This window comes from Novosphingobium sp. BL-S-32, assembly GCF_056857055.1.
This window is the reverse complement of sequence record NZ_CM166477.1, coordinates 402,501-460,171: the sequence shown is the minus strand read 5'-3', so window position 1 is coordinate 460,171 and position 57,671 is coordinate 402,501. Positions and strand designations below refer to the sequence as shown.

General features: G+C 64.8%; 41 protein-coding genes and 1 other annotated feature (2 of these 42 cut by a window edge). Of the genes, 21 read left to right on the top strand and 20 right to left on the bottom strand.

What is annotated here, in order from left to right; all coding sequences use genetic code 11:
• The 7 genes from AC1VVK_RS18850 to AC1VVK_RS18820 form a co-directional block, all read left to right on the top strand.
• Positions 1 to 82: the 3' portion of a CDP-alcohol phosphatidyltransferase family protein gene (locus tag AC1VVK_RS18850; protein ID WP_482906310.1), read on the top strand. It extends 617 nt beyond the left edge of the window; the window shows 82 of its 699 coding nt (coding positions 618–699); the start codon falls outside the window, past its left edge; the stop codon is at positions 80 to 82.
• A gap of 90 nt (positions 83 to 172) precedes the next feature.
• Positions 173 to 625 (top strand): carboxymuconolactone decarboxylase family protein, encoded by a 453-nt coding sequence (locus AC1VVK_RS18845; RefSeq protein ID WP_132391410.1) that lies wholly within the window; start codon positions 173 to 175, stop codon positions 623 to 625.
• On the top strand, positions 616 to 1,497 hold the full coding sequence (locus AC1VVK_RS18840; RefSeq protein WP_482906739.1) for a sigma-70 family RNA polymerase sigma factor: 882 nt from the start codon (positions 616 to 618) through the stop codon (positions 1,495 to 1,497). Before AC1VVK_RS18845 ends, AC1VVK_RS18840 begins: the two co-directional genes overlap by 10 nt.
• Positions 1,498 to 2,113: 616 nt before the next feature.
• On the top strand, positions 2,114 to 4,555 hold the full coding sequence (locus tag AC1VVK_RS18835) for a TonB-dependent receptor (RefSeq protein WP_482906309.1): 2,442 nt from the start codon (positions 2,114 to 2,116) through the stop codon (positions 4,553 to 4,555).
• 38 nt (positions 4,556 to 4,593) lie between these two features.
• Positions 4,594 to 6,000 carry an MFS transporter gene (locus AC1VVK_RS18830; protein ID WP_482906308.1) on the top strand — a complete coding sequence of 469 codons (1,407 nt, stop codon included), beginning with the start codon at positions 4,594 to 4,596 and terminating at the stop codon, positions 5,998 to 6,000.
• A gap of 49 nt (positions 6,001 to 6,049) precedes the next feature.
• The gene (locus AC1VVK_RS18825; protein ID WP_482906307.1) at positions 6,050 to 7,003 is read left to right on the top strand and encodes a TauD/TfdA dioxygenase family protein; all 954 of its coding nucleotides are present in this window, start codon (positions 6,050 to 6,052) and stop codon (positions 7,001 to 7,003) included.
• Between the two features lie 173 nt (positions 7,004 to 7,176).
• Complete coding sequence (locus AC1VVK_RS18820) at positions 7,177 to 8,874, top strand: arylsulfatase (protein ID WP_482906306.1); 1,698 nt, start codon at positions 7,177 to 7,179, stop codon at positions 8,872 to 8,874.
• A gap of 47 nt (positions 8,875 to 8,921) precedes the next feature.
• Here AC1VVK_RS18820 and AC1VVK_RS18815 read toward each other — a convergent pair whose 3' ends face one another.
• Complete coding sequence (locus AC1VVK_RS18815; RefSeq protein WP_243652760.1) at positions 8,922 to 11,927, bottom strand: TonB-dependent receptor; 3,006 nt, start codon at positions 11,925 to 11,927, stop codon at positions 8,922 to 8,924.
• Between the two features lie 335 nt (positions 11,928 to 12,262).
• Between AC1VVK_RS18815 and AC1VVK_RS18810 the strand changes: the two genes are divergently transcribed.
• The 3 genes from AC1VVK_RS18810 to AC1VVK_RS18800 all read left to right on the top strand — a co-directional run bounded on the left by AC1VVK_RS18810 (position 12,263) and on the right by AC1VVK_RS18800 (position 17,937).
• On the top strand, positions 12,263 to 14,188 hold the full coding sequence (locus AC1VVK_RS18810; protein WP_482906305.1) for a rhamnogalacturonan lyase: 1,926 nt from the start codon (positions 12,263 to 12,265) through the stop codon (positions 14,186 to 14,188).
• 294 nt (positions 14,189 to 14,482) lie between these two features.
• Positions 14,483 to 17,260, top strand: a complete 2,778-nt coding sequence (locus tag AC1VVK_RS18805; protein ID WP_482906304.1) for an exo-rhamnogalacturonan lyase family protein — start codon at positions 14,483 to 14,485, stop codon at positions 17,258 to 17,260.
• A complete protein-coding gene (locus tag AC1VVK_RS18800; protein WP_482906303.1) occupies positions 17,257 to 17,937 on the top strand; it encodes a DUF6250 domain-containing protein in 681 nt (226 codons plus the stop codon). Before AC1VVK_RS18805 ends, AC1VVK_RS18800 begins: the two co-directional genes overlap by 4 nt.
• Before the next feature lie 169 nt (positions 17,938 to 18,106).
• Here AC1VVK_RS18800 and AC1VVK_RS18795 read toward each other — a convergent pair whose 3' ends face one another.
• Positions 18,107 to 19,099 carry an alpha/beta hydrolase gene (locus AC1VVK_RS18795; RefSeq protein ID WP_482906302.1) on the bottom strand — a complete coding sequence of 331 codons (993 nt, stop codon included), beginning with the start codon at positions 19,097 to 19,099 and terminating at the stop codon, positions 18,107 to 18,109.
• A gap of 388 nt (positions 19,100 to 19,487) precedes the next feature.
• Positions 19,488 to 20,369: a LysR family transcriptional regulator gene (locus AC1VVK_RS18790; protein WP_482906301.1), complete on the bottom strand. Its 882-nt coding sequence runs from the start codon at positions 20,367 to 20,369 to the stop codon at positions 19,488 to 19,490.
• An 87-nt stretch (positions 20,370 to 20,456) separates the two neighbouring features.
• Here AC1VVK_RS18790 and AC1VVK_RS18785 point away from each other — a divergent pair, with 87 nt between their 5' ends.
• The 4 genes from AC1VVK_RS18785 (at position 20,457) to AC1VVK_RS18770 (ending at position 25,791) form a co-directional block, all read left to right on the top strand.
• Complete coding sequence (locus AC1VVK_RS18785) at positions 20,457 to 21,917, top strand: amidohydrolase family protein (RefSeq protein WP_482906300.1); 1,461 nt, start codon at positions 20,457 to 20,459, stop codon at positions 21,915 to 21,917.
• Positions 21,914 to 23,074 carry an amidohydrolase family protein gene (locus AC1VVK_RS18780; protein WP_482906299.1) on the top strand — a complete coding sequence of 387 codons (1,161 nt, stop codon included), beginning with the start codon at positions 21,914 to 21,916 and terminating at the stop codon, positions 23,072 to 23,074. The genes AC1VVK_RS18785 and AC1VVK_RS18780 overlap by 4 nt, the downstream gene beginning before the upstream one ends.
• A gap of 138 nt (positions 23,075 to 23,212) precedes the next feature.
• On the top strand, positions 23,213 to 24,091 hold the full coding sequence (locus tag AC1VVK_RS18775; protein WP_482906298.1) for a pirin family protein: 879 nt from the start codon (positions 23,213 to 23,215) through the stop codon (positions 24,089 to 24,091).
• A 94-nt stretch (positions 24,092 to 24,185) separates the two neighbouring features.
• Positions 24,186 to 24,241 (top strand) — a sequence feature (sul1 is cis-regulatory element that is thought to sense ions involved in sulfur or methionine metabolism; They are found in Alphaproteobacteria).
• Between the two features lie 68 nt (positions 24,242 to 24,309).
• Positions 24,310 to 25,791, top strand: a complete 1,482-nt coding sequence (locus tag AC1VVK_RS18770) for a SulP family inorganic anion transporter (RefSeq protein WP_482906297.1) — start codon at positions 24,310 to 24,312, stop codon at positions 25,789 to 25,791.
• Between the two features lie 317 nt (positions 25,792 to 26,108).
• Here the strand turns inward: AC1VVK_RS18770 and AC1VVK_RS18765 are convergent, their stop codons facing one another.
• Genes AC1VVK_RS18765 through AC1VVK_RS18755 form a run of 3 tightly spaced genes read right to left on the bottom strand, consistent with a single transcriptional unit; the run spans position 26,109 to position 28,651 of the window.
• The gene (locus AC1VVK_RS18765; protein ID WP_482906296.1) at positions 26,109 to 26,900 is read right to left on the bottom strand and encodes an alpha/beta fold hydrolase; all 792 of its coding nucleotides are present in this window, start codon (positions 26,898 to 26,900) and stop codon (positions 26,109 to 26,111) included.
• 15 nt (positions 26,901 to 26,915) lie between these two features.
• The gene (locus tag AC1VVK_RS18760) at positions 26,916 to 27,329 is read right to left on the bottom strand and encodes an organic hydroperoxide resistance protein (RefSeq protein ID WP_482906295.1); all 414 of its coding nucleotides are present in this window, start codon (positions 27,327 to 27,329) and stop codon (positions 26,916 to 26,918) included.
• A gap of 38 nt (positions 27,330 to 27,367) precedes the next feature.
• A complete protein-coding gene (locus AC1VVK_RS18755; RefSeq protein WP_482906294.1) occupies positions 27,368 to 28,651 on the bottom strand; it encodes an epoxide hydrolase family protein in 1,284 nt (427 codons plus the stop codon).
• A 229-nt stretch (positions 28,652 to 28,880) separates the two neighbouring features.
• Between AC1VVK_RS18755 and AC1VVK_RS18750 the strand changes: the two genes are divergently transcribed.
• Together AC1VVK_RS18750 and AC1VVK_RS18745 are read left to right on the top strand one after the other, a co-directional pair.
• Entirely contained in the window at positions 28,881 to 29,972 is a 1,092-nt protein-coding gene (locus tag AC1VVK_RS18750; protein ID WP_482906293.1) for a redoxin domain-containing protein, read from the top strand.
• Positions 29,973 to 30,101: 129 nt separating this feature from the next.
• Positions 30,102 to 32,909, top strand: coding sequence for an ATP-binding protein (locus tag AC1VVK_RS18745; RefSeq protein WP_482906292.1), 2,808 nt, complete (start codon positions 30,102 to 30,104; stop codon positions 32,907 to 32,909).
• Here AC1VVK_RS18745 and AC1VVK_RS18740 read toward each other — a convergent pair.
• Complete coding sequence (locus tag AC1VVK_RS18740; protein WP_482906291.1) at positions 32,884 to 33,759, bottom strand: SDR family NAD(P)-dependent oxidoreductase; 876 nt, start codon at positions 33,757 to 33,759, stop codon at positions 32,884 to 32,886. The genes AC1VVK_RS18745 and AC1VVK_RS18740 overlap by 26 nt on opposite strands.
• Positions 33,760 to 33,787: 28 nt before the next feature.
• Positions 33,788 to 35,212 carry an aldehyde dehydrogenase family protein gene (locus AC1VVK_RS18735; RefSeq protein ID WP_482906290.1) on the bottom strand — a complete coding sequence of 475 codons (1,425 nt, stop codon included), beginning with the start codon at positions 35,210 to 35,212 and terminating at the stop codon, positions 33,788 to 33,790.
• A gap of 93 nt (positions 35,213 to 35,305) precedes the next feature.
• Between AC1VVK_RS18735 and AC1VVK_RS18730 the strand changes: the two genes are divergently transcribed.
• The 3 genes from AC1VVK_RS18730 to AC1VVK_RS18720 all read left to right on the top strand — a co-directional run bounded on the left by AC1VVK_RS18730 (position 35,306) and on the right by AC1VVK_RS18720 (position 38,722).
• A complete protein-coding gene (locus tag AC1VVK_RS18730) occupies positions 35,306 to 36,196 on the top strand; it encodes a LysR family transcriptional regulator (protein ID WP_482906289.1) in 891 nt (296 codons plus the stop codon).
• Positions 36,197 to 36,304: 108 nt separating this feature from the next.
• The gene (gene yaaA, locus AC1VVK_RS18725; RefSeq protein ID WP_482906288.1) at positions 36,305 to 37,057 is read left to right on the top strand and encodes a peroxide stress protein YaaA; all 753 of its coding nucleotides are present in this window, start codon (positions 36,305 to 36,307) and stop codon (positions 37,055 to 37,057) included.
• Between the two features lie 285 nt (positions 37,058 to 37,342).
• On the top strand, positions 37,343 to 38,722 hold the full coding sequence (locus AC1VVK_RS18720; RefSeq protein WP_132391452.1) for an arylsulfotransferase family protein: 1,380 nt from the start codon (positions 37,343 to 37,345) through the stop codon (positions 38,720 to 38,722).
• Between the two features lie 233 nt (positions 38,723 to 38,955).
• Here AC1VVK_RS18720 and cobA read toward each other — a convergent pair whose 3' ends face one another.
• The 10 genes from cobA to AC1VVK_RS18670 all read right to left on the bottom strand — a co-directional run bounded on the left by cobA (position 38,956) and on the right by AC1VVK_RS18670 (position 54,367).
• The gene (gene cobA, locus AC1VVK_RS18715) at positions 38,956 to 39,723 is read right to left on the bottom strand and encodes a uroporphyrinogen-III C-methyltransferase (protein WP_482906287.1); all 768 of its coding nucleotides are present in this window, start codon (positions 39,721 to 39,723) and stop codon (positions 38,956 to 38,958) included.
• Positions 39,720 to 40,055, bottom strand: coding sequence for a nitrite reductase small subunit NirD (gene nirD / locus AC1VVK_RS18710; RefSeq protein ID WP_482906286.1), 336 nt, complete (start codon positions 40,053 to 40,055; stop codon positions 39,720 to 39,722). The genes cobA and nirD overlap by 4 nt, the downstream gene beginning before the upstream one ends.
• A gap of 5 nt (positions 40,056 to 40,060) precedes the next feature.
• Entirely contained in the window at positions 40,061 to 42,577 is a 2,517-nt protein-coding gene (gene nirB, locus AC1VVK_RS18705) for a nitrite reductase large subunit NirB (RefSeq protein WP_482906285.1), read from the bottom strand.
• 220 nt (positions 42,578 to 42,797) lie between these two features.
• Positions 42,798 to 44,027: a hypothetical protein gene (locus tag AC1VVK_RS18700; RefSeq protein ID WP_482906284.1), complete on the bottom strand. Its 1,230-nt coding sequence runs from the start codon at positions 44,025 to 44,027 to the stop codon at positions 42,798 to 42,800.
• Between the two features lie 76 nt (positions 44,028 to 44,103).
• Entirely contained in the window at positions 44,104 to 45,381 is a 1,278-nt protein-coding gene (locus AC1VVK_RS18695; protein ID WP_482906283.1) for a nitrate/nitrite transporter, read from the bottom strand.
• Between the two features lie 210 nt (positions 45,382 to 45,591).
• The gene (locus AC1VVK_RS18690) at positions 45,592 to 46,806 is read right to left on the bottom strand and encodes a CmpA/NrtA family ABC transporter substrate-binding protein (protein ID WP_482906282.1); all 1,215 of its coding nucleotides are present in this window, start codon (positions 46,804 to 46,806) and stop codon (positions 45,592 to 45,594) included.
• Positions 46,803 to 47,384, bottom strand: a complete 582-nt coding sequence (locus AC1VVK_RS18685) for an ANTAR domain-containing response regulator (protein ID WP_132391466.1) — start codon at positions 47,382 to 47,384, stop codon at positions 46,803 to 46,805. The genes AC1VVK_RS18690 and AC1VVK_RS18685 overlap by 4 nt, the downstream gene beginning before the upstream one ends.
• A gap of 94 nt (positions 47,385 to 47,478) precedes the next feature.
• Entirely contained in the window at positions 47,479 to 51,657 is a 4,179-nt protein-coding gene (locus AC1VVK_RS18680) for a bifunctional nitrate reductase/sulfite reductase flavoprotein subunit alpha (protein WP_482906281.1), read from the bottom strand.
• Between the two features lie 318 nt (positions 51,658 to 51,975).
• Positions 51,976 to 53,292, bottom strand: a complete 1,317-nt coding sequence (locus tag AC1VVK_RS18675) for a class I SAM-dependent methyltransferase (protein ID WP_482906280.1) — start codon at positions 53,290 to 53,292, stop codon at positions 51,976 to 51,978.
• Between the two features lie 709 nt (positions 53,293 to 54,001).
• Positions 54,002 to 54,367: a cupin domain-containing protein gene (locus AC1VVK_RS18670; protein ID WP_482906279.1), complete on the bottom strand. Its 366-nt coding sequence runs from the start codon at positions 54,365 to 54,367 to the stop codon at positions 54,002 to 54,004.
• Here AC1VVK_RS18670 and AC1VVK_RS18665 point away from each other — a divergent pair.
• Positions 54,366 to 54,572, top strand: a complete 207-nt coding sequence (locus AC1VVK_RS18665) for a hypothetical protein (RefSeq protein ID WP_482906278.1) — start codon at positions 54,366 to 54,368, stop codon at positions 54,570 to 54,572. The genes AC1VVK_RS18670 and AC1VVK_RS18665 overlap by 2 nt on opposite strands.
• A 159-nt stretch (positions 54,573 to 54,731) precedes the next feature.
• Here the strand turns inward: AC1VVK_RS18665 and AC1VVK_RS18660 are convergent, their stop codons facing one another.
• Positions 54,732 to 55,070: a hypothetical protein gene (locus tag AC1VVK_RS18660; protein WP_482906277.1), complete on the bottom strand. Its 339-nt coding sequence runs from the start codon at positions 55,068 to 55,070 to the stop codon at positions 54,732 to 54,734.
• A 946-nt stretch (positions 55,071 to 56,016) separates the two neighbouring features.
• Complete coding sequence (locus AC1VVK_RS18655) at positions 56,017 to 56,346, bottom strand: hypothetical protein (RefSeq protein ID WP_482906276.1); 330 nt, start codon at positions 56,344 to 56,346, stop codon at positions 56,017 to 56,019.
• 805 nt (positions 56,347 to 57,151) lie between these two features.
• Between AC1VVK_RS18655 and AC1VVK_RS18650 the strand changes: the two genes are divergently transcribed.
• Positions 57,152 to 57,671, top strand: the start of a protein-coding gene (locus AC1VVK_RS18650; protein ID WP_482906738.1) for an IS5 family transposase. The gene runs 563 nt beyond the window's last position; the window shows 520 of its 1,083 coding nt (coding positions 1–520); its start codon is at positions 57,152 to 57,154; its stop codon lies beyond the right edge, outside the window.

Genomic DNA, 57,671 nt, shown 5'->3' with positions numbered 1-57,671 from the left:
GATCGTCTTCTTCATCATCCAGACCCTGCGCACCGCGCGCAGGCTGGCGCAGGACGAGCCGCCCATTCGCAAGTGGCGCTGAAAGACTATTTTCGAAAAAATTTCGCGGGCCATGTCACACCGGCCCGCGCTGTCTCGTCATGGCGGCATCCACACTGAAAAGGATCACGCCATGACTCCCCGTGCCGATGTCTACTCCGTTTCGCCCGCGATCTTCAAAGCCTGGTATGCCTTCTCCATGCAGGTCGGCGAATGCGGGCTGGAAAAGCCGCTGCTCGAACTGGTCAAGATCCGCGCCTCGCAGATCAACGGCTGCGCCAATTGCCTCAACATGCACACCGCCGAAGCGCGGGCCGCGGGCGAAACCGAGCAGCGCATCCACTTGCTGGCCGCATGGCATGAAGCCCCGTGCTATACCGATCGCGAGCGCGCGGCGCTTGCCTGGACCGATCATCTGACCGAAGTGGCCACCAAGCGCGCGCCCGATGCCGTCTATGCGGCACTGGACGCCGCGTTCGACAAGGAGGAGCAGTTGAAGCTGACCATGATGATCAATGTCATCAACGGCTGGAACCGGCTGGCGGTGGGCTTCAATCTCTACGCGCCGGAATTGGGCTGGAAGTGACCGAAACCGCCTCGGCCTCGCCCTTTGATGCCACCGGCACTTTCGACGCGCACAGGCCCGGCCTGCTGCGCGTCGCGTACCGGATGCTCGGCTCCATGGCGGACGCGGAGGACGTGTTGCAGGAAGCCTATATCCGCTGGGCGGAAACCGACCGGGCGGCGGTGAACATTCCCGCCGCCTTCCTGCGCCGCGTCGTCACCCGGCTGTGCCTCGATCACCTGAAATCCGCCCGCGTGCGGCGCGAGACTTATACCGGGCCATGGCTTCCCGAACCCGTGGTGGAGGAAGAGCCGGTAGAGGACGTGACGCTGCCGCTGCTGCTGGCGCTCGAACGGCTTTCCCCGCTCGAACGCGCGGCGTTCCTGCTGCACGACGTATTCGGCGAGAGTTTCGAGGATATCGCCGCCGCCATCGGCCGCGATACCGCTGCCTGCCGCCAGCTTGCCAGCCGCGCGCGGGCCAATGTGCGCAGCGAGCGCCCGCGCTTTGCCGTCGACCGAGCGCACGGCATGGCCATCGCCGACGCCTTCTTCCAGGCCTCTCGCGGCGAGGGCCTCGCCAATCTGGGCGCCTTGCTGGCCGAGGACGTGCGCTTCCATTCCGACGGCGGCGGCAAGCGGCCCGCCGTTGCCCGCGTGCTGGAAGGCGCGGACGAAGTGGTCCGCGCGCATCTCGCACTCGAACGCCTGCGCCGCGCGCCGTCCGCGCTGGTCCGCTACGGCTTCGTCAATGGCCTGCCGGGCTTCGTGACTCGCGAACCGGACGGCATCCTCCAGACCACGGCACTCTTGGTGGAAGATGGACTGATCCGTGCCATCTACGTCACCCGCAATCCGGACAAGCTGCGCCATCTGGAAGATTCGCTGCACTGAGAGGGTGTTTTCCGCGCTTTTCACGCTTGGCCGCGCAAGCTGCGCGATTGGCCGACAAAGGAAAGCTTGTGCTTGACCTCTCTTTCTCAACTTAATAGGTTGAGTTTACCCCGCAGATGACCGGTGACCGGGCCGGACTGCATTTAAAGGGGCCTCGGTCCGCGGCATTTGATGGGAAGCAGCTTGCTCCGCGATACCAACCGCTAAAGCGCGCGATGCTCGGGCGACAACGCCAAGCGTCGTGTTCCCCTCACGAAACGATGAGGTGATACGATGCCGAAATTCCAGACCAGCGCCTGATACCGCAGACCGATACGCGAAGGGCCAGTCGCGCCGCACCGGACAACCGTTGCGCGTGTGCCTGAAGCTGTCGGCCTGAAACCGGATCTCCAGACCCCCTCCGCACCGCGCTGAGCGCGCGGCTGCGAAGGACCCGTCGTGCCCATCGGGCATCGACCGGCAGGCCTTGCGGCGTGCCCGGCGATGCTGGTGCACGCCCTGGCGAGACGGCTTCCCGGGCCCTGCTTCTCCCCCAGCGATCACACCGAATGAATTCGCCGCCCGCAGGTCGTCGTCACGCCTGACGAACGCGGCAGTAACAGGGAAATACCGTTCAATGCTCCGCACGTCTTTCAGGAATACCGTTTCCGCCACCAGTCCCCTGGCGCTCGCCGCCGCTCTGCTTTTCGCCGTGCCCGCCAATGCTGCCGAGGCCCCTTCGGCCGATGCCGCCGCGGCCACCCCGGCCGGGAGCGCACCGGATGCCGCTGCCGCCGATGGAAACGGCGATACGGGCAGCACGATCATCGTCACCGCATCGCGCCGCCGCGATGAAAACGTGCAGGAAGTGCCGGTGGCGATCAGCGTCATCAGCGCCGCCGCGCTCGAACGCCGGGGCGACTATACGCTGGGTTCGATCCAGCAGCAGGTGCCCAGCCTTCAGGTCATCACCTTCAATCCGCGCAACACCAACATCAACATTCGCGGCCTTGGCTCCAACGTCTCGCTGACCAACGACGGGCTTGAGAACGGCGTCGGCTTCTACATCGACAACGTCTATTACGGCCGCGTCGGCCTTGCGCAGTTCGACCTCGTGGACATCCAGAGCATGGAGATCCTGCGCGGGCCGCAGGGCACGCTGTTCGGCAAGAACACGACCGCAGGCGTCATCAACGTCACCTCGCGCAAGCCCACGTTCGATCCGGAACTCTCGGCCGAAGCCAGCCTTGGCAACTATGGCTACTATCAGGTCCGCGCCTCGGCATCGGGTGGTCTGATCAAGGACCTGCTGGCCGTGCGCCTGTCCGGCGCGATCAGCCAGAATGACGGGTTCCTGTGGAACAAGACCACCAACACCCGCGCCCAGAACTATCTGAACAAGAGCATTCGCGGGCAGCTGCTGTTCACGCCCGATCCCAACCTCGAAGTCCGCATCATCGGCGACTACGCAAGGCAGAAGCAGGACTATGTCCTCAACGTCTTCGCCGGCCTGCACACGACTTATGCGGACGGCACCCCGATCGCCGGCAACTTCGCCCAGCGCGCCGCGCGCTTCCCGGGTTACACCCTGCCCGACTTCGCGCCCTTCGACCGCGTGGGCGAGGCGGACAGCCATTACCAGTCGAACATGGCCGGTTACGGCGTTTCGGGCGAAGTGAACTGGAAGCTGGGCGGACCGACGCTCACGTCCATCACCGCCTATCGCTGGTGGGACTGGGACCCGGCGAACGACGGTGACGGTACTTCGCTGCCGATCGTGGTCAAGGCCCAGCAGGCCAACCGCCAGCGCCAGTTCAGCCAGGAACTGCGCCTTGCCTCGAAGGACAATGACACCTTCGACTGGGTGGTCGGCGCCTATTACTTCTGGCAGACCGTGCGCGGCTACGGCGCAACGGGCTATGGTTCGGCAGCCCCGCTCTGGTTCCTCGGCGCGTCTAACCCGGTGAACAATGCCGCGCTCAGCGGGTACGAGGTCAATTCCTACTCCGACCCGCAGACCAAGACGCTGGCCGCGTTCGGCCAGACCGACTGGCACATCACGCCCTCCCTCACGCTGACCACCGGCCTGCGCTTCACGCATGAAGAAAAGGACGGTGTGTTCGAGCAGTGGGTGGCGCAGGCCGCCGACATTTCCGGCTTCTCCCCCGCCGTCCAGACCCAGATCCAGGCCATTCGCGCCAGCTTCAACAAGGCTGTCCCGCTCACCCACACCAGCTTTACCGACAACAGCCTCTCGGGCCTCGTCTCGCTGAGCTGGAAGGTCGCGCCGGACGTGATGGTCTACGGCAGCTACGCGCGCGGCAACAAGTCGGGCGGGCTCAACCTGACCCAGCTTCCCTCCAGCGTCACCGATCCGACGGTGAAGCCTGAAAAGGTCGACGCGTTCGAGATCGGCGTGAAATCGCAGTTCCTTGACCACCGCGCCACGCTGAACGCCGCCGGGTTCTGGACCGAGATCAGCGATTACCAGACCGCGATCACCGATCTCGATCCCTCCAACCCGCTGGTCAGCCGCCAGTACATCGCCAACATCCCCAAGGTCCGCTCGCGCGGTATCGAGGGCGAACTGACCGTGGCGGCGACGGACTTCCTCTCCTTCAATGCCTCGGGCACGTATACCGACGCCAGCTACATCAGTTACGACAACGCCCCGCAGGCGATCGAAAACCTCAACCACGGCGCGATCCAGGATCTTTCGGGCGCTCGCCTGCCCGGCGTGCCCAAGTGGGCCTGGACGCTGGGCGGAGACTTCAACCATGCGCTGGCGACGCTCGGCGGCAAGGACGTCTCAGTCTACGCCCATGCCGACTACGCCTACCGGTCGAACTACAACACCTCGGCCTCGAACTCGGCCTGGGCGCAAGTGCCCGGCTACGGGCTGGTCAATGGGCGCATCGGTTTGCGCACCGATGACGGCCTGTGGGACCTTTCGATCTGGGCCAAGAACCTGTTCGACAAGGACTACTTCATTGCTTTGGCGCCCGCGAACACCGGTGTCGTCACCGCGCAGATCGGCGAACCCCGCACGATCGGCGTCACCCTCCGCACCAAGCTCTGACCGCCGGCTCATAACGTAGCACAGGGAACCCGCGAGCCATGCATTACCAGTCCTTCGCCCGGCAACGCCTCAGCCAGCACCAGACCCACAGAAAGCTGGATGCATGGCGCATGTTCCGCCTCAACGCATTGGCCATTCCGATCTTTGCGGCGGCGCAGCCGGCAGTGGCCTTCGTACCGGCCATTCTGGCGCGGGACTATGGCATTCCGCTCGCGGGCCTCGGCCTTGTCTACCTGATCGGGCAGATCGCCAATTCGCTGCTCGATCCGGTGATCGGCGCGCTCAGCGATCGCACGCGCAGCCGCTTCGGACGGCGGCGGCCGTGGATCGCGGCCGGTGGCCTGCTGTTCACCCTTGGCATCGTCATGCTGTTCTTCCCGCCGCATGGCGCCGGACTGCTCTGGGTGAGCGCGGGCGTGTTCTGCTACTATGCCGGCCACTCGATCACGCTGACGACGGTGCTGGCCTGGTCCGGCGAGATCAGCGGCAATTACGATGATCGCACGCGCATCTCCTCGCAGTTCACGCTGCTGTCGGCAGTGGCGCTGGTGCTCACCTTGCTGCTCCCTGCCGTTGCCGACCAGTTGCGGCCCGACGACGGCCCGCTGCGGCTGACGCTGTTCGGCACGCTGATACTCGTGACGGCAGTGCCCGCGCTGCTGCTCACGCTTACCGGCGTGCCGGATCGCAGCGCGCCCGCCGACAGCGAACCTTTCGCTTTCGGCAAGTCGATCAAGGCGATCTTCGGCAACCCGCTGCTGCTGCGCGTGCTGGCGGCGGACGCGGCCGTCACTGCCGGGCAGGGCGTGCGCACCGCGCTGCTGCTGTTCGTCATCACCCTCTATTTCCACCGGCCGGAATGGGCGGCGGGCTTCTTCCTGCTCCAGTACGCGTTCGGCGTGCTCGCCGGGCCGATCTGGCAGCGCATCGGCCTCGTTCTGGGCAAGGGACGGGCCGCCGTTCTGGCCGAAGTCGCGCAGGCCGTCATCAATCTGGGGCTGGTGTTCCTCACCCCCGACCGTTTCGGTTTGATGGTCTTCCTCGCCATCGCGCAGGGTCTGACGCAAAGCTCGGGCAACCTGATGCTGCGGTCGATGGTGGCGGACATTGCCGACCTCCACCGCGCCGAAACCGGCGAGGACCGGGTGGGCCTTTACTACTCGGTCTTCAGTGTCTCGATGAAGCTGGGCCCGGCACTCGCCTTCGGCATCGCCCTGCCGCTCGTCACGGCTTTCGGGTTCAACCCCGCCGCCGCCACCAACACGCCCACTGCGCTGAACGGGTTGCTGCTGGTCTTCGCACTCGGCCCGGCACTGGGCCATGCGCTGGCCGCCGTGCTGGTCTCCCGCTTCCCGCTCGACGCCTCGCGCCATGCGGAAATCCGCCGCCAGATCGAAGCGCGCGACGATGTCTACGCCGCCGCCGCTCTGGTTCCTGCCGAATAGTTCCGCTCCCTACCCCCCATCAAGAATCCACGACGAAGGAGTAAATGCCATGACCTCGATTGCCACTTACGCCAATGCCAAGGACCCCAATTCCCCGCTCGACATCGCACCGATCACCGGCACCATCGGCGCCGAAATCCGGGGCGTGACACTCTCGGGCGATCTCGACGGCGAGACCGTGCAGCACATCAAGGACGCGCTCGTCCGTCACAAGGTCGTGTTCTTCCGCGGCCAGCACGAATTGAACGACGAGCGCCATGAAGCCTTCGCCTCGCTGTTCGGCGCGCCGGTCGCCCACCCGACGGTTCCGGTGGCCGAAGGTTCGAGCTACCTGCTCGAACTGGACAGCAAGGAAGGCTACGCCGCCTCCACCTGGCATACCGACGTGACCTTTACCGACGCCTATCCCTCGGGCTCGATCCTGCGCGCGATCACCATCCCCGAAGCGGGCGGCGACACCGTCTGGGCCAATACCGAAACCGCTTACGAAGGCCTGCCGGAAAGCCTGCGCCAGCTGGTGAACAATCTCTGGGCGGTCCACTCGAACGACTACGACTACGCGCAAGTCCTCGCCAATACGCCCAAGGCCAGCGAAGTGGCCGAAGAGCGCCAGAAGTACCACAAGAACATCTTCGCCGCGACCGTCTACGAGACCGAGCATCCGCTGGTCCGCGTGCACCCGGTCTCGGGCCAGCGCAGCCTGCTGCTGGGCCACTTCGTGAAGCGCATCGTCGGCCTCAACCAGGCGGATTCGGCGCGGCTCTTCGCGATTCTGCAAGACCACATCACCCGCCCGGAGAACGTCGTGCGCTGGCGCTGGCAGCCCGGTGACGTGGCGTTCTGGGACAACCAGGCGACCCAGCACCGCGCCGTCTCCGACTTCGGCCTCCAGCGCCGCACCCTGCGCCGCGCGACGATCGCGGGCGTGGTGCCGGTGGGCCTCGACGGCCGCAGCAGCCGCACGATCCGCAAGGAAAAGGCCACCACTTACGAACCGGCCTGATCCTTCCACCCTGTAGGGCCGACTACTGGAGCGCAATCCGTTCATTCCGAATGGAATTGCGCTCCATTTTTATCGTTTGTTTGCCGCAGTCCCGCGCCGCGCACCCAACCGCGGCGCGGGACTTTTTTGCGCCAAATTCTCCATCCCCGTTCTCGATTTTCAGGAAATCCTCGATGTCTGCCAAGCGTCTTTTCAGTTTTGCCACCGCTCTCAGTGCGGCGCTGCTTGCCACCACCGCCGCCAGCCCGGCCGCCGCCCAGAGCGCAGCCAGCGCCGCCCCCGCCACGGTTCCCTCGCCCGCGCGGCCGAACTTCCTGGTGATCGTGGCCGACGATCTCGGCTGGTCCGACCTCGGCGCCTTCGGCGGTGAGATCGCGACGCCCAATTTCGACCGTCTCGCGCTAAGCGGGCTGCGCCTCACCGGCTTCCATACTGCGCCGACCTGCTCGCCCACGCGCTCGATGCTGCTGTCGGGCACCGACAATCACCTTGCCGGGCTAGGCAACATGGCCGAACTGACCGCGCCCAACCAGAAGGAACAGCCGGGCTACGAAGGCTATCTGCGCCCCGAAGTCGCCTCGCTGGCAGAGCGCCTCGCCGCCGGCGGCTATCGCACGCTGATTTCCGGCAAGTGGCACCTCGGCCTCAAGCCCGAGCAGGACCCGCATGCACGCGGCTTCCAGTACAGCTTCGCGCTGCTGCAAGGCGGCGCCAATCACTTCGGCCTCGATCAGTCGGCCGATCCCACCAAGGGCGCGACTTATACGCGCGACGGCAAGGTGCTCGCCTCGCTGCCCGCCGGGTTCTATTCGTCCGACGCCTTTGCCGGCAACCTGATCGAAGAATTGCAGCGCAGCCGCAAGGACACGCCGGACAAGCCGTTCTTCGCCTATCTGACCTTCACCGCGCCGCACTGGCCGATGCAGGCACCGGACGAGGACATTGCCCGCCAGCGCGGCCGCTACGATGCCGGATTCGAAGCGATCCGCGCCGCGCGTCTGGCCCGGCAGGAACAGCTCGGGCTCATCGCCAAGGGCACGGTCGCCCACACCCCGCGCGCGCCGCGCGGCGGGTGGGACGGCCTGTCCGTCGCCGACAAGCGCGAGGCCGCGCGCAACATGGAGATCTACGCCGCGATGGTCGCGCGCATGGACGCAAACGTGGGCCATGTGATCGACGCGCTGCGCGCCAGCGGCGAACTCGACAATACCGTGATCGTGTTCCTGGCCGACAACGGCGCCGAGGCGCTCGATGCCAAGACCACCGGCGCCAGGATGCTCGCCCGCTACACCACGACCGCGAACAACGCGCTCGACAATCTCGGCAAGGGCACCAGCTACACGACCTATGGCCCCGAATGGGCGCAGGCCGGCACCGCGCCTTCGTGGCTGACCAAGGCCTATGCTTCGGAAGGCGGCACGCGCACCACGGCCTTCGTCAACTTCAGGGGTCTCGCTCACCCCAAGAGCATCGGCGGCGCCTATGTGAGCGTGGCCGACATTGCGCCGACCCTGCTCGATTACGCCGGTATCCCGAGCGGCGGCACCACGTTCGAGGGTCGCACCGTGCTACCGATCACCGGCAAGAGCGCGCGCGCCTGGCTGGAAGGCAAGGCCGCATTCGTCCATGCCGCCAATGAGCCGATCGGCACCGAACTGTTCGGCAGCCGCGCGCTGCGCAAGGGCGACTGGAAGGCTACCGATGTGGGCGACGGCCAGTGGCGCCTGTTCAATATCGCCGCCGACCCCGGCGAAACCCAGGACCTTTCGGACAAATATCCCGACAAGCTGCGCGAACTGGCGGCGGACTGGGATGTCTATGCCAAGGCGAACCATGTGATCCTGCCGGATCAGGTGCTCTACCGCCCGTAAATGCGGATGCCCCTCACGTGGATGTCGCCACGTGAGGGGGCACTTTTTCAGAGCTTCGCCTGAATGCCCACAAAGACGCGCTGGCCGGGGTAGTAGAGCTCCAGCGGCATGTCCTTGTTGATGTAGGTCTTCGAGTATTCCTTGTTGATGTTCTGCATCTCGAAGAACACGTCGAGGTGATACTGCGGGAAGCGAAGGGTAATCTTGCCGTCCAGGTAGCCTTCGGCCTTGCGGTAGATCGGGTTGTTGCCGTTGGTGGCGTCAATCACCGTGTCCAGCCACTTGGAACGATAGTTGTAGCTCAGGCGGGCGTTGAGCATGCCTTTGTCATAGAACACGCTGGCATTGTAGGTGTAGGTCGAAAGGCCCGGATATTCCTTCAGCGGACCGCCCGTCGCGACATTGGTGAGGTTGGTGCGGATGGCGCGGGCATAGGTGAAGTTGCCCGAGGCGCCGAAACCGTCGAGCGGCTTGGGCAGGAACGTGAACACCGTCTGCGCGCTCGCCTCGATACCGTCGAGCAGCGCACCGCTGCCGTTCACGGGCTGGCGGACGGTGTAGGTAATGCCGTCGTGGAACAGGTCCACGCCGTCGCGCAGGACGTTGCCGATCACGAAGCTGGATTCGGACTTCTTGTAATAGCCAAGGCTCAGCATAGTGTCCGGGTTCGGATACCAGGCAAGGTTCACTTCCCACTGGTCCGCGCGGTAGGGCTTCAGGTCCGGATTGCCTGCGGTGCAGACATCGTCCGCGCCGGAGATCGTCTGGTCGTCCACGCAGTTGATGTTCGGCACCAGATCGGTCGGCTTGGGCCGCGCAAGGTTCTGGGCATAGTTGGCGCGCAGATAGAGGTTGGGCTGGATTTCGAGGTTGGCGTTGAACGCGGGCAGGACATCCGTGTAGCTGTTCGAGATCTCGGCCTCTTGCGCGGCCACGACCACCGTCTCGGTGCCGCCGGTCGCATTGATGCGGGTGACGCGGCTGATGTTGGTGCCAAGGCCCTTGTCCTCGGTATGCGTCCAGCGAACACCCGCGTTGCCGGTGAGGTTCATGCCGAAGATCTGGGTGTCGATATCGAGCATGGCATAGCCCGCCAGCACCGATTCCGTGATCTTGGCGCTGGGGATCTGCGGATAGCCGTCGGCAAAGCGCACGAGGTCATGATCGAAGCCCGACAGATCGTAGATCTGCGACAGCACACTGGAATCGAAGTTGGGATAGGCCAGCCGGCTCGGAATGCCCGAAGGCGCGTTCTTGAGGCCGGTGTAGAGCGGCGCGCCGCCCGTCACCCCGCCCAGCGACGAGATCAGCGAGGCGTACTGCGCGGGCGTGATGTAATAGGTATTGCCGTTGCGCGCCTGCGTGGGGTTGTTCTGGATCGTGGTGGTGTACGAGACGTTCGCGGTCGACTGATAGGTCAGCGTCGCGGGATCGATCAGCATCGAGCCGCCGCCGAGATAGTTCAGGAACTTCTGGCGGCGAGCCTGCGCGCCGAACTCGAACTTGCTGACGATGGGGTGGTCGATCTCCCAGTCCGCATCGAACTTCAGCTGATCTTCGGTGTTGTTGTATTCGGCCGGGCGGTACTGGAGCCCGGGCCCGTAGATCGGCAGGACCTGCCCATTGGCATCGGTGCGCGTGGCGTCGGAATAGACCGACGGATTGGCCGGATCGAAGTTCGAGGGGAACTGGAAGACCGGAATGCCCTGCGCATTGTTGCGGTCGATCACGATGCCGGACACGCTCGTGCCCAGCGAAATCAGGTTGGTTTCCGAATCCGTGTGCGCGGTGGCATGCGATCCCAGGAAATCGATGTGCAGCTTGCTGAGATCCCAGCGGAACCCGCCGGAGAAGTACTTGGAATTCTGGTCATAGCTGAAATCGCGGCGCTGGACGCCGACGATGTTGGCAGCGCCGCCCCAGTTGGGCGCGGCCGCCGTGCCGAGGTTCACGGCATTGAGCGCGGTGGTCAGGCCGGTGACGACGTGGTTCTCATTCACCGTCGACGTGCCGAGCGCCACCTGCTGGCGCGATGTGCCGCCACCGGCACCGGCGGCAAGCTGCGGATCGAGGTTGAAGCGCTGTATCGTGCCGAGATCGACCGAGTAATTGACGTCCTGAAGCGTCTGGTTGCGCACGTTGATCTGCACGTTGGAATAGGCGCGGAAGTTCGGCGCGATCTGATATTGCAGCGTGAGATCGCCGGAGATGCGCTTGTCTTCGCGCACGAGGTTGCGATAGCGCGGCGTCTTCGGGGCCCAGTCGAAGAACTGGGTTTCGCAGGCGAGGCGGTTGGCGGTGGCCTTCGCCGCGCTTGCTCCGCCGACACCGGCGCAGCTCTCGTACGTATTGTAGCCCGCATAGAGCGGATCGGCGACGGTCTTCTCGGTCGAATGATCGAAGTCGGCAATGCGCGCCCAGCCCGTATTGCTGATGTAGTCCTGCCGGGTAACCACATCGCTGTACGTGGCGTTCAGCAGCACGCCGAGACCGTCGATCAGGAACCGGGGCGTGCCCGCGAAGAACGAGACGCGCGGGCGCCAGTTCTCGGTGGTGTCGAGATGCTGGCCCGACACGCTGAGCGACAGGATCGGCTTCATCAGCTCAAGCGGCTTGCGGGTTTCCACGCGCACGGTGCCGCCGATGCCACCTTCGGTAAGATCGACCGCGTAGCCCTTGTAGACGTCGATCGACTTGACCAGTTCGGCCGCCAGTTCGCGGAAGTCGCCCGAACGATCGCCGGTGGCGCTGACCTGGCTGACGCCATTGATTTCCACACGGTTGAGATCGGGCTCAACGCCGCGGATCGAGACTTTCACGCCTTCGCCGAAATCGCGGCTGAGCTGAACGCCGGTTATGCGGGCAAGGGAATCGCCGATGTTCTTGTCCGGGAAGCTGGCGATGTCGTCGGCAACAATGGAATCGACGATGGTGCGGGCCTGGCGCTTGCGGTTGATCGCCGACTGGAGCGAGGCGCGCGTGCCGACGACGACGATGTCGTTGGCGGTGGTGATCGCCTTTTCGGCGGTCTTTTCGTCGACCTTGGCGGTCACTTGATCGTCGGCCGATGGAGAGTCGCTCGGCGGCGGGTTTGACGGCGCATTTGTCTGAGCAATAGCCGGAGCGGAAACCGTCAGTGCAACGGCAAGGGCGAACCCGGAGGCTCCCTGCAACACCCGATGACCAAGGCGGTTTGCGTGAATAATGGACGTAACTTCAGCGTTCTGAGCCGGCATAGCCTCTCCCCTCTTTCCCCTGACGATCTCGCTTGTCCGGTTTTCCGGCGTCGGATCGAATCACTTTCTAGACGGACACTTATGGAACCGATATGTGGGATGCAATGCTATAATTTGGACCTTATCGGTTCCATATCAGGAGGATGATGCAAATGGCGGCCCAAATCCGTGCGCTGGCCCTGATGGCCGGGCTTGTTTCCCTGTTCCCGCTGACGGGCCCTGCCCTTGCCGCGACTCCGGCGGCGCGCATGGCTCCGGAACGGCTCGATCGCGGGGCCGTGGCGCTACCCGCCAAGGATGGCGGCGTGCTCGTGAATTGGCGGTTTTTGAACACCGATCCCAAGAATGCGCGCTTCCGCGTGTTGCGCGACGGCGCGCCGATCCACGTCACCAAGCCCGGCGAGGCGACGACTTTCGTGGATGCACAGGGCACGACAAAAAGCGCTTACACGGTGGAGCGCATCGGCGACCGCGCGGGGCCGCAGCGCGCCATGATGTGGGACAAGGGCTATCTCTCGATCCCGCTCGTCCCGCCGGCGGACGGCGTGACGCCCTCCGGCGAGGCCTATTCCTACACTGCCAACGATGCCAGCGTGGGCGATCTCGACGGCGATGGCCGCTACGAAATCGTGCTCAAATGGGATCCCTCCAACAGCCACGACAACAGCCAGACCGGCTATACCGGCGACGTCTTCCTCGATGCCTATCGCCTTGACGGCACGCGGCTCTGGCGCATCGATCTTGGCCGCAACATCCGCGCCGGGGCGCACTACACCCAGTTCCTCGTCTTCGATTTCGATGGCGACGGACGCGCCGAAGTGGCGATGAAAACCGCCGACGGCACCGTGGACGGCACCGGCAAAGCGATCGGCGATGCCAATGCCGACTGGCGCAGCACGGGCGGCGAAGTGCCGCAGCAGGACCGCACCGGCGCGAAAGTGCTGGCGGATGGCACCAAGGTCGCGCCGATGCAGGGCCGCATCGTCAAGGGCCCCGAATATCTCACCGTGTTCGAGGGCCTGACCGGCAAGGCGCTTGCCACCGCGCCTTACGATCCGCCGCGCTATCCGGGCGGCAACCCGACGCCGGAACAACTCGCCGCGACCTGGGGCGACGGCTATGCCAATCGCTCGGACCGCTTCCTTGCGGGCGTCGCCTATCTCGACGGCCACCAGCCGAGCATGGTCTTCGGGCGCGGTTACTATTCCCGCACCGCCATCGCCGCGTGGGACTGGCGCGGCGGCAAGCTGACCGAGCGCTGGCTGTTCGACAGCGCCGCGCCGGGCAACGCGGACTACGCCGGGCGCGGCAACCACCAGCTTTCCATCGCCGATGTCGATGGCGACGGGCGCGACGAGGTGATCTACGGATCGATGGCGGTGGATGACACCGGCAAGGGCCTCTGGACGCGCCCGCTGTTCCATGGCGACACCATGCATGTCGGCGATCTCGATCCCGGCCGTCCGGGCCTAGAAAAGTTCGGCGTCTTTGAGGAAATCCGGCATAATGGCGGGCTCGGCTCGGCCCTGCTCGATGCGCGGACCGGCGAAGTGCTGTGGAGCAAGCCCGCCGAGGAAGACGCCGGACGCGGCCTCGCCGCCGATATCGATCCGCGCCATTACGGCGACGAGTTCTGGGGCGCCAATTCGGATCGACTTTTCGACACCAAGGGCCAGCCGATCGGCCCGCACCCGCGCCAGACCAACTTTGCGATCTGGTGGGACGGCGATCTGCTGCGCGAACTGCTGGACGGCACCACGATTTCGAAGTGGGACTGGGAGCACGGAACCACCACGCCGCTGCTCGCGCCCGAGGGACTTGCCTCGAACAACGGCACCAAGGCGACGCCCGCGCTTCAGGCCGATCTCATCGGCGACTGGCGTGAGGAAGTGATCTGGCGCCGGGCCGACAACCGCGAACTGCGCATCTACACCACGCCCTTCGCCACCCCGCATCGCTTCGTCACGCTAATGCAGGATCCGGTCTACCGGGCGGGCGTGGCGTGGCAGAACACCGCCTACAACCAGCCGCCGCACACCAGCTTCTATCTTGGCGCGGGGCCGAACGGAGAGCGCTGAGAACGCGCCCACGCCAGCGAGCGAACGAAAGGGCACCAACTCCCAACCTTCGTCATTGCGAGCGTAGCGAAGCAATCCAGTGCAGCCCGGCGCCGCTCTGGATTGCCACGTCGGCTTCGCCTCCTCGCAATGACGAAGGAAAGGGAGAGGGACTACGGCGGTGTCAGCGATGGGTCCGAATACGAATTGAAAACGCGCAATTTACGTCGCAGCGCCAGTTGACGATTCAACCCACATAATGAAATATGATCCCACATAAGGCACTTGCGAGGTGCCACACCCAAGGGAGAGAGCATGACCAAGCCGGGCTGGAGCCGCCGCGAGATATTGGCCCAAACGCTGGCGACATCCGCCGTCGCGGGTTCCATGGCGCTGATGCCCGGCCGCGCGAATGCTGCGCCGATCGGCGCGCAGGAGCCGCTCGGCTCGGGAATCGCACCGGGAGACGACGTGGTCTGGCTCGACGGCGCGCTGCCTTCCGGCGCCGATAGCCAGAACTGGGGCCAAAGCTGGGGCCAGCCCTGGCCGCGCGGCACGCGTCTCGACAAGCGCGGCTATGTTCTCGAAAGCGCGGGCGGCGCGCGCGAGGCGCTTCAGACATGGCCGATGGCATGGTGGCCGGACGGTTCGATCAAGTGGACCGGCCACGCTCTGCCCGCCGGCGGCGGTCAGGCGAGCGGCCTGCGCGTGGTACCCGGCTCCGCAAAACCGGCACAGATCCTGTTCCTGCGCGAGGCGGGCGATACGATCACCATCACGGTCGGTCAGACGGTCTGGACCGTCGGCCGTTCCGGCGAGGCGCTGATCCGCTCGGCGCGCGTGGGTTCCGCCGAAGTGCTGCAATCGGTGCGCCTCATCGCCAGCGCGCAGGACCGGCCGGACGATGAGGACGGCGCCCCCGCTCTCGCCCGCTGGACCGGCACGATCGAGAGCGCCACGGTCGAACAGAGCGGCCCGATCCGCGCGGTCGTGAAACTCGATGGTCGCCATCGCGGCAGCGAGGGCGACTGGATTCCCTTCTCCGTGCGCCTCTATTTCCACGCCGGGGCGGACAGCGTGCGCGTCGTCCATTCGATGGTGTTTGACGGCGATCCGGCCAAGCGCTTCATCCGCGGGCTAGGCCTCGAAGGCGCGGTGCCGATGCGCGACAAGCTCCATGACCGCCACGTACGCTTCGCAGGCGAGAACGGCGGCCTCTGGGCCGAGGCCGTGCGCCCGCTCACCGGCCTGCGCCGCGATCCCGGCAAGGCCTTCCGCAGCGCGCAAGTGGCCGGGCAGGCAACGCCCCCGCTCGACCAGATGAGCCCGGCGCTGCGACAGAACCTCGATTACGTGCCCGCCTTCGGCGATTTCCGCCTGCGCCAGCCCAATGCGGACGGCTTTTCGATCATCAAGCGCACGCGGCCCGGCTTCGGGTGGATCGATGTCGATACGGCAGGCCGCTGCCCCGGCCTCGGCTATATCGGCGGGCCTTCGGGCGGCGTGGCTTTCGGCATGCACGATTTCTGGCAGCGCTGCCCGGTCGGCCTCGACGTGGCGGACGCGGCCAGCGACACCGCGCGTTTCACCGTGTGGTACCATGCCCCCGATGCCCCGGCGATGGACTTGCGTTTCTATCACGACGTCATGGGCATGGACGACTACGAGAAGCAGAACGCGGGCCTCGATGCGACTTACGAGGACTATGAGCCGGGCTGGGGCGATCCTTCCGGCGTGGCCCGCACCACCGAGTTCCGCCTCTGGGCCCTGCCCGCCACGCCCTCGCGCGAAAGGCTTGCGGCCATGGGGCAGAACCTTGCCGCGCCGCCGCGCCTGGTCGCCAATGTCGCGCGCGTTCATTCGGCCGGGATGTTCGGCCCGTGGAGCCCCATCGCCAAGGGCGGACCGCTGCGCGAAAAAGTGGAAACGCGGGCCAAGCGCGAACTCGATTTCTACATCGGGCAAGTGGACCAGCGCCGCTGGTACGGCTTCTGGAACTACGGCGACGTCATGCACAGCTATGACAACGACCGGCACGTCTGGCGCTACGACATCGGCGGCTTCGCGTGGGATAACAGCGAACTCTCGACAGATCTCTGGCTCTGGTACGGCTTCCTGCGCACCGGCCGCGCCGATGTGTTCCGTCTGGCCGAAGCGATGACGCGCCATACCGGCGAAGTCGATGTCTATCACTCCGGCCGCTTCAAGGGCCTCGGCACTCGCCACGGCGTGCAGCACTGGGGGGACAGTTCGAAGCAGCCGCGCATTTCCAACGCCGCCTTCCGCCGCTTCTACTACTACCTCACCACCGACGAACGCTGCGGAGACCTGATGCACGCGCTGGTCGATAGCGACCATGCGCTGAAGACGGTCGATATCGGCCGCAAGGTCCTCCACCGCGCCGAGCCCCTCGCCGGAACCGGCGCGGTAGTGCCGGAGCAGCCGCTGGCAGAAGGTCAGGTCTTCATGCAGTTCGGCACCGTCTGGGGCTCTCTGCTGGGCGCATGGCTGACCGAGTGGGAGCGCACGCGCGACACCCGCTGGCGCGACCGCATCGTCGCGGGCATGCGCTCGATCGCGGCCATGCCCAAGGGCTGGCTGGCGGGCGGCGGCGCCTTCGACCTTGCCAGCGGCCGCTTCGTTAGCGGCGGCAACGAGGTGAACATGAGCCACCTCAACGGCGTGTTCGGCGTGTTCGAAATCACTGCCGAACTGCTCGAACTGGTGGACGAGCCCGCCTATCGCAAGACGTGGCTGGAATACTGCGAACTCTACAACGCGCCCGAAGCCGAGTTCCGCGCCCGCACCGGCTCCCCCGGCAAGGGCCGCGCGCTGACGCAGGCGCATTCGCGCTTTACCGCTTATGCCGGGGTGCAACTCGGCAAGCCGGAACTGGTCAAGCGGGCGTGGGGCGAGTTCTTCGGCGCGGGCGACCGCGAAGGCCGAGACCAGTCGCGCGGCGCGCACCGGGTGGACGGCGCCGCCGTGCTCAAGCCGGTGGACGAGATCGCCGAAGTCTCCACCAACGACGCCGCGCAATGGGGCATCGCCGCCACCGTGAACCTCACGCTGATCGGGGACGTGCTGGAATGAGAGTGCTCGCTGCCGCCGTGATGCTGGCGCTGCTCCCGGCGGCAGCGGATGCGCAAACAGACGACGACTTCCGCCATGGCCTCTCCCGCTGGCGCGTCGAGGCCGAGGCAGCCTCGCGCGTCAGCGTAGAAGGCGGCGTGATGGACATCGATGCGCCGCAAGGAATCTCGGTCTGGTGGACCGACGAACTCACCGGGCCTGTCGCCATCGAGTACGAAGTCATGGCGGTCTCCGAAGGCGGGAAGAACGACGCGGTGAGCGACGTCAACGCCTTCTGGATGGGCACCGACCCGGCCGCGCCGGACGGATCACCGCTGACGAACCCGCGCAGCGGGGCGTTTGGGCGTTATGACACGCTGAGGACCTACTACGTGGGCATCGGCGGCAACCGCAACACCACCACGCGGATGCGCCGCTACGTGGGCGAGGCGGGCAATAGGCCGCTGCTGCCCGAGCATGACCGGTCGGACCCAGCCGCGCTGCTCGTGGCAAACCAATGGGTGCCGATGCGCCTTGCCGTCGATGGCGCGACGGTGACCGTGGATTATGACGGCAAGCGGCTCTTCACGATGACGGATGCCGCCCCCTACCGCCGAGGCTGGTTCGCCTTGCGCACGACGAAGAGCCATCTGCGCATTCGCAATTTCCGGATCGTGCCGCTTGGGGCCAAGCGCTGAGGTGAACCGGATGGAACAGCTCCTCCCTTGCAAGGGGAGGGGGACCGCCGCGAAGCGGTGGTGGAGGGGTATAATGCTCTCGGCGTGGCACACCACCGAAAGGCTGACACCCCTCCGTCAGCCCTACAGGCTGCCACCTCCCCTTGCAGGGGAGCAGCAGCGCTTAGCCTCACGCCCCGTCGGAGGGAATTTTCCACCCATGCCGCGCCCCGAACCGCGCGAAGCGCGTGAGCCACACCCCGGCGCGGCCATCCGGTTCGAACAGCGGCGCGCCGTGGCCGCCCTTTTCGATCACGTAGAGTTCGGAAGGTATCTTCGCCGCCCGGCATCCCTCGAACATGGCGAGGCTGTTGCCGCAATCGACCACGGTATCGTCCGCCGCATGGCCGAGCAGGATCGGCGGCGTCGTCGCGGGAACGTCGAGATTGACCGAATAGCGCCGCGAGAGTTCCTCGCTCGGGTTCGCGCCGAGAAGCTCGCTGCGCGACTGTGCATGGGCGAGCGGCGGCATCATGCTGACGACCGGGAAGAACATGCCCGCGACGATCGGCCGCGCGTCCAGCGCATCGGCCGCATCGACCGGCTCGTAGACTTTCACCCCCGACCGCGTGGCAAGGCTGCCGCACAAGTGCCCGCCCGCCGAGAAGCCGATGGCCGCCACGTTGGCCGGGTCCACGCCCCACTTCGCGGCATTGGCGCGGATCACGCGCATGGCGCGCTGGGCGTCCTGCAAAGGCGTGTCCGGTCCGCCGGTCCAGCCGTCATGCGGCAAGCGGTAGAGCAGTTCGAATGCCGTCACCCCCTGACTGGCGAACCAGCGCGAAGTCGCGGAAGGCTTCGTACCCATGGCGACGCGCGCATAGCCGCCGCCCGGCATCGTCAGCACCGCCGCGCCGGTGGGCCTTGCGGCCGGGCAGACGGTCAGCATCGGCACCGCGACATGGGGCCAGGCGAAATCGTCGGGGTTGCTCTTGTTGGAGCGCAGCACGCGCTCCTCGGTCACGCCGCCCTTGGGCAGCCCCGGCGGCGAGCCCGGCCAGATCGGGAAACGCTCGCCCGTCACGACGCTTTCGCCGCTTGCAGCCAGCGCCCGGCCGGACAGCAGCGGGGCCGCGGCCAAGGCAGTAAGCGAACCCAGAAACTGACGGCGGTCACTCGACATATTGCACAAAGCCTTGGAACGACAAAGAAGATGGCTGACTATATGACTAAATAGACTTCATCAACTTGAATTTTCGTGAAACATTCAATCGAATTATCTCGGATAATTCGATCGATTATCTGTTTTCAATTCGTTCAATTCGCACCATTGCCCATATAAATCGCAGCATTATCCGAAGAAATTGACCTTTTCAATTTCCGATAACGCCTAAACGACCGGATTTATTCGGATAACACAGCGCAGAGACGCCGCTATACTCTCTACGACACGACGCATGCGAAGCTTTCATGCCGCAGGAAGCAACATCCCGGACCAATCGTCGGATCGTTGCAGGTCGCCCGTAGCGTGGGCGCGTCCGTAATCGCGGCCGGGAGGATCCAGGCTAAACTCAGGCGCTGCCGGATGTCCTCGGCGGCGCCAGAGTCATCCGCTGTTCCAGGACGGCCTTTGTCATGTCCACCAGTTCGGCAATCGGCTCCGCATTCTCGCGCGCGTAGAGCGAGACGACCATTGGGGCCGCTTCGCCCAACCCTGTCAATCGGCGCAAGGCCCTGCCCTCCACCACCGAGCGGGGCAGCAGCGACAGGCCCATGCCCGCCTCCGTCGCGGCCAGAACGCTCTGCAAGCTGCTGCCAGTAAAGGCGACATACCACCGCCGCCCGGCCGCTTCGAGCGCGCGGAACATCGGCTCGCGGTAAAGGCCGCCGGGGGGAAAGGTGACCAGCGGCACCGGATCACGCGCCTCCAGCGCGTGATCGCGGGCGGCGAACCAGCCAAGCGGCTCGGGATAACTGGCGCGGCAATCGGGCGCGGGCCGGTCTTCCTTGACGACGACAAGATCGAATTCGCCCTGCCGGTACCGCGCCGCGAGATCGCGGCTGAGGCCGGTGACGACATCCAGACGAATGCGACTGTTGGCCGCCGCGAAACCGGCAAGCCGCTGCGCCATGGCGGGCGTTGCCAGATCTTCGGGCAGGCCGATGGAAACCCCCGCCGTGCCCGCCGGATCGCGCAGGAGGTTGCGCGCTTCCTCGTCAAGTTGAAGGATGCGCCGCGCATGGCCAAGCAGCCGCTCCCCCATGGCGGTGGGGCGTACCGGGCGCGCCGCCCTGTCGATCAGCGGATGACCTGCCGCTTCCTCCAGCCGGCCCAATTGCTGGCTGATCGTGGACTGCGTCATCCCCAATTGCTCCGCTGCGCGGGTGAAATGGCCGCTATCGACGATGGCCACGAAACTGCGCAGAAGCCGGGGATCGAGCATGATGATCATGTATATATAGAATGATGGGCATTCTGACATCTAATTTGTGAATGCATCTGCGATCTCCTACCAAGGCGACAAAGGAGACAGGTGCCCATGAAGTTTCTTGCCCCGTTGATCGCCGGCCTCATGGCCTCCGCATCGCCCGCTCTGGCGGCAAGCGAGGGCGACCTGATGATCCGCCACGTCACCGTGATCGACGTGGAACATGCGCGCGAGGTGCAGGATCAGGCCGTGGTGCTGCGCGGGGCGGACATCGTCGCGGTGGGCGGCGATGGCGAAGTTTCCCGCCAGTGGCACGCGCAGGATGTAGTGGAGGGCAAGGGCCGCTTTTTGATCCCCGGGCTATGGGACATGCATGTCCACTTCGGCGGCGGGCCGGACCTGATCGAAGAAAACAAGGCGCTGCTGCCGCTCTATGTCGCGCATGGCATCACCACGATCCGCGACTGTTCGGGCGACCTTCCCGATCAGGTGCTCGCCTGGCGCGGAGAGATCGCCAATGGCACCCTGTTCGGCCCGCGTCTGCTGACCTCCGGCGCCAAGATCGAAGGCATCAAACCGGTGTGGAAGGGCACCATCGAAGTGGGCAGCAAGGCCGATGTCGATGCCGCGCTCGCCCGACTGCAGGACCGTGACAAAGTGGACTTCGTGAAGATCACCGACAGCACGCTGGATCCGCAGCTGTTTCTCTATGCCGTATCGCAGGCCAAGGCGCGCGGGCTGCGTACCTCCGGCCACATCCCGATGGCGCTGAAGGTCGGGCAGGCGGTGGATGCGGGGATCAGCTCGATCGAGCATATCGACTATGCCTACAAGGCCGGCGTCAAGGACGAGGCGGCAATCGCGGCGGACTTCGCGGCCGGCCGCATCGACCGCGCGGAAGCGAACCGGCGGCTCGATGCCGGGTTCGACCCGGCCACTGCCATGGCCTCCTACCGCAACTTTGCGCAGAAGGGCGTCTTCGTCACGCCGACGCTCAACGGCGGCCGCGTCCTCGCCTGGCTGGACGCGGACGACCATGCCCACGATCCCTACCTCGCCTATATCGGCCCGAAACTGCGCAAGACCTATGACTGGCGCATCGAGCGCGCGGCCAAGGCGGACGCGGCAGCCATCGAGGCCCGCCACGCCCATTTCGAGCATGAGGCCGCCGTGCTGCCGATGCTGGAAAAGGCCGGTGTGATGGTGATCGCGGGCACCGACGCGGGCTTCCTCAATTCCTTCAACTATCCCGGCATCGGCCTGCATGACGAGCTTTCACTGTTCGTGAAGGAAGGGCTCACGCCCGCGCAGGCGCTTTCCGCCGCGACCCGCGCGGGTCCCGCATGGTTCGGCCTGCTCGACCGCTATGGCGCGGTGAAGAGCGGCATGGCGGCCGATCTGGTGCTGCTGGACCGCGATCCACTGAAGGAGATTTCGGCGACTCGCGCGATCCGGGCAGTAGTGATGCGCGGCAAGCTGCACGACCGCGCGGCGCTCGACGCCATGCTGGCCGAAACCCGCAGCAAGGTGGCGGCGTGGAACGCTGCCGAAAGCAACGGAGCGGCACAATGATCGACCGCCTCTTCACAAATGCCCTGCTGGCGGACGGCCGCTCGGTCGACCTTGCGGTGCGGGACGGGGGCTTCGCTGCCATCGGCCCCAACCTTTCCGCCGACGCGGCAATGGAAACGGTCGATCTGACCGGCAAGCTGGTGCTGCCCGGCTTCGTCGACGGCCATATCCATCTCGACAAGAGCTTCGTCGGTGAGCTTTGGCAACCCCATCGCCCGGCCACGAACCTGCGGGAGCGGCTGGCCGCCGAGAAAGCGCTGCTGGCGAAAGTACGCCCCACCGCCCAGCGCGCCGATGCGCTGATCGCGCAAGTCGCCGCCTTCGGCACGGTGGCCATGCGCAGCCACGTCGATGTCGATGCCACCACCGGCCTCTCCCACCTCCACGCGGTGATGGAAGCGCGGGAAAAATGGCGCGACCGGGTGGACATCGAACTGGTCGCCTTCCCGCAGGCCGGCATCCTGACCTGCCCGGGCACGGCCGACATTCTGGAGGCAGCCATCGCCGACGGCGCCGAAGTGGTGGGCGGCATCGATCCCGAGGGCATGGACGGCGATTCCGACGGGCATCTTAACGTGATCTTCGGCCTTGCCGACCGGCGCGGCGCGAAGATCGACATCCACCTCCACGAAGGCGGCGCGGGCGGCATCGCGCAGCTCCATCGCATCGCCGCACGCACGCAGGCGCTGGGCCTTGGCGGGCGCGTGGCGGTCAGCCATGCCTATGCGCTGGGCGATGTGGACGGGGCCGTGCTGGACGGCATTGCCCGCGCGCTGGCCGATGCGGGCGTGGCGATCATGACCAATGCGCCCGGCGACCGTACTTTCCCGCCCATTCTTCGCCTGCGCGAACATGGGGTCAGGGTCTTTGCCGGCAACGACAATATTCGCGATGCCTGGTGGCCCTACGGCAATGGCGACATGCTTCAGCGGGCCATGCTGATCGGCTACCGTTCGGGCTTCTACCGCGATGAGGAACTCGCCGTCGCGCTGGCCATGGCGACGGAAGAAGCGGCACGCGCTCTCGGGCTGGAGCCGCCCCGGCTGGAGGTTGGTATGGCCGCCAGCTTCGTCGCCCTGGAGGCCGATACGCCGGCGGCTGCCGTCGCGGCCCCGCCCGCCGATCGCGTGGTCGTCCATCGCGGCCGGGTGTTCTGATCGGACACCCCCTTCCAGAAGGCATTGGCCCTTCCGGAAGGCATTGGCACTCTTGCTATCCGGGCTGTCAGGGCCGAGATGGAGCCTCGTGATGCAACGAGGGCGCTTCGCAGTGCCCGCATTCGATAGAGAACTCGCATGACCAGCCGCTCCGTTGCCGGGATACATCCCGCCCATCGCGACGATATCGCTGACCTCATCACGCGGCGCCCCGTGCCTGGGCCCGGCATCGATCAGGTCGACCCCTTTCTGTTTCTCAATCACCACGGCCCGCAGGTCTATCAGCCCGGAAACAACGGCCTGCCTTTCGGCCCTCACCCGCATCGCGGGTTCGAGACGGTGACGTTCATCCTGGAAGGCAATCTCGCCCACTACGATACGGGCGGGCACGAGAGCATCATCGAAGCGGGCGGCGTGCAGTGGATGACGGCTGGATCCGGCCTGATCCATGCGGAAGTGTCGCCACCCAGCTTCAAGGAAGCGGGCGGCGCCATGGAAATTCTCCAGCTCTGGGTCAATCTGCCGTCAAACCTGAAGATGACGGCCCCGCGTTACACGGGCGTCCAGGCCGATGGCATTCCCGCGATCCCGATCGCAGACGGTCAAGGCACGCTGAACCTGATTGCGGGCGCGTTTGGCGATGTCACCGGTCCGATCCCGTCGTTGACGGGAGTGTTCATGTCCACCGTACGCCTGTCTGCCGGAGCAAGTCTTGACCTGCCGGCGCCCAAAGGGCGGAGTGTCTTTCTCTACGTCGTGTCTGGAAGCGTTTCGGTCAGCGGCAAGGCGGTGAACGCCTGGCACCTCGTAACCATGGACGAAGACGGCGATCTGGTGTCGTTCGAAGCGCACAGCGACGCGGTTCTGCTGTTCGGCCACGCGGACCCGATCGGTGAACCGGTGGTAGCGCACGGCCCCTTCGTGATGAACACGCGCGAGGAAATCGGTGAGGCCATTCGCGACTATCAGGCCGGCAAGTTCAACGGCACGGGTCCCTTGCTCGGCGTCGGCCAGTAAGCGAGCAGCGCCCCGCATCTTCGACCCGCGCGTGGCGCTTTAGGGCGATGACTGTTGCGCCCCCTACGCGATATCGCTAACGGCCTTGCATTCGCTCGGACCCGGTGAAATTCCGGGTGGCTATTCCGGCCGCCGATCCGCCGGACAACGCACTTCGCCAGCATTGACCCTTCCTGGCCGTGCCAGTTGCTTGCGATTACTGCGGAATATCCCGGTTCATGAATTTCCGATCTTTCGCTCGTTATCGTGCCGAGTGGTTCGGCGGCGGCGTCGCCGCTGCACGCCGCGATGTCCTGGCGGGCCTGGTGGCCACATTTGCGCTCATCCCTGAGGTCATCGCGTTTTCGTTCGTGGCCGGAGTGGACCCGCAGGTCGGCCTTTTCGCCTCCTTCGTCATCGGCATCGTGATCGCCTTTGCCGGGGGGCGGCCAGCGATGATCTCCGGCGCGGCAGGTTCGGTCGCGCTCGTGGTCGGCGCGCTCGTGAAGGCGCACGGCCTGCAATACCTGCTGGCAGCGACGATCCTTGGCGGACTTCTCCAGATCGCGTTCGGACTGGCGAAACTGGACGTTCTCCTTCGCTTCGTCTCGCGTTCGGTGCGCACCGGTTTCGTCAATGCCCTGGCGATCCTGATCTTCTCCGCGCAAGTGCCGCAGATGCTGGGCGTGACCTGGCATACTTATGGGATGATCGCGGGCGGCCTGGTCATCATCTATCTGGTGCCCAGGATCTTCAAGGCGATCCCCTCGCCGCTGATCTGCATTGTCGTCCTGACGGCGATCGCGATGGCCTTCCCGATGCCGATCCACACCGTTTCGGATCTGGGCACGCTGCCCGCTTCGCTGCCCGTCTTTGCCCTGCCGGACGTGCCTTTGAATCTTGAGACCTTGCGGGTCATCGCGCCCTATTCGCTGGCGATCGCAGCGGTTGGACTGCTGGAATCGATGATGACGGCCAGTGTCGTCGATGACCTGACCGAGACCGCCAGCTCGAAGGCGCGCGAATGCACAGGACTTGGGCTGGCGAACATGGCGGCGGGTGTGTTTGGCGGCATCGCCGGTTGCGGCATGATCGGACAGACGGTCGGCAATGTCCGTTATGGCGGGCGAGGCCGCCTGTCGACGCTGGCAGCGGGCGTTTTCCTGCTTGTGGTCCTTGTGCCCTTGCGGCCTTGGGTTGCCCAGGTCCCGGTCGCGGCGCTCGTGGCGATCATGATCATGGTGTCCGTCAGCACGTTTTCGTGGACATCGTTGGGCGATCTGGCCCGCCATCCCAAAGTCTCCGGCGCCGTCATGCTTGCCACCGTCGCGGTTACGGTGGCGACCCACGACCTGTCATCAGGCGTGATCGTCGGCGTGCTGATGAGCGGCGTCTTCTTCGCGTTCAAGGTGACCCGGATGATGGATGTGGCGATCACCTACGATCCGGATACGGACACGAGGACTTACGCGGTTTCCGGCCAGATTTTCTTCGCAAGCGCCGATATCTTCGCCGATCGCTTCGACTTGCGCGATACGGCCCGAAGCGTGCGCATCGACCTGACCGCCGCCCATTTGTGGGACGTGACGGCGGTGGGGGCGCTGGAAGTCGTGGTGGACAAACTGCGCCGACACGGGATTGCCGTCGATCTGATCGGGTTGAACGAGGCAAGCGCCATATTGGTGGACCGTCACGCGCCGCTCGTCCGTCGTGCAGGATGAATGATCGGCCGCAAAATGCCGGTCTGAGGATGTAAAGGGCGGTGCATAAGGCAGCCAATGCGGGAAAGCGGACACGCCCCCTACCCCGCTCATCCTGAGCTTGTCGAAGGATCTTGGACCAGCGCCACGCCTCGGAGGCTTCGACAAGCTCAGCCTGAGCGGATTTAAAGGGCTGGAATTGCGGGTTAGCTGCCGTCCGATTTCATGCTTTTCTGCGTGAGCGCCTGCGAGAACCCCCGGCCGGCCTTGTGAGGCCGACCGGGGGCAGCCCGCGCACCGCGGGGGGAACGGTGGGGCTGTCGATACGCAGTCTTGGCTTATGGGGCCTTGGCCGCGCGCTCGATCAACTGCGCCACTTGGGCCGGGTGTGAGACCATGACGACATGCGAGGCGCCCTTGACCACCACCGTTTCGCGCGCGCCGGCCCGCTGCGCCATGAACTGCATCGCCGCCGGGGGAATGTTGCGGTCGGCATCGCCATAGACGAACCACGAAGGCACGTGCTTCCACGCCGGAGCGGTCGAGGCTTCCGAAAGCGCGGCATCGGCAATCGGGCGCTGCCCTGCGGCCATGAGCAGCGCCTGCGCTTCCGGCACATCGGCGGCGAACTGCGCGGGGAAGCGGGCCTGCTGGATGTAGAGGTCGTTTCCGCCACCGGCCAGCGGCACCGGTGGCGCCAGCGTCGGCCCCAGCGTGCTGCCGGGGAACTTGCCGGTCAGCCCCAGCGCGGTCTCGCCCGCTTCGGGTGCGAAGGCGGCGACATAGACCAGCGCCTTGACGTTGGCCGCGCCCTCGGCCGCTTCGCTGATGACCGATCCGCCATAGGAATGGCCGACCAGCACAACCGGGCCGGCGATGCCCTTCACCACGTCCGCCACGATATCGGCGTCCGCGCGGACCCCGCGCAAGTTGTCCGGCGCGGCAACGACGGCGTAGCCGTCATGCTGGAGCGCGGCGATCACGCCGTTCCAGCTCGACGAATCCGCGAAAGCGCCGTGGACGAGAACCACGGTAGGCTTTGCCGCCGAAGCTGCGGGCTCTGCCTGAGCAGCCGGTGCAAGGAGGCCAGCGGCGAGCATCAGCCCGCCAGCGATAAGCGATTTCTTCATGGGCTGTTCTCCAGTTCAGACGAGCGCGACGACGGTGTCGATGTTGCCCTTCACCGCCTTCGAATAGGGGCAGGTGCGATGGGCGGCCTCGATGATCTGCCGGGCGAGGTCCGGATCGAGGCCGGGCACGCTGACGTCGAGCCTTGCGGCCAGCGCATAGCCGTCGCCCCCGTGGCGCAGTTCCACTTGCGCATCGATCGCGAGCGTTTCGGGCAGCTCCACGCCTCTCGACTTCGCGGCGATCGCCATGGCGCCTTCGAAGCAGGCGGACCATCCGGCGGCGAACAGTTGCTCCGGGTTGGTGCCCGCGCCGGATGTGCCGGGGGTGGTCAGCTTCACGTCAAGGTGGCCGTCGGAACTGCGGGCGGCGCCTTCGCGGCCCCCGGTTACGTGGACATGAGCGGTATAGAGGGTCTTGCTGTCGGACATGGGTTTTCTCCTGTGGGGGGGCGGATTTGGTGTGAAGGTCAGCGGAGCGGGCGGAACGCGGCGCGCACTTCCTGTGCGAAGAGCGCGGGCTGTTCCCAGGCGGCGAAATGGCCGCCGTCGCTCACTTCATTGAAGTAATAGAGGTTCGTGTAGCAGCGCTCGGCCCAAGTCTTGGGCGCGCGGAAGATCTCGCCGGGGAAGACGCTGACGGCCACCGGCAGGTCGATCACCCCGCGCGCGTTGAAGTTGTTGCTGTGGTCCTCCCAGTAGATCCGCGCGGCAGAGGCGCCGGTGGCGGTGAGCCAGTAGAGCGAGATGTCGTCGAGGATCGCGTCGCGGCCCAGCACGCGCTCGGGCTGGCCGTCGCTATAGGTCCACTGCGCGATCTTCTCGTACATCCACGCGGCCATGCCGACCGGCGAGTCCACCAGCGAATAGCCGATGGTCTGGGGCCGCGTGTTCATCATCGCGGCATAGGCGGAATTGTCGCGGTAGAAGGCTTCCAACTGGTCGAAGGCGGCGCGTTCCTTGACGGAAAGGCTGGCAGGCGCGGGATCTCCGGCGGCGAGGATATGGGCCACATCGGCGGGCACGACGGCGGGCATGTTGAGGTGGATGCCCAGCAATCCCGGTACTTTCTGCAAGGCCATGCGCTGCGAGATCACCGAGCCGCAGTCGCCGCCCTGGCTGACATAGCGATCATAGCCAAGGCGCAGCATCAGCGTGGACCATGCCCGCCCGATCCGGTCCGATCCCCAGCCCGGCACCGTCGGCTTCGCGGAGAAACCGAAGCCCGGGATCGAGGGGATGACAAGGTGAAAGGCATCTTCCGCCCGCCCGCCATGCGCGGTGGGATCGGTGAGCGGGGCGATCACGTTCAGGAACTCCAGCACCGAGCCTGGCCAGCCATGGGTCAGGATCAGCGGCATGGCGTTTTCGTGGCGGGAGCGGACGTGGATGAAGTGGATGTCCAGCCCGTCGATCTCGGTCATGAACATCGGCAGGGCATTGAGACGAGCTTCGACCTTGCGCCAGTCGTAGGCGCCCGCCCAGTACTGCATCAGCGGCTGCAAGGTCTGTCGGCGCACGCCCTGGCTGTCATCGCTGACGGGCTGCGGATCGGCCCAGCGGGTCTCGGCGATCCGGCGCTTCATGCTGGCGATCTCGGTTGCGGGAATGGCGATGCGGTACGGGCGGACGCTGTCTTGCGTAACCGCCGCGCGGGCCAGGCCGGGCATCGCCGTCATCATTCCGGCCAGCGCCGCGCCCTCTCCGATCCGGGCGACGAAATCGCGCCGCGATGTGGAATATCCTGCAAGCATTTGTCTATCCTTCCGCCGATCATCCGATCTGTTGGCTGGATGATAGAGCGGACGCGCTTCGGGCGCCCGTTAGGTGCCGCAATGTCGTGTTAGCGTCTGCCTGGGAGCGCTTCAGGCACCGCGCGCTGTCACCGGCTAACGCGGCCCATCAGCATCTGGCGTGAAGCGCGCCGGACGGCGCCCTAGATCTCTTTCCCGATCAACAGGCGCTCAACCGGAGATATCCGTCATGACCACGAACCGCTCGATAGGCTTCATCGCCGCTGCCCTGATGGCGGCGGGCACCACCACCGCGACGTGCTGGCGCGAGGCGCTGGCGCGCACGCCAGCGGACGGCGATGCCATTGCTTCCGCGCCCAGCGATGCAACGCCGCGCCCGCTGCAAGTGCTGGCCGATGCGCGTCCATGGCTGGGCGGGGCCGCACCGTCGCTGCGCGGCAAAGTGGTGGTGGTCAATTTCTGGACCTATTCGTGCATCAACTCGCTGCGCGCCCTGCCCTACCTGCGCGGCTGGAACGAACGCTATGGGGACAAGGGCCTGACCGTCATCGGCGTTCACGCGCCCGAGTTCGATTTCGAGCACGATCCCGGCAAAGTGGGCGCGGCCACGCAGGCGCTCGGCGTCGGCTACCCCAACGTTCAGGACAACGACTATGCCGTCTGGCGCGCCTTTGGAAACGAGGGCTGGCCGGGGTTCTACATCATCGACGCCCATGGCCGCGTGCGCGGCTATACCGTGGGCGAGGGCAATTATGCCGAGGCGGAGCGACTGATCCGCAAACTCCTTGCCGAAGCCGGGCATGATGTGTCCAGCCTGCCCGAAGCCCCGATCGGCGCGGCAGGCGTGGAAGCGCAGGCGGACTGGTCGAACTTGCAATCGCCCGAGGCCTATCTCGGCTATGCTAAGGCGCAGGCCTTCGCCTCCCCCGGCGGACTGCTTCGCGGCGGTTCGGGCACTTACACTCCCGCCGCATCGCTGCCGCTGAACCGCTGGGACCTGGCCGGAAGCTGGACCGTCTCGCGCGAATTCGCCCGGCTCGACAAGTCCGGCGGCGCGATCCGCTTTCATTTTCATGCGCGCGATGCCCATGCCGTGCTCGGCGCGCCGGCCGATGGCCAGCCGGTCCGCTTCCGGGTGACGATCGACGGCAAGGCCCCCGGCGCCGATCACGGAACCGACACCGACTCCGCCGGATGGGGGGAACTGCGGCAGGACCGGCTCTATCAACTGGTCCGCCAGCATGGGCCCGTTTCCGACCGCACCGTGCGCATCGAGTTCTCGCGCCCCGGCGTGCGCGCCTATTCGTTCACGTTCGGATGATCTGATCTCGCCCCCAACTCTACTAAAGCCTCTCCCACGACCGGCAACCATCGTATAGGTAGCCGGACATGCCGCACTGCGGCATGATTAAAGTGCGGCATTTTAGTGAGATAGGGGCAAGACGGCATCGTGGCGCAAGGTGAAAGTCAGAACCCGGACAGGCAGGATCTGGGCGAGCGAATGGCCTTCGGGCGCTTCTGCCTCCATCCGGCCAAGCGCCTGCTGACGCGCGACGGGCAGCCGGTGGAGATCGGCGGGCGTTCGTTCGACATTCTCGTCGCTCTGGCCGAGCAGCCGGGCCGCGTTCTGTCCAAGCGCGAACTGCTGAAACGGGTCTGGCCCGACGTCGTCGTCGAGGATGGCAGCCTGCGCTTCCACATGGCGGGGCTGCGCAAGCTGCTGGGCGAAGGCGCGGATGGCGACGGCAGCCGTTACATCGCCACCCAGGTCGGCGTGGGTTACGCCTTCGTCGCTCCCGTGGAGCGGCTGGAAGTGGAGCGGTCGGAGCATGCCGTCGCGGTTGCCCAGCCAGTTCCGGCTCCGGCGGGCTTCACCACCAACATTCCCCCGCCGCTGCCGCATCTTATCGGCCGCGAGCGCGACCTCGATCTGCTGCTGGCCCGCGTGGTCGATACCCCGCTGTTCACGATTGCGGGCCCGGCGGGCGTCGGCAAGACCTCGCTGATGATCGAGATCGGCCACCGCCTGACCGCGCATTTCGCGGGGCAAGCGGCTTTCGTGGACTTCGGCATGCTGGAGAACCCGGCGCTCGTGCCGCCGATGATCGCGGGCGCCATGGGCATTTCGGTGCAGAGCGGCGATCCCGCCGCCGTCATCCTTGGCCATTTGCGCGGCGGCCCGTTCCTGCTCCTGCTCGACAATTGCGAGCATGTGATCGAGCAGGCGGCCGAGATCGTCGAGCGCATCATCGAAGCCGCACCGCAAGCCCGCATCGTCACCACGTCGCGTGAGCCGCTGCGCGCACTGGGTGAGCATGTCCACCGCCTCGATGCGCTGGACTATCCGCAGGAGGTGAAAGGGCTGACGCGCGAGGAGCTGCTGGCCTATCCGGCGGTGGAGTTGTTCTGCGAACGTGCCCGCGCCGCCGACAGCACGCTGGAAATCGACGATGCGGACGCCCGCCTGATCGCGGACATGTGCCAAAGGCTGGACGGCATGGCGCTGCCCATGGAACTGGCCGCCGTGCGTGTCGCCACGCATGGGATCGCGGCGACCGCGCGCCAGATCGGCGAGCGTTTCAGCCTGGCTTGGTCCGGCCGCCGCACCGCGCAGCCGCGCCAGCAGACCCTGCGCGCGACGCTGGACTGGAGCTACGACCTGCTTACCCCGGCCGAGCGCACGGTGCTGGACCGACTGGGCGTCTTCGTCGGGCCGTTTTCCGTCGATGCGGCGCTCGACGTGGTGACCGATGCGGCCTTGGGGTCTGACGAGGCGGCGATGGCGCTGGACGACCTCTCCGCCAAGTCGCTGATCGCCGCCAACCGGGCGCGAGGATCGGGCACCTACCGCCTGCTCGAAATGACCCGTGCCTATGCGCGCGAAAAGCTGGCCGCGCGGGGGGCCGAGGAACACCGCGCCACGACCCGCCGCCATGCGATGTTTTTCCTTTCCGAACTCGAAGCCATCGCCGCGCAGGACAAGGCCGCGTTTCAGGATACCCGCTCGCTGCGGCCGCAACTGGGCAATATCCGCAGCGCGCTCGACTGGAGCTTCGGGCCGGAGGGCGATATCCGCCTTGCCGTGCGCCTGGCGACGGCGAGCATGCGGGTGTTCCTCAATCTTTCGCACCTGGTCGAGTGCCGTACCTGGGCCGCCCGCGCCATTGCCGCGTTGGAAACCGATCAGCGCGGCACGGCGATGGAGCTGGAATTGCAGGGCGCGCTCGGCATCGCCTTGATGTTCACGCGCGGCAACACCCCCGAGGCGGGCGAGGCGCTGGCCCGCGCGCTGGAGGTTGCCACTCTGGTGGAGGACCGCTGGAGCCGCCTGTGCATGCTGGGGCGGCTGCACATCTTCCATGAGCGGATCGGGGAATATGCCGTGGCCATGGCCCACGCCGAACAGGCGATCGCGGTGGCGGAAGAGATCGGCGAGCCGGAAGCACTGGCCGTCGCCTGTTCACTCTCGGGCATTTCCCATCACCTCGCCGGCGACCAGACCCGCGCGCGCCGCGATCTGGAGCGGGCGCTGGAGAACAGCCCGCAATCGCAGCGCAATCTTACGATTGCCTACGGATTCGACCATCGCAACCGCTCCGGCATAGCACTGGCCCGCGTGCTGTGGCTGGCGGGCGAGTCCGACGCCGCGCAACATCTGGCCGAGCAGACCGTGGCCGAAGCGGCAGCGCTCGATCACCCGGTCACGCATTGCATCGCCCTGATCTGGTCGCTGTCGGTCCACTTGTGGATGGGCGACGTGGCGCGGGCCGAGCAGGCACTCCGCACTTTCCGCGATTGCGCGCAGGTCGATGCCCTTGGCCCCTATATCGCGGCGGCACAGGGTTTCGGGGGTGAATTGGCCATCGAGTACGGACGCTATGCCGAAGCCGTCGAAGCCCTGGAAGAGAGCCTCTCGCAATTGCGCGGCGCGCGCTACGAACTGCTGGCGACCCCGTTCTCGATCGCGTTGGCGCGCGGGCTTGCCGCGGAGGGCAGGCTGGCCGACGCACTGCGGGCGGTGGAAACCACGATCGCGCGATGCACCGCCAGCGGCGAACGGATCGCCTTGCCCGAACTCTTACGGATCAAGGCGGCCATCGCCGGTGCCGGTGGTGCCACGGAGGATGCGCTCGCCGCGCTGGAACAGGCCGGGGCAGTCGCCCGGCAGCAAGGCGCGCGCGCCTGGGAAATGCGCGTGGCTGCCGACCGGGCGGGACTGCTTGCCCACTCGGTCAGCCCGGGGGCAACAGAGCGGTAAGCGCGTGGCCCTCCGGCCCGTCGAACACGGTGGCGCAGCTGACGCCGAGCCACCGGGCATGGGCTTCGCCGCGCTCGGCTTCGGCGGCGTCGAACGAGGCCAAAGCATCCGTGCCCAGCACCAGATGGGCAGGCACGTCGTCGCGGCGGGCGAGGCCCAGAATGACCTGCGCGATGCGCGCCGGGTCGCCCACCTCGTTGCCCGCATAGGCCCTGATCCGCTCCAGCGTAACGCCGACCGTTTCGGCATAGTCCGGCAGCACGGCGCTTGAGGCGGCATTGCCCGCGATATCGGCCCAGTCCGTGCGCATGCCGCCCGGTTCCAGCGACACGATGCGGATGCCCAGATGGGCGACTTCGCTGCGCAGGACTTCGGTGAAGCCGCCGACCGCCCATTTCGCCGCCTGATAGGCAGAGAGTCCCGGCGTGCCGACCCGCCCGCCCACGGACGAGACATTGAGGATGTGACCCGAACGGCGCTCCCGCATGAACGGCAGCACCGCGCGCGTCATGTTGACGACGCCGAACAGGTTGGTTTCCACTTCGGCGCGGAAATCGGCGGAGGATTTCTGCTCGAACGCTTCGAAATGGCCATAGCCCGCATTGTTCACCAGCACGTCGATCCGTCCGAAGGCGGCAATCGCGGCGGCGGCAGCCTCGCCAGCGCGCGCCTCGTCGGTCACATCCAGCGCGAAAGGTTCGATGCGGTCGCCGTAAATCGCCTTGAGGTCGTCAAGCTGCGCCACGTTGCGGGCAGCGGCGAGCACGTTGTCGCCGCTTTCCAGCACAGCGGTCAGGATCGCGCGGCCAAGGCCGCGCGCGCTTCCGGTGATGATCCAGGTCTTCTGCATGTCTTTTGCTTTCTGTCGGGGGGAAGGATCAGGCGGCGGGCTTCAGGATCGCGCGCGGCTCCAGGAAGGCGTCGAGACCATAGGCACCGATCTCGCGCCCAAGGCCGGACTGGCGAAAGCCGCCAAACGGCGCGCGGGGATCGTGCGGCGCACCGTTGATGACGACGCGCCCGGCCACCAGCTGCCGCGCCACGCGCAGCGCGCGGCCTTCGTCCGAGGAGAGGACATAGGCCTGAAGCCCGAAGTCTGAATCGTTGGCGATGGCGATGGCGTCAGCCTCGTCGTCATAGGTGATGACGCTCAGGACCGGGCCGAAGATCTCCTCGCGGGCGATGCGCATGGTGTTGGAGACATCGGTGAAGATCGTCGGGCGCGCGAACCAGCCCCGATCCAGCCCTTCGGGCCGTCCTTCGCCGCCGGTCAGCAGGGTGGCACCTTCCTCCAGTCCCAGCCGGATCCAGCTTTGCACGCGTTCGCAGTGCGCGGCATTGGCGAGCGGGCCGATGCGCACTTCCGGATCGGTGGGAATACCGACCTTGAGCCTTTCCGCCTCCCGCTTCAGGCGCGCAAGGATCTCTTCCCGGCGCGAGCGCGGCACCAGAATGCGCGATCCGGCGACGCAGGCCTGCCCGCTGTTGGCAAAGCCGCTCATCAGCGCAATGGGGATCGCGGCATCGAGATCGGCATCGTCAAGGATGATCGTCGGGCTCTTGCCGCCCAGTTCCAGCACCATTCGCTTCATCGTTTCCAGCGCCGAACGCTGGATGATCCGTGCCGCCGGCGTCGATCCGGTGAAGGTGATCAGCGCCACGTCGGGATGGGCCGTCAGCGCCGCGCCGACTTCCGGGCCGGTACCGTTCACGACATTGAGCACGCCCTTCGGCAGCCCCGCCTGATGCAGGCATTCGAGCAGCACCTGCGTCTGGATCGCGCTCTGTTCGGCGGGCTTGATGACGATCGTCGATCCCGAACCGATGGCATGGGCCAGCTTGGTCGCGATGAAACCGAAGTTGCTGTTCCACGGCGTGATCGCCCCGATGACGCCGAGCGGCAGCATCGTCACGGCACTGGAACCGGCCGTCCGATCAAAGGCATAGTCCTCCACCGAGGCGGCCATGACTTCGAAAACGGAAGCGGTGTTCTGCACCGAAAAGCCGGTGAAATAGGCCGGTGCGCCGTATTCCTCGGTCATTGCGGCGATCAAATCGTCGGTCCGGGCCTTCACGGCGTCCCGCAGGCGATAGAGCATGGCAATCCGCTCTGCCTTGGTGGTGCGCGCCATCGCCGGGAACGCCCGTTTGGCCGCCGCGACGGCCAGACGCACATCCTCCGCATCGCCCAGACGGACGCAGCCGATCGGTTCTTCGGTGGCGGGGTTGAAAAGGTCGAAACGCGCGCTCCCGTGCGGCGTCACGAAAGCGCCGTCGATGTAGATCTTGTCGATATTCCGCATTGTCCGTCTCCATTGGTCAGCGACGATATGGCTTACGCAAGCTGTTCCGATTAGAAGGACAATGAGAGACAGGCTGATGAGGAAAATCGCGCAATGCCCAAGGCGAGCCTCGCCGAACTGGAAGCCTTCGCCACCGTCGCGCGCCGGGGCGGCTTTCGCGCCGCTGCGCGCGAACTGGGGGTTTCCTCCTCCGGGCTGAGCCATGCCATCGCCGCGCTGGAGGAGCGGCTCAACCTGCGCCTGTTCAACCGCACCACGCGCAGCGTCGCCTTGACCGCGGCAGGCGCGCGGTTCCTGGAGGAAATCCTCCCCGCGCTCGCCGCAATCGATGGCGCGATCGAGAATGCGGGGGAGCATCTGGGCGAACCCTCGGGCCTGCTGCGCCTCAACATGGCGGCCGGCGCGGCGCGGTTCGTCATGGCACCGCTGATCCGCGACTACCTTGACCGCTACCCCCGCATGCAGGTGGAGATCGTCAGCGAAGCGGCGCTGGTCGACGTGATCGGCAAGGGCTTCGACGCCGGGATACGGCTGCGGGACAGCGTTCCGCCCGACATGATCGCCGTGCCCATCATCCCGGAGGTGCGCCTTGTCGTGGTCGGTTCACCGGACTACCTGCGGGATCGCCCACGGCCGATCGTCCCGCGAGACCTGCTTGCGCACGAATGCATCCGCTACCGCATGGGCAGCGGGCGCATCTATCACTGGGAATTCGCGCGCGGCGACGAGCGACTGGAACTGGACGTGCCGGGCCGCATGATCGTCGACGACAGCGGGCTGATGCACGATGCGGCGCTCGAAGGGATGGGGCTGGCCTATCTGGCCGAGGAGACGGTCGCCGCGCATGTTCGGGAGGGGCGCCTGACGCGGCTGTTGACGGACTGGATGCCTCTGGAACCGCCGCTGTGCCTTTACTACTCCGGGCGCCGTCAGGTCCCGGCCAAGCTGCGCGCCTTTATCGAACTCGCGCGCGCTCTGAAATAGCGCAGGCCGGACATGTTCGGCGGAGCGGATGAAAACCGATCCAGAAGACGCCGGAAGAATGGAGGCCAAGGTTTGACGCATAAGCCGGGGCTGGCTACCGCCTGAGCCATGATCGTTCTGCTCTCTCCCGCCAAGACTCTCGACTTCGAACGCACGCTGCCGGCTCTTGCCGCCACGACGCCACATTTCGTCAAGGAAGCGCACGATCTTGCCAAATCGGCCGCGAACCTTCCGCAAAAGCGCTTGGCTGAATTGATGCGCATCTCGCCGCGCCTCGCAAAACTCAATGCCGACCGCTTCCGCGACTTCGCCGACCTGCCGGAGCGACAGGCACTCTATGCCTTTGCGGGTGACGTCTACACGGGGTTCGAGGTGGACACACTGGACGAGCCGGGCGTGGCCTTTGCCCAGGACCATGTGCGAATTTTGTCCGGCCTTTACGGGCTGCTTCGCCCGATGGATGCGATCCGTCCCTATCGCCTGGAAATGGGAACGCGCTGGGCGCCGCGTCACAAGAAGTTGACCGACTGGTGGGGCGACCGCATCGCCGCCCTGTTGCGGCAGGAAGTCGCAGACGAAGGATCTGGCGTAGTGCTCAATCTGGCCAGCCAGGAATACTTTGCCGCCGTCGAGGACCGGCTGAAGGGCATGCGCGTCATCAACGTCGACTTCCGCGAGCCGGGTCCGAACGGCCCGCGCTTCGTGAGCTTCAACGCCAAAAAGGCGCGGGGCATGATGGCGCGGTGGATGTGCGAACATCATATCGTCGATGCGGATGCCATGCGCGGGTTCGACAGCGACGGATATCGCTTCGATCCGCACGAGAGTGACGCCGACAACTGGCGCTTCACGCGGGCGTGACTAGGGCGGAGCGTTCGCATTTTCGATCCGCGAACCCCTCCCCTCGGCGCGCAGCTGAGACCGCGCGCAAGCGAACATCTTCGAACCGTCCAGGCAGCTTGAGGTTCAAGCGGCCGGGATAAGGGGCGGCTTTCTCGGCCATCGGGACTTGCGACGATCTGCATCGGCAGATTGCCGACAAGCTAAACTCCATGGGGGCATTAGATTTTCTCCTTTGCCGCATTCTCAATCAAATTGATAGAGAATGCGGCCTGTTTGGCGGCAGGTCCATGAGAGGAGACATTTATGAGAAAAGCACTTTGGGTTGCTGCTGCCCTGCTCGGTTCCGCGGGAACTGCCGCACTTGCAAACCCCAGCGTCTTTCCCACGGGAACGACCCGCTACGATCCGGCGAAAGCCTGGAACGGCTATGTGATCTTCAGCGGGACCGACGAAAAAACCCATCTGATCGACATGAACGGCAACGAAGTCCGCACATGGGATCATCAGGGTTTTCCCGGTGAACTCCTCGATCCGGCGGTAACGGGCGGAGCCAAGGGCCATGTCCTCGTCCAGCTGGCGGCCAGCGACCAGAATGGCATCGGCACCGTGCCGGGCATGAAGATCTTCAGCAACAAGTCGATCGCCGAACTGGACTGGAACGGCAAAGTCACCTGGCAGTGGAATGGCGAGGGCACGCCGCCGGGCGAAGCGCGCCAGCACCATGACTGGCAGCGCCTCGCCAATGGCAACACGCTGGTACTGGCCAACTGGCCGCACAAGGTGGATGGCTTCACGTTGCCGCAGCAGCTTGACGATGCCGTCTACGAAGTGACGCCTGCCGGCAAGGTCGCGTGGCGATGGGCGGTATCGGAACATCTCGATGAACTCGGCTTCACGGCCGAGCAGTTGAAGCTCATCCGCGAAGCTTCGACACCGGATTACTTCCACCTCAACGACATGACGTCGGTGGGCCCCAACAAGTGGTTCGACGGCGGCGACAAGCGCTTCGCGCCCGACAATGTCCTGATCGATTCCCGCAACGGCGATTTCGTGGCCATCATCGACAGGAAGAGCGGCAAAGTCGTCTGGCACCTGGGGCCGAACCTGCCGCCTCTGGTCAGTCACGCCGCGGGCGCTCGCCCTGCCCCGGCTCCGCAGCCCGGTCAGCCGGTCGACCAGTTTGTCGGTCAGCATGACGCGCATATCATTCCCAAGGGACTGCCCGGTGCGGGTGACTTGCTGCTGTTCGATAATCAGGGCGCCGCAGGCTATCCCGACGCCGAACTCGCGACCGTTGGCGGCTCGCGCGTGTTGGAGATCGATCCCACCACGGGCAAGGTCGTCTGGTCCTACACGGCCGATAATTCCGACCAGCCGCTCTGGGCATTCCGCAGCGCCTTCATCTCCAGCGCGCGCCGCTTGCCGAATGGCAATACGCTGATCGACGAAGGCATGAACGGCCGCTTCTTCCAGGTGACCCCGGCTGGCGAGATCGTCTGGGAATATGTCAGCCCCTATTTCGCGAAGACGTCTGCCGCCGGCAGCGGCCGCCCGGTGACGAGCAACTGGGTCTATCGCGCCCAGCCCGTGCCCTACGACTGGACGCCCGAAGGCACACCGCACGAGGAAACCGCAGTCGTTCCGCCCACGCCTGCAAACTTCCACATCAAGGCGGGCGCATAACGAAAATCCCACCCGCCTGCGACAGCGCCAGGCGGGTGGGAAATTACATCAGCAAATCGGCCCGCCTCGCCCCTCCTTGGCCGACGATGCAAATGGCATTTGAGCCGGCCAGCGGGCTCAGCGCGGCACTGGCATCCGCCCGAAGGCATTGCGCAAGGGGACTTCTTCAATGCCGTCCGATGCCCGGATCGCATCGATGATCGTCCGCGCGGCCTCATCAATGGATAAAGCCGTCACGCATATCCCTTCGCAAAGGTCCGTGCAGAAGGAACCGGACGGTGCTGGCCGACAGCCTCGCCAATCAAAAGCAGGGTCGGATCGTCATCGCTGACCGTGGCGACCAGAAATGCCAATGCGGACAGGTGCCCGCGAATAAGACGCTCGCTGGCCAGCGAGACGTCCACTGCCACCATCACCGGTGTTTGGGGGTCGCAGCCCGCCGCGATCAGTGAACTGGCGATTTCCCCCGCCGCCGCGCGGCCCATATAGACGCCCAGCGTGCCCCCTGCCCTGACCAGCGCGTCCCAGTCGAGATCCAGCCGCTCGCCCGCGCGCGCATGGGCCGTCAGCAGAGTGATCGAGCGCGTAACGCCGCGCAGCGTCAGCGAGGCATTGGCGCTGGCAGCGGCAGCGCTGGCCGTGGTGACACCGGGACAGACGCGCACGGCAACGCCCGCCTGTACGAGATGGTCCATTTCTTCGGCGGATCGCCCGAATACCGAGGGATCGCCGCCCTTCAGGCGTACCACGCGCTTTCCCGAGAGCGCGGCCTGCAACAGCAGATCGTTGATGGACCCTTGCGCCTTGCTATGCCGGCCTGACCGCTTGCCGACGCTCACAGCCTCGATCCCCTGCGGGATCAGTTCGAGCACGCCCGGGCCGACCAGCGCATCGTAGAACACCACGTCCGCCGCACGGATCAGGCGCTCGGCCTTGCGCGTGAGCAGGTCCGGATCGCCCGGCCCGGCGCCCACCAGCCAGACTTCGCCCGGCGCGATCAAGCCGCCACCTGCAAGGTCTGAGGATGGGCGATCAGGATGCGATCGCCTTCCCGCCGCACCGCGATCGTCGGGGTGCAACCCTTGTCCTCGCCCTGCGCCTCGCCGCTGGCAAGGGCGATGTTCCAGTTGTGCAGCGGGCAGGCGACCGAATGGCCATGGACGATGCCCTGACTGAGCGGCCCCTTCTTGTGCGGACACTCGTTGACGAGCGCGAAGACCTTGTCGTCGCCGGTGCGGAACACGGCGATCTCCTTCTCGCCCTCTACTTGAACGGTGCGCGCGCCGCGCAGGGGAATGTCGGACAAAGTGCCGATGTCGATCCAGTCGTTCATGTGCGTTACTCCGCTGCAATTGCCAGAGGTTCAAGATGCTGGTGCAGTTCAGCTTCGCGACCGGCCGCACGCTCGGCCCAGGGGTCATCCTGGCTGAAGCTTTGCGAATAGAGGAATCGGCCGCGCAGAGCCTCGCGGCCAACCTCGTCCTCGACGATGCGCTGCTTGACGTAATCGACGCCGACACGCTCGATCCACGGCGCGGTGCGTTCCAGATAACGCGCTTCCTCACGGTAGAGCTGGACGAAGGCCGCGCAGTAATCGAGCGCTTCCTGCTCGGTGGCGACCTTGCAGAGCAGATCGGTGACGCGCACGTGAATGCCGCCATTGCCGCCGACATGGAGTTCGTAACCCGAGTCCACGCAGACCACGCCGAAGTCCTTGATCGTCGCCTCGGCGCAATTGCGCGGGCAGCCGGAAACCGCGATCTTGAACTTGTGGGGCATCCACGATCCCCAGGTCATCCGCTCGGTCTTCACGCCAAGGCCAGTGGAATCCTGCGTACCGAACCTGCACCATTCGGAGCCGACGCACGTCTTCACCGTGCGCAGCGATTTCCCGTAGGCATGGCCGGAGACCATCCCGGCGGCATTGAGATCGGCCCAGACGGCGGGCAGGTCTTCCTTCTTGATCCCGAAAATGTCGAGCCGCTGGCCGCCGGTGACTTTCACCATCGGCGCGTCGTACTTCTCCACCACATCGGCAATCGCGCGCAGTTCGCGCGGATTGGTAAGACCGCCCCACATGCGCGGCACTACGGAATAAGTGCCGTCCTTCTGGATATTGGCGTGCATGCGCTCGTTGACGAAGCGGCTCTGCTGGTCGTCCTCATACTCACCGGGAAGCGCGCAAAGCAGATAGTAATTGAGCGCCGGACGGCAGGAGGAGCAACCATCGGGCGTGGACCAGTGGAGCTTGTGCATCGCTTCGGGGATCGACTTCATCTCCTGCGCCACGATCTCCCGCCGCACATCGTCATGGGTGAAGCTGGTGCACTTGCAGAGGGTCTTGGGACCGGATTTGACTTCATCGCCCAGTGTCAGCGCCAGCAGGCTCTCGACGAGGCCGGTGCACGAGCCGCAGCTTGCCGAAGCCTTGCAGGTGGCGCGCACCGCATCGAGGCTGCAAGCGCCCGCTTCGATGCAGGACACGACCTGCCCCTTGGACACGCCGTTGCAACCGCACACTTCCGCATCGGCAGGCAGCGCGGCCGCCGCCGCCAGCGGATCGGCATTACCGCCGGAGGCGAAAGCCTGCCCCAGAATGAGGGTAGCGCGGATCTCCGAGATATCCTCGCCCTTGCGCAGCAGGTCGAAGTACCAGTTGCCATCGGCCGTATCGCCATAGAGAACGGCGCCGACGATCCTGCCCTCCTTGATGACAACGCGCTTGTAGACGCCGCGCGAAGCATCGCGCAGGACCACGTCCTCGCACCCCTCTCCGCCCGAGAAGTCACCGGCGGAAAACACGTCTAGCCCGGCAACCTTGAGCTTGGTGGACGTGACCGAACCGCGATAGCCGCTGTGCCGGTCGGTCAGGCCGTCGGCGAGGCTGCGGCACATGTCCCAGAGCGGCGCGACAAGGCCGTAGACATTGCCCTGATGCTCGACGCATTCGCCGACCGCGAGCACGGCGGGGTCGCTGGTCACCATGTGATCGTCGACCTTGATGCCGCGATTGACCTCGAGCCCGGCGTCGCGCGCCAGCGCGGTGGACGGGCGGATGCCGACGGCCATGACCACCAGACTGGCCGGAATTTCGCGCCCGTCCTTGAGGCGCACGCCCTCGACTTTGCCCTGACCATAGATTTCGGCAGTGTCGGCCCCGGTCAGGATCGTCTGGCCGCGCGCTTCGAGCGCGGTCTTGAGCAGCCAGCCTGCCGCCTCGTCCAACTGGCGCTCCATCAGCGTGGGCATCAGGTGGATGACGGTGACTTTCATGCCGCGCAGCGACAGGCCATGCGCGGCTTCCAGACCGAGCAGGCCCCCGCCGATCACCACCGCGTCGCCGCCTTCGGCCGCTGCCGCGACCATGGTGTCCACGTCCTTCATGTCGCGGAAGGAAATGACGCCGGGCAGATCCTTGCCGGGCACGGGAATGATGAAAGGATCGGAGCCGGTGGCAATCAGCAGCCGGTCGTAATGGACCCTGCGGCCGGACTGCGACGTGACGGTCTTTGCTGCGCGGTCGATGGCAACGACCGGGTCCGAAGCGACCAGTTCGATGCCGTTGTCATCGTACCATGCGCGGGGATTGATGACGATCTGATCGAACGTCTTCTCGCCCGCCAGCACCGGCGAAAGCATGATGCGGTTGTAGTTCACGTGCGGTTCGGCGCCGAAAATGGTGACACGGTAACGCCCGGCGTCGCGTGCCAGCAGTTCCTCCACCGCACGGCACCCGGCCATGCCATTGCCCACGACCACAAGATGCTCGCGCACATCATCCGATGGCACGACGAGGGCCTCGTCGTAGTCCGGCGCCGTGGTTTGCTGGGGTTCGATCCCGTCCTGAAATTCCATTCGCGAGACTCCGCAAAAAGCAAAGGGAGAAAAGAGAAAAGGCCGCCATCCAGACCCTCGGTTCGAAACCGAAAGTCTGGATGGCGGCCTTGCCATCGTTCGAGCCTCCACGACCCGCCAATGGGCCGCTTCGGTGATGTAGGAAGGACAGCGTCGTCCTTTGCACTGCACCATATGGGGAAACGCCCGAGGGCTCAAGCGATTCCGTCATGCCTCCTGATCAATAAGCCCAGTCCAATTGAATCCAGTACTTATCGGTATCTGTCGCCATTTCTCGGGCGTCGTAACGGGCATAGCGCAGCGATAAAGTCGTCCTGCGCAGCTTCGCAGATGCGAGAAGATCGACCTCATTGCCATAGTGCTGGCCAAGGCGGTCGCTTTCGAAACGATGCCATGAGCCTTGCAGCCCAACCGCCGAAAACGGCCCCAGCTGCTTCCAGCCATAACCGCCGCCGAAATAGAGATCGCGCACGCCGTTCGCAGGCGTGGTCAGGAACTTGTCGGCCCACCCCTGAAACTTGAAATTGGTGCCAAGCGGGGTCTGAAAGCTGGTGAAGGGCTTGCCGCCATCCGGGCTGCCGCCGGCACCGAGAACTTCGTATCCGGCATTCAGTTTCCAGCCCTTCGCATCGAGCGTGGCATCCGCCAGCCAATAATCAGCATGATAGTCGTCCGGATTGCGATGCCAGTCGAACTGGCGAGCATAACTCGCTTGCCAGGAGAGTTTCACCTCAGTGGAGAGGGCACGACTGCCCACCAATCGTGCGCCATAAGTCTGGCTGGACAGTCTGTATCCCTGCACAGCCGCCTCGTCCTGATCGCCGAGGTAGCCAAAGCCGGTCAATGTACCGATAGGTGTCGCCAAGGACAGGTTCGCGAACACATTGTTCCCGCCCGCGGCCTGCGGACGCGCGCCGTGTCCATCGACGCCCCAGATCGTGCGCACGCTCCACGCATAGGACAGATCGAGCTTCAACCCCTTCAGCGGCATCACTTCGGCCCGCACGGCATCGAACGTCTGCGCATTGTCACGAAAACCGACATTTCCGACGAAACGCTCGTCATCCAGCGCGATTTTCTGCCGCCCGGCAGTGAGCGCGATGATCGGCGTCCTGTATTGAAGCTGCGCCAGATAAAGCGCCACATTCTGCGGATCGGCGACCAACGGCCGGGTAGCGGCGCCGTGAAGACCATCGTAGTAATCGCCCACTGCCGCCAGTGTGCCTTGCGCAACGACGGTAGCGCTCAGCGGGCCGCTCGCCGCCGAAGCCCCGCCGCGAACGCGCAGCGTCAGGGCATCGGCGGAGGCGTCCAGTCCATCCTGATCGACATGCTCATAGCGAACCCGCGCCTCGGCCACGGGCTTCAGCACCACTTCATCGGCATGAGCAGAGCCGGCGCAAGACATCGCGGCGGTCATGGCGACCGCCGTTCCCAACAGATATCGCATTGGATGTTTCCCCCCTGGGAAAGTAATTGGGCGGCGGTACGGACCCTATCGGTCCGTCCGCCGCCTCCCTCTCCGATCAGATACGCGCGCCGGTCTTCCAGTTGGCGCGCCAGCGGGTCTTGACCAGAGCCACGCCTGCCTGAGCAGCCACGGCGAGCCCCGCGAAGATCAGGAAACCGGGCGCGAAGCTGCCGGTCATCTGCTTGGCAAGGCCCAGCGAGCTGGCCAGGTAGAACCCGCCGATCCCGCCCGCCATGCCGACCAGCCCGGTCATCACGCCGATCTCCGCCTGAAAACGCTGCGGCACGAGCTGGAAGACCGATCCGTTACCGGTGCCCAGCGCCAGCATGGCCAGCACGAACATGCCGAGCGCGCCCGGCAGCGAGTGGGCCTGCGCCACCCCGACCAGCGCGACGGCCGCGACCGCATAGACCATCATCAGCGCCTTCACGCCGCCGATGCGGTCGGCCAGCGCGCCGCCCATCGGGCGCACCAGCGATCCGGCGAACACGCAGCCCGCAGTGCAATAGCCGGCCGTGATGGAGGTAAGCCCGAACTGGTCGGTGAAGTAGATCGGCAGCGAGGCGGCAAGGCCCACGAAACCGCCGAACGTCACGGCATAAAAGCCCATCAGCCACCATGCGTCGGCCTGTTTCAGCGGCCCGAAGTAATCGACCAGCTTGCGCGGCGGCGGCTGGTTGGGCGCATCCTTGGCAAGGATCAGATAGACCACCAGAACCACCGAAAGCGGTATGCAGGCAAGGCCCAGCACCGCGTTCCAGCCGAAGGTCTTGGCCAGCATCGGTGCGAAAAGCGATGCCAGCACGGTGCCCGAATTGCCCATTCCGGCAAGCCCCATCGCTTTGCCCTGGTGCTCGGCCGGATACCAGCGGCTGGCAAGCGGCAGGGCGATGGCAAAGCTGGCTCCGGCAAAGCCAAGGATCACGCCCAGCGCCAGCGTGCCGCCGAAGCTGTTCACGCCCACGAACCATGCCGTGAACAGGCCCGCGATCACGATCAACTGGCTGATCGCGCCGGAACGCTTGGGGCCGATGCGGTCCACCAGCAGCCCGTTGACCACGCGCAGCAAGGCACCGGCAAGCGTCGGCACTGCCACCATCAGGCCCTTTTCGGCGGGCGTCAGGCCAAGCGTCTTCGAAATTTCCGGCGCCAGCGGGCCCAGCAGGACCCAGACCATGAAGGCCAGATCGAAATAGAGAAAGGCGGCGATCAGCGTCGGCGCATGACCGGCTTTCCAGAAGCTCGTCGCCGGGGCGGCCTCAGGTGTATCTTTGGCCAGTGTATCTTCGGCCGGCGCGGCCTCTCCGTCACGTTTCCAGTAAGCGGTTGCCATCGTAAGTCCCCCGTAAAACGGACACGAAAAAAGCCGCAGGCCGGACGTCACCCTTGGGTGAGACCGGTCAGCGGCTTTGCTGCGAATTTCGGTGAGGATGGCGCTCCACCGTTGAAGCGGCGCATCCAGATATGATCACGCGCCTTCGCGTGAGATCTGCATCATCAGACGATTCGCCTTATGTTGCAAGGCACAAAATTTCGGCCGCTTTCAGTGCGACTGCGAAAAGCCCTTCAGATATTCGTCGATCCGATCAGGATCGAACACCCGGCCGTCGAAGAAGCGATCGGCGCCGAGCGTCAGGTCGCCCTTGCGCGAACCGACCGCCAGCGGGCTGGCCACGGCGCCTTCCAGTTTCATGCTAGCTCCCGGCATCGGCACGTCGCTGCCAGCAAGGGCGCGGCGGAACACGTCGGGACGAAACACCGCGCCGGCTTTCGCGGCGTTTTCGGGCGAATGTTCGACCATGCCCCAACGCACCAGCTGGGAGTAGATCCACAGCGCCTGACTGCGCCACGGAAACGACGTGGCCTCACGCGAAAACAGCACGAAATCCGGTGCAGCGACGGCGGCATCGCCCGCGCGCGGAATGATCCGGCCCGACAGCGCGCGCAGGATCAGATCGGCAGGCTGGTTCACATAGCGCGCATCGGCCAGCAGGTCCGCCAGCGCCTCGTGATTGGCGGGCTCATCGCACCAGGCAGCGGCCCGAGCCAGCGCACGCAGCAGTCGGTCGGCCGTCTCCGGGTTCTCGTCCAGCCACGTCTCGCGGAAGGCCAGCACTTTCTCGACCCCGCGCTGCCAGATCCGCTCTCCGATGGCCACCGCCTCGGCCCGGCCGGAATCGATGGCGGCGCTGCCCCACGGTTCACCGGCGATGAACCCGTCGATCTCCCCCGCGTGGATCGCCTCGCCGGTGAGCGAGGGCGGCAATACGCGCAGCACCACGTCGCGATCGGGATCGATACCCGCGCTGGCCAGCCAGTAGCGCAGCATCAGGGCATGGCTGGAGAAGCGGTGCACCACGCCGATTACCGGCTTGCGTCGCCACAGGCCGATGGCAGAGGCAAAGTCGTGCGCCGTACCCACCGGATCGGCAAGCCGCCGCGCCGGATCGGGCTCCAGCGCGGCCGCAAAATCGCGCGCCATCACCAGCATGTTGCCGTTGACGCCCAGCTTGTAAGGCGCGGCCAATGCGGCGGGCTGCTGGCTGAGCCCCAGCGTCACCGCGACGGCCAGCGGGGCCAGCATATGCGCCGCCTGCACCTGACCATAGACCAGCCGGTCGCGCAGCGTGGCCCAGCTCGTGGTGCGAACGAGGTCGAGCGCGATGCCCTCTTCCTCGGCAAAGCCATTTTCACGGGCGACAGCGAGCACGGCCACGTCGTTCAGCGGCAGGAAGGCGATACGAAGGTTGGTCGTCATAGTCCGCCTCCCAGAAGGTCGCTGGCGGTAATCAGCGCCTGCGCCACGTCTACGATCTTCTTGCCCTGGTTCATCGCGCTGCTGCGCAGCAGGCCATAGGCGTCCTGCTCCGAAAGGCCGCGCTGGTTCATCAGGATCGATTTCGCGCGATCCAGCACCTTGCGATCGGCCAGCGCCGTGCGCGCTTCCTCCAGCTCGGTCTGCATCTTCGAGAAGGCGTTGAAGCGCCGCACCGCCAGTTCCAGCACCGGCTTCACCCGTTCCTTGCGCAGGCCGTCGACCACATAGGCCGAAACGCCTGCGTCGATGGCGGCGCCGATCATCGCCTCGTCCGATTGATCGACGAACATGGCGATGGGCCGCGCCAGCGCGCGGCTGACCGAAAGCATTTCCTCCAGCGTATCGCGGCTGGGACTGCCAAGGTCCATCAGTACGACATCGGGCGCCATGCGCTCCAGCCGCGCGACGAAAGCGCCGCGCGGGGGGACGATGTGAATATCGTCGTAGCCTGCCTCGCGCAGCCCCTCCTCAAGGACGGTTGCCCGCAAGCCGCTGTCATCGATGATGACGATTCTCATGTCCCGCCCCCGGCATTTCGGCGTTGCTGATCGTTGAGTGGTTCGGGCATGTCAACGATCGATCCGGATCATCGGCCGCAATGTATTCCCCGGTTCAGTAGACATCGCGGACATAGCGCTTTTCGCTTTGCATCTGCGCCACATAGTCGCTCGCGTCCTCGCCGCTCATGCCGCCATGTCTGGCAACGATCTGCTTCAGCGCCTTGTCGACATCCTTGGCCATGCGTCCGGCTTCCCCACAGACATAGAAATGGGCGCCGCCGTCCAGCCATCGCCAGAGTTCCGCGCCTTCTTCCTGCATCCGGTGCTGGACATAGATTTTCTCTGCCTGATCGCGCGAGAAGGCCAGGCTGAGCCGGTCGAGATGGCCGGTCCGGCGCCATTCTTCGATCTCTTCGCGGTAATAGAAGTCCGTCGCGGCGTGCTGCTCGCCGAAGAAAAGCCAGTTGCGTCCCTTCGCGCCGCGGGCCTGGCGGTCGTGCAGGAAACCCCGGAACGGGGCGATGCCGGTGCCTGGGCCAACCATGATCGCGCCGCGTGCAGGATCGGCCGGCGGATGGAAATGCGCGGCGGGCTGGAGGAAAATGCCGACATCGGCGTCCTGTGCCCGGTCGGCCATGAATGCCGAACATACGCCGTGGCGACTGCGGCCTTCGCAGGAATAGCGCACTGTCGATACCGTCAATTGCACTTCGTCCACCTGCGCGTGGGGGCTGGACGCGATCGAATAGAAGCGGGGCTGCAGCGGACGCATGACCTGCCCCAGATCGCCGGGGCTCAGACGGACGCCGGTTTCTTGCAGAACGTCGGCGATCTGGCGCCCCCATAGCCACCGGTCGAATTCCGGCTTCCGGTCGGGATCGAGCAGGGGCGCAAAGGACGCATCCGGGCAGCGCTCCGCGATCAGTTCGAGGATACTGCGGTTGAGCCGGGCAATATCCCAATGCCGGATGAGCGCGTCGAAAAGTGCCATCTCGCCGACCTGTTTGACCGCCACGGGCGCTTCGGCGGAGAGATCGAGGACGTTCAGTATTTCGGCGGCCAGCGTGGGGCAGTTTACCGGCCAGACACCCAATGAGTCCCCGGCCTTGTACGTGAAATCCCGCCCGGTCAGGTCGAAACCGAGCTGACGGACCTCCTTCGCAGCCCCCGCTCCGCTCAGCAGGATATTGCGCGAAAGCGCGGTCCTCAGCGGCGTCTTTCGCGAATAGACGGCAGCTGCGACGGCTTCGGCAACTGGCTGCTCCGCCATCTCTAAGATGCGAGTCGGCGCGGGCGCAGATCCGGCATCGGGAGCACTATCCGGCTGAAGCGCGGCCAGAGTACTCGCGATCCAGGAGGCAGCGGCCTCTTCGTAATCAGGCTCGCAATCGATGCGGGGGGCTAGCCTTGCCGCGCCCAGTTCCTCAAGTCGCGCATCGAGTTTACGCCCGAAGCCGCAGAACTGGTCATAGCTGGAATCGCCGAACGCAAGGACGGAATAGCGCAGGCCTTCAAGGCGCGGAGCCGCCGCTTCGGTGAGGGCCGACCAGAACTGCCCGCCATTGTCCGGCGCATCGCCGTCCCCGAACGTGCTTGCGATCAGCAGCACCGTGTCGGCATCGGCCAGTTCGGCGGGTTTCACCGCATCCATGGCCAGCAGCCGAACATCGTGCCGTGCCTGTTTCAACCGGCCGGCGCAGGCCTGGGCGAAAGTTTCGACATTGCCGGTTTGCGAGGCCCAGAGCAGTAGAATCTCACTCGATTGAGAATGGCCCGATGACGGGGCGACGGGCGCTTCGTTTCCATCGGGGAGAGGTGCCCGCGCGAAGAGACCGGCCAGCAATCCGTTCACATAGTGCCGCCGCTCCGGATCGAACGGGGAACCTTGCGGGACGAGGGGCACGTCGCGCGCAGGCAGGGTTTCCAGCGATCGCAGGCCGGATGTGAAGCCCGTGAGATAGGCTCTTTCCTCATCGGAAAGACGCGGCGGCTGTGCAGCTTCCAGCCCCATTACGCGTTCGAAAACGTCAACGGCGGCCTGTTGCATGGGCGAATACCCCGAAAACGATGGCGAAGAAGGCGCGCAGCCTGCGCCTTGCGCTTCGGCCGTGTGCTGAACGGTTTCAGTTTCGGCGGAGCCGGACACCCGCATCAGTGCGACGGCGGAAAACTTGAATTCGGGCTGCAGCGATATCGGGTCCACCGCGTCGCTGGTCACGGCATTGATGGCAAGGTCGTCGCCGAAAACGTCGTTCCAGTGAAACGGCGCGAAGCAGTTGCCCGGGCGAACCCGGTTGGTGACGAGTGCCGGCAGCACCGCCCGTCCGCGCCGCGACCTCACTTCCACCTGATCCCGCTCCCCGATACCCAGCGACGCCGCGTCCTCCGGGTGGATTTCGATGAATGGCCCGGGATTGAGCTTGTTAAGCGTGGGCACTTTCCCGGTCTTGGTCAGGGTATGCCACTGGTGCTGGAGGCGTCCGGTGTTCAGGACCAGCGGAAATTCTTCGTCCGGCATCTCGGCAGCGGGCATGTGCGGGCGCGGCAGGAAATGGGCCTTTCCGCTTTCGGTCGGGAACGCGATGCGCGGCTGGGAGCCATCTTGCTCCACGCGAAGGGTCTGAGAGATGCCGTCGTTCAGATAGCGGATGGGATTGCGGTCGTTCTCCGTTTCCGGCGGACAGGGCCATTGCATGGCGCCTTGCCGCAACCGTTCGTAGCTGGCGCCGCGAATGTCGTATCCAGTTCGCATGTTCTGGAACTGGCGGATTTCCTCAAAAACCTCCGCCGCTGAGGCATATGTGAAGGCGTCGGCATAACCCATCGCGCAGGCCACGCGGGCAATGATCTCCCAGTCCGCCATTGCCTCTCCCGGGGGATCGACGGCCTTTTGCATCAGCGTCAGATTGCGCTCAGAATTGATCATCACCCCCTCGGCCTCTGCCCAGAGCGCCCCCGGCAGGATGATGTCGGCGTAGCGGTTCGTTTCGGTATCGACGTAGACGTCCTGACTGATCACCAGTTCGGCGGCCTCAAGCCCGGCGATTACCGTCTTGCGATTAGATACGCTGGCAACCGGGTTGGTGCAGATGATCCAGCACGCCTTGATGCGCCCTGCCGCCATATCCTCGAACATCGCGACCGTTCCCGCGCCGGTTTCGGTGCGGAGCGTGCCTCTGGCCACGCCCCATACGTCCTCCACTAAATGACGGTCGGCTTCGCTGGTGGTTGCGCGCTGGCCCGGTAGGCCCGGGCCCATATAGCCCATTTCGCGCCCGCCCATCGCATTCGGCTGTCCCGTCAGCGAGAACGGCCCGCTGCCGGGACGACAGATCGCCCCGGTGGCGAGGTGCAGGTTGCAGATCGCATTGGTGTTCCAAGTGCCGTGGGTGCTCTGGTTCAGGCCCATGGTCCAGCAGGTCATCCACTCGCCCGCCGCGCCGATCCACTCGGCAGCCCGGCGCAGATCCGCCTCGGGAATGCCGGTCACTTCGGACACGCGTTCCGGCGCATAGTCCGCCAGAAAGTCCGGCATTGCCTCCCAGCCTTGCGTGAACCGGGCGATAAACTCGCTATCGATGCCGCCAGAAGCAACCAGCAGGTGCAGCAGACCATTGAGCAGTGCGAGATCGGTGCCGGGCCGGATTTGCATGAACAAGTCCGCCTTGTCTGCCGTGGCATTACGGCGCGGATCGACGACGATCAGCTTCGCCCCAGCCTTCACCCGGTCCATCATGCGCAGGAACAGGATCGGATGGCAGTCCGCCATATTCGCGCCGATAACGAAGAACAGGTCCGCCTTGTCGAAATCCTGATAGGACCCGGGAGGCCCATCGGCGCCAATCGACAGCTTATAGCCGCTGGCGGCGCTGGCCATGCAGAGCCGCGAATTGCTCTCGATATTGTTGGTGCCGATGAAGCCCTTGCAAAGCTTGTTGGCAAGATACTGCGCTTCCAGCGACATTTGCCCGGAAACGTAGAGGGACACGGCATCGGGCCCATCCCGGTCGATAATCGCGCGCAGGCCGCTGGCGGTCCGATTGATCGCCTCGGTCATGGGAATGATGCCCTGATCCGTGCCGCCGGCAATGCGGAAATAGGCAGCATCCGCGCGCCCGGGCGCGGTGACGGGGACGTTGCAACTGCTTCCCTTCGTGCAGAGACGGCCGAAGTTGGTCGGATGGCTCTTGTCGCCGGTCACCTTGACGATCCGACCGTCGGCCACGTCCATGACGATGCCGCAGCCGACGCCGCAATAGGGGCAAACGCTTTTGACGGTCTTGCGATTCACGCCTGCCTTCCGCACGAAAAAGGCGCCATCGATCATCACCCTAACAGGTGGATCGATGGCGCCGTTGCCATTTCAAAATTGATGGTAATCTGGGAACCGACGCCGCATCGTTGCGGAATGGCTCCTAAGCCGGCCAATGTTTGTCAGATGAGAAACGACCTCGCAAGCGTCTTTTTTTGCGCTGCACAATCTGTCCGTTTCTCAAGGACCGGTGCTGATCCTCATTGACCTGCCCCCCGAAAGGTCCGTCATTCTGCTATGGTGTTCCCCCTGAGACGGCAAACGGAGCGGCAGGCGCAGCACGGATCATCGCGATCTTCAATGGGTATGTGCGAGCATGATCTGGTGATAGGGGTTGAAGGCCAGAAGATTATCGATCGTATCGGACTCGCGAGCAAATACGCCTAATTCGCGAACACGGCCGGTCCCACTGGTCATGCGCAGGCGGCGATAGGCACTAAAGCCGGTATGTCGCTTCATGAATTCGATTTCGCGGGCGGCGTCGGAGCCGGATTCCCAAAACACGAAGTGCGACACATGACTATCGATCTTTTTGGCGATCTTGACTGCCGTGTCACCCTTATCGAGGAAATGATATAGTACAGTCAGCATGATCGCGACTTCGAATACCTGGTCGCCCAAATCGACGTTTTCTGCGGTATCCTGCCGAAAATCACATTGCGTGTTGAAAAGTTCATTGAGGATCGAAGCGGTGCTGAAGTGGCAATCTTGCGGCTCCACACCAACGACGTGCGCGCCCATACGGCTGAAATGGCGGGAAAAATATCCGGCGTTGCAGCCGATATCCAATACGCTCGCTGGCCGGATATAGCCGAGCGTGTCGGCTATGCAGCTGAGCCGGTTCGGAAAGAAATTGTCCCGATAGGCAAAGGGGATATGGAATTGTGGATGCTCGATGGGAGCGTAAGGTTGGTTATAGCCGATCTGGTCGACATGGTTGCGCACGCGCTCACCGATGGATGGCTCGAATAACGCCGAGAAGGATGAACGCGACATGCGAACATTGGCCCAACGTTCGCGGCGCGCAATCAAATAGCAGGTCCGATGATGGCCATCCCGCAGAATGAAGCGGCCGGTCGATGCATCATATTCGCCCTCAAGAAGAAAGGCTTCGTCTTCAATGCCATTTTCCGCATAACGTGCATTGAGATAATTGAAATAGTCGTAGCGCTGGGAAATTTGGTCCGCCGCACTGCGCGGCAGAGCGATACCCATTGTGTTATGAGTGGTGTTCCACCAATTCTCGTAATAGCTGACATCGAGCTGCGAAGGATCGAAGAAGCCTTCGAAAAGCCGGATGTGGGACCGTAGGCTCATGATTGGTAAGCCGTCGGTGATATTGTGCTGCTGATGCCATAGCGGCGGGCGCTCGGCATAGGCGTTCGGACCATGGATAAAGTCGTTGCTTTCGCAGAACAACATTTCCACGGGCACGCGGCAAATATGCTTATCGCCATCGATGTTGTATGGTTTATGCATTATTTTTCCTATAAAATCAGGATCGCTATTGAGCGCAGCATCGAAGAAGTTCGGCAGCGCGTTCTTTAAAAAGAATGGTGCTGCCAGCAGATATTCATAACCATGACTACGGAAATTTATGATCCGGCAGAACAATCCGTGCCTGAACGACAGGCTGGGGAATCACCTCAACGCGGACACAGCCTTCCGGGGTGCGCAATGATGCAATCTGCCCGATGGGCCATAGGATGAGCCGTCGTTTCGATTATCGGCTCAGGCATCGCGGAGCTTTGGAAATTCATCTCTGACATCCTCATCAAATTGCGCGCATTGAGGGAGCGAAGTGCCCGTACCGCTCGCGTGTTCACGTGCTTCTGCATTTATAGAGGGGTGGAGAGATTATTGGTCCGCTCCGACGGAAGCCGGCCTTGCCGGCTGCAACGGCGGCTGACGACTGTTCGCAGATGGAAGAAGAGCTGAACGAAGCCCTTTGGCCGAAACGGCAAGGGCTTAGTTTGGCGGCATCCAAATCCGGCGGGGATGGTATAGGTGCTGCACTGATGGTCTAGGCGGCGCTCCAGGCCCATAAATCGAGCGACCGCAGTGTTCTTACCGATTCAGCCGCCGCCCTGATCGTGACGCGCTCTCGACGGCGGGCAGAATATCCGGACCAAGGACGCCGCCCCGGCGGAGATCAAGAGGCATGGGCCGTCTTTCAAATTGTCTGCTTCGCCTCGCGGGAAAGGCCGCGCGGCAGATTATGGCTTGGCTGTGTCCGCGTTGCCGCCCACGTATTGCGCGTCGCTGACCTTCTCCATCCAGATCACCGACTTGCCGTCCTTGCTTTCGGCAAGCGCGACATGGGTCATTTCCTCGGAAGGGGCGCGCCATGCCAGTGTTTCACGCCTGGTGGGATCCAGGCGACGTCGCCTGTTTCCAGGGCTTGCGCGGGCCGGCCCCATTCCTGCACAAAGCCGTGGCCACTCGTGACGATCAGCGTCTGACCGAGCGGATGCGTATGCCAGGCGGTTCGCGCGCCGGGCTCGAACATCACGGTCGCCCCGCCGACCCGGGCCGGTGCACCGCGCTGAAAACGACCCTGGACATGCACCTGGCCGGTAAAGTTCTCGTCCGCCCCGACGCTCGACACCCCGGTGCCGGGCTTGATGACGGAGACGCTCAGGTCTTCCGACTTCGGTTCAGCCGTTGCGATCGCCGATAACGACATCATGCCGACGGCGGTGATGGCGTTCGGCCCTGCCGCGAAGTCGCACGAGTTCCGTGAGCGCAAGCCGAGCTGGGCCAAGAAACTCGAGGGCCGAACCTATCACCAAGTCGTTAACCGGCGGGGCTGTCCCAAGGGCGGCGGCGTCGAGGTCGCGACCCGGTTGACGCGGGTCTGGCGCGGCTTCGACCTGCGCACGATCCGCGCATGAGCACCTCGGACCCAAATCGGTTGAGGTGTAAGCGATCGATGTTCCGGAGGCGGCGGCATGAAGATCGCAGCGCACCACATCCAAGGCACGTTTTTTCCGAGTGGAGGGTGAGGAAATCGCCGCTGGACCTACCGGAAGTTCGGCGGAGCCAGCTCTATGTCACACGACGGCGCGCAATGGCGTAATGGGACCAGCCTTGGCCACAAACGCAGCCTGATGCACTGCATCAAGCTCATCAAGGTACCCGTTCAAGCGCTCGTCGCCGAGTTCAATGTGATGCTTGCGTCCGGTGCGTTGCAACTCCCGTAGAGATTCTTCAGCCTCGTGCCGGTCGAGCCTTGAGAGCAGCATTGCTAGAAGATGGCGCGTCGCGAACTGCGCCCCCTCGCACTCGAGGGCCACACGTTCCAAATTGTCTACTCGCTCTTCAATTTTTCTAAACATGCCAATCCACCGCATCACGCGTTTTATCAACGCGAGATATTGGCGCCCCCCCATCGTTTCTTATGAGCCCCCTCGAGGAGGGCCTTAATGATCATTGTAGAATGTTCGCGTGGGTTTCGGTCGTGTAAATCCCCGCATTCCGAATTCGTGTCGATGCCTTTTCATCAGGCGAGGGCGACCGTCGCACTCATTGGCCACCCTCTGATCGCCTCGCGTTACCAGATCGTCCGCGGCGGCGGTGTAGGCAGGTCGCGCATGGCGTGCAAGTTGGGGGGAGAGCGCGCTGTAGCGCGCTGCACTCACTCCTCGGTCGGGCGCTCGCCGTTTGTCATGAGGCGCAGCATCACGTTGACGACGGGCTTCAGCAAACTGTGCGGCGTATCCAGTGCACGGCAAGCTTAATCGCACACTAAAGAATCCCGTATTCAACGTATAGTCGAGCGAACTAACCCATTCCCCGATTTAATGCCTCGTCAATGGCCGCGATCTGGGTGCGGGCAACATCAATTGCGGCGGAATTGTCAAGTTTCGCACTTCTCAGGCAACGGACTCGCATTTCGCCGGTTTCGAGCAATTGGAGGCGGTGTGCGATCCTCTTTCTGCGTTCAACTAGGTCGTGCAGCGTCCAATCCATTGCTTACGTCCATTTGATATCAGCCCAGGCGGGCAATTCCTCGATGCGCGAGAACCGAATTTCCTCGTGCACCACCATTCGTATCGTCGCGTGCGATTGGCTGAGGCGTAAGTTAACGATCAGTAATTACGCGTGATGGCGGTCACGTAACGCTTGGGTCGCACTTTACTGGGCATACTCCGAACATCGACCTGCGACATCGAGTGGTGCCCAATCCGCCAGTGTTTGCGGAAAATGGTTACAGCACATCAGGCCGCCGGGTCGAGTGATTGGCGCAAGGAAACGAGGGGCTGAACCGGCCTGTGTGTCGCGACGGCGGCGCCCGCTACGGGGAGGCGGTCGCCGCGGTTGCCAAGTCCTGTGCAATCAACCTTTGTGCCCATTCGTAGGCGCTGCGGGTATAGGCAAAAGTGGCGTCGCAGCGTTGAGGTCGGCTTCGGAGACCGCCACGAGGGTTGGCGTCGGCAGGGCCAGCACGAACGGTGGCACCGTCAGCTTCAGGGGCGCCGACGGGAGCGGCTCCGGCGGCTGCCGCACGCGGGGAGCAGCGAAGTAATCCCGCACATTATCGGCCAGCAGCGCATCATGCGCGGTCTGGGCATCGTGGGCGATCTCCTGTGATTTGTGCTCGGCTGATGCGGTGGCGGCCTTGGAGGCAGCGACCTGCTTGGCCAAATCGGCGCGGGCGCTTGCCAAAGCGGCCTTTGCTGCGTCACGCTGGGCGAATGCGTCGGGCTTGCCGCTTTATAGCCACCGGCAGTGGGCGAGCATTAGGATGGCGGCCGCTTGGCGTCCAGCAGCCACGACAGGGCAGTCTTGCCAACGCCGAGGTGGCGAGAGCCCAACTCATGCGACCCGCCTGGAACTAAGCATAGCAGGGCCGGACAGGCCATTCATGCCTACGTACTTTCCCTTAGCGGGTTGATAAGGTTGGATTAACCGGATGAAGCGTATTAGGTGTGCGATGAAATGAGTGGGTGAGGTTCCGATGAGGCAGGCCGCAAGCTCGAAAATTGGCGTGATCGTGGTTTCGTCTGCGGTGCTTTGGTCCATGATCATCGGCGCAGCTTTGATCATGGAAGGCCCGTCGCTTCCGATTTGACCTCGGTGTCCGGCGCCCCCCAAGGGTTCGTCTCAGGCCATTAGGCACGAGATGAATCCGCGGAGGCAAGATCGTCCGCCACGCCTTGCGCGGCACCGGCCGCGTCTTGCGCGCTGGCTGCGGCATCGTCCGTGATCTCGATGCCGTCCCGCCAGTACGAATCGTCTGCTTCACCAACAGTGCGCCCAGGCAAGTAAGGCCCACCATGATTTGCGCATGCGCGGCGATCGCGAGGCAGAACACGTGATCCGGCACCGTGCCCCTGAGATCGACGCCGATCAGCGCGCAGGCCCGGCGCTGCGAGACCTGGTAGTGCGGCCAGACTGGACACCTCGAAAAACCGCTGGCGCCTAGCGGCTTGAGCTGATTCACTGCCTTTGCACGACGGTGGAGGCGATGATGGCGGGGCAGTCGAGTTTCTTCGATCTTTCGGACCGATACGAGGCGTTGAGCGCGGCAGGCGATCCACTTGAACGGCTTGCGACTGTCGTCGACTTCGAGGTTTTCCGCGGTCCGTTGGTAGCAGCACTGCGGCGGAGTGTCCGCGGCAAGGGCGGCAGGCCGCCGTTCGATCCGGTCCTCATGTTCAAGATCCTGGTGCTGCAGGCGCTCTACTCGCTGTCCGACGAGGCCACCGAGTTCCAGATTAAGGATCGCTTGTCGTTCCAGCGCTTCCTAGGGCTCGGGCTCGACGGCACGGTGCCGGACGCAACGACGGTGTGGCTGTTCCGCGAGAGGCTGGTCAAGGCCAAGGCGATCGACAGGCTGTTCGCTCGCTTCGATGCCGCGCTCACCGAGCGGGGCTATCTCGCCATGGGTGGGCAGATCATCGACGCCACGGTCGTGCCCGCACCCAAGCAGAGGAACACCGAGGCCGAGAAGATGGCGATCAAGGATGGCCGAGTGCCCGAAGACTGGA

Bases quoted from the DNA above. Each gene is read 5' to 3' on its own strand.
- AC1VVK_RS18845 (WP_132391410.1), top strand. From the start codon at position 173: ATGACTCCCCGTGCCGATGTCTACTCCGTTTCGCCCGCGATCTTCAAA.
- AC1VVK_RS18835 (WP_482906309.1), top strand. From the start codon at position 2,114: ATGCTCCGCACGTCTTTCAGGAATACCGTTTCCGCCACCAGTCCCCTG.
- AC1VVK_RS18830 (WP_482906308.1), top strand. From the start codon at position 4,594: ATGCATTACCAGTCCTTCGCCCGGCAACGCCTCAGCCAGCACCAGACC.
- AC1VVK_RS18825 (WP_482906307.1), top strand. From the start codon at position 6,050: ATGACCTCGATTGCCACTTACGCCAATGCCAAGGACCCCAATTCCCCG.
- AC1VVK_RS18820 (WP_482906306.1), top strand. From the start codon at position 7,177: ATGTCTGCCAAGCGTCTTTTCAGTTTTGCCACCGCTCTCAGTGCGGCG.
- AC1VVK_RS18810 (WP_482906305.1), top strand. From the start codon at position 12,263: ATGGCGGCCCAAATCCGTGCGCTGGCCCTGATGGCCGGGCTTGTTTCC.
- AC1VVK_RS18805 (WP_482906304.1), top strand. From the start codon at position 14,483: ATGACCAAGCCGGGCTGGAGCCGCCGCGAGATATTGGCCCAAACGCTG.
- AC1VVK_RS18800 (WP_482906303.1), top strand. From the start codon at position 17,257: ATGAGAGTGCTCGCTGCCGCCGTGATGCTGGCGCTGCTCCCGGCGGCA.
- AC1VVK_RS18795 (WP_482906302.1), bottom strand. From the start codon at position 19,099: ATGTCGAGTGACCGCCGTCAGTTTCTGGGTTCGCTTACTGCCTTGGCC.
- AC1VVK_RS18790 (WP_482906301.1), bottom strand. From the start codon at position 20,369: ATGATCATCATGCTCGATCCCCGGCTTCTGCGCAGTTTCGTGGCCATC.
- AC1VVK_RS18785 (WP_482906300.1), top strand. From the start codon at position 20,457: ATGAAGTTTCTTGCCCCGTTGATCGCCGGCCTCATGGCCTCCGCATCG.
- AC1VVK_RS18780 (WP_482906299.1), top strand. From the start codon at position 21,914: ATGATCGACCGCCTCTTCACAAATGCCCTGCTGGCGGACGGCCGCTCG.
- AC1VVK_RS18775 (WP_482906298.1), top strand. From the start codon at position 23,213: ATGACCAGCCGCTCCGTTGCCGGGATACATCCCGCCCATCGCGACGAT.
- AC1VVK_RS18770 (WP_482906297.1), top strand. From the start codon at position 24,310: ATGAATTTCCGATCTTTCGCTCGTTATCGTGCCGAGTGGTTCGGCGGC.
- AC1VVK_RS18765 (WP_482906296.1), bottom strand. From the start codon at position 26,900: ATGAAGAAATCGCTTATCGCTGGCGGGCTGATGCTCGCCGCTGGCCTC.
- AC1VVK_RS18760 (WP_482906295.1), bottom strand. From the start codon at position 27,329: ATGTCCGACAGCAAGACCCTCTATACCGCTCATGTCCACGTAACCGGG.
- AC1VVK_RS18755 (WP_482906294.1), bottom strand. From the start codon at position 28,651: ATGCTTGCAGGATATTCCACATCGCGGCGCGATTTCGTCGCCCGGATC.
- AC1VVK_RS18750 (WP_482906293.1), top strand. From the start codon at position 28,881: ATGACCACGAACCGCTCGATAGGCTTCATCGCCGCTGCCCTGATGGCG.
- AC1VVK_RS18740 (WP_482906291.1), bottom strand. From the start codon at position 33,759: ATGCAGAAGACCTGGATCATCACCGGAAGCGCGCGCGGCCTTGGCCGC.
- AC1VVK_RS18735 (WP_482906290.1), bottom strand. From the start codon at position 35,212: ATGCGGAATATCGACAAGATCTACATCGACGGCGCTTTCGTGACGCCG.
- AC1VVK_RS18730 (WP_482906289.1), top strand. From the start codon at position 35,306: ATGCCCAAGGCGAGCCTCGCCGAACTGGAAGCCTTCGCCACCGTCGCG.
- yaaA (WP_482906288.1), top strand. From the start codon at position 36,305: ATGATCGTTCTGCTCTCTCCCGCCAAGACTCTCGACTTCGAACGCACG.
- AC1VVK_RS18720 (WP_132391452.1), top strand. From the start codon at position 37,343: ATGAGAAAAGCACTTTGGGTTGCTGCTGCCCTGCTCGGTTCCGCGGGA.
- nirD (WP_482906286.1), bottom strand. From the start codon at position 40,055: ATGAACGACTGGATCGACATCGGCACTTTGTCCGACATTCCCCTGCGC.
- nirB (WP_482906285.1), bottom strand. From the start codon at position 42,577: ATGGAATTTCAGGACGGGATCGAACCCCAGCAAACCACGGCGCCGGAC.
- AC1VVK_RS18700 (WP_482906284.1), bottom strand. From the start codon at position 44,027: ATGCGATATCTGTTGGGAACGGCGGTCGCCATGACCGCCGCGATGTCT.
- AC1VVK_RS18695 (WP_482906283.1), bottom strand. From the start codon at position 45,381: ATGGCAACCGCTTACTGGAAACGTGACGGAGAGGCCGCGCCGGCCGAA.
- AC1VVK_RS18690 (WP_482906282.1), bottom strand. From the start codon at position 46,806: ATGACGACCAACCTTCGTATCGCCTTCCTGCCGCTGAACGACGTGGCC.
- AC1VVK_RS18685 (WP_132391466.1), bottom strand. From the start codon at position 47,384: ATGAGAATCGTCATCATCGATGACAGCGGCTTGCGGGCAACCGTCCTT.
- AC1VVK_RS18665 (WP_482906278.1), top strand. From the start codon at position 54,366: ATGCCGACGGCGGTGATGGCGTTCGGCCCTGCCGCGAAGTCGCACGAG.
- AC1VVK_RS18670 (WP_482906279.1), bottom strand. From the start codon at position 54,367: ATGATGTCGTTATCGGCGATCGCAACGGCTGAACCGAAGTCGGAAGAC.
- AC1VVK_RS18660 (WP_482906277.1), bottom strand. From the start codon at position 55,070: ATGGGGGGGCGCCAATATCTCGCGTTGATAAAACGCGTGATGCGGTGG.